At 72.8% G+C, this 56,607-nt stretch carries 55 protein-coding genes (1 of these 55 only partly in view); 32 read left to right on the top strand and 23 right to left on the bottom strand.

Features of this window, described 5'->3' with window-relative positions; translation table 11 throughout:
* The 7 genes from N542_RS24450 to N542_RS0110945 form a co-directional block, all read right to left on the bottom strand.
* Window positions 1-2,532, bottom strand: a 2,532-nt coding sequence (locus N542_RS24450; RefSeq protein ID WP_081795134.1) for a (Fe-S)-binding protein, incomplete at its 3' end; no start/stop codon positions are given.
* A 141-nt stretch (window positions 2,533-2,673) separates the two neighbouring features.
* Entirely contained in the window at window positions 2,674-5,094 is a 2,421-nt protein-coding gene (locus N542_RS24455; RefSeq protein ID WP_051551609.1) for a hypothetical protein, read from the bottom strand.
* A 37-nt stretch (window positions 5,095-5,131) separates the two neighbouring features.
* The gene (locus tag N542_RS0110925) at window positions 5,132-6,073 is read right to left on the bottom strand and encodes a DMT family transporter (protein ID WP_051551610.1); all 942 of its coding nucleotides are present in this window, start codon (window positions 6,071-6,073) and stop codon (window positions 5,132-5,134) included.
* Window positions 6,061-6,819, bottom strand: a complete 759-nt coding sequence (locus N542_RS0110930) for an IclR family transcriptional regulator (protein ID WP_028643943.1) — start codon at window positions 6,817-6,819, stop codon at window positions 6,061-6,063. Before N542_RS0110930 ends, N542_RS0110925 begins: the two co-directional genes overlap by 13 nt.
* Window positions 6,820-6,849: 30 nt before the next feature.
* Window positions 6,850-7,218, bottom strand: coding sequence for a hypothetical protein (locus tag N542_RS24460; RefSeq protein WP_155992980.1), 369 nt, complete (start codon window positions 7,216-7,218; stop codon window positions 6,850-6,852).
* 36 nt (window positions 7,219-7,254) lie between these two features.
* The gene (locus N542_RS0110940; protein WP_028643944.1) at window positions 7,255-8,460 is read right to left on the bottom strand and encodes an MFS transporter; all 1,206 of its coding nucleotides are present in this window, start codon (window positions 8,458-8,460) and stop codon (window positions 7,255-7,257) included.
* 82 nt (window positions 8,461-8,542) lie between these two features.
* Entirely contained in the window at window positions 8,543-9,832 is a 1,290-nt protein-coding gene (locus tag N542_RS0110945) for a choice-of-anchor P family protein (protein WP_028643945.1), read from the bottom strand.
* Window positions 9,833-10,019: 187 nt separating this feature from the next.
* On the opposite strand from N542_RS0110945, the gene hutH reads away from it, so the two are divergent.
* Window positions 10,020-11,588 carry a histidine ammonia-lyase gene (gene hutH / locus N542_RS0110950; RefSeq protein ID WP_028643946.1) on the top strand — a complete coding sequence of 523 codons (1,569 nt, stop codon included), beginning with the start codon at window positions 10,020-10,022 and terminating at the stop codon, window positions 11,586-11,588.
* A complete protein-coding gene (hutU, locus tag N542_RS0110955; RefSeq protein WP_028643947.1) occupies window positions 11,585-13,243 on the top strand; it encodes a urocanate hydratase in 1,659 nt (552 codons plus the stop codon). The genes hutH and hutU overlap by 4 nt, the downstream gene beginning before the upstream one ends.
* Here the strand turns inward: hutU and N542_RS0110960 are convergent.
* Window positions 13,240-14,124 (bottom strand): MurR/RpiR family transcriptional regulator, encoded by an 885-nt coding sequence (locus N542_RS0110960; protein WP_197025928.1) that lies wholly within the window; start codon window positions 14,122-14,124, stop codon window positions 13,240-13,242. The two genes, hutU and N542_RS0110960, sit on opposite strands and share 4 nt — an antisense overlap.
* Before the next feature lie 79 nt (window positions 14,125-14,203).
* Here N542_RS0110960 and N542_RS0110965 point away from each other — a divergent pair, with 79 nt between their 5' ends.
* Together N542_RS0110965 and N542_RS24465 are read left to right on the top strand one after the other, a co-directional pair.
* Window positions 14,204-15,235, top strand: a complete 1,032-nt coding sequence (locus N542_RS0110965) for an ornithine cyclodeaminase family protein (protein WP_036507315.1) — start codon at window positions 14,204-14,206, stop codon at window positions 15,233-15,235.
* Entirely contained in the window at window positions 15,232-16,743 is a 1,512-nt protein-coding gene (locus N542_RS24465) for an aromatic amino acid lyase (RefSeq protein WP_051551612.1), read from the top strand. Before N542_RS0110965 ends, N542_RS24465 begins: the two co-directional genes overlap by 4 nt.
* Here the strand turns inward: N542_RS24465 and N542_RS0110975 are convergent.
* Window positions 16,682-17,695: a LacI family DNA-binding transcriptional regulator gene (locus tag N542_RS0110975; RefSeq protein ID WP_028643950.1), complete on the bottom strand. Its 1,014-nt coding sequence runs from the start codon at window positions 17,693-17,695 to the stop codon at window positions 16,682-16,684. The two genes, N542_RS24465 and N542_RS0110975, sit on opposite strands and share 62 nt — an antisense overlap.
* A gap of 81 nt (window positions 17,696-17,776) precedes the next feature.
* Here N542_RS0110975 and N542_RS0110980 point away from each other — a divergent pair, with 81 nt between their 5' ends.
* The 4 genes from N542_RS0110980 to N542_RS27505 are packed head-to-tail and all read left to right on the top strand — an operon-like array spanning window position 17,777 to window position 20,687.
* Entirely contained in the window at window positions 17,777-18,739 is a 963-nt protein-coding gene (locus N542_RS0110980; RefSeq protein WP_081795135.1) for an amidohydrolase family protein, read from the top strand.
* On the top strand, window positions 18,736-19,287 hold the full coding sequence (locus N542_RS0110985) for a cysteine dioxygenase (RefSeq protein WP_028643952.1): 552 nt from the start codon (window positions 18,736-18,738) through the stop codon (window positions 19,285-19,287). The genes N542_RS0110980 and N542_RS0110985 overlap by 4 nt, the downstream gene beginning before the upstream one ends.
* Before the next feature lie 21 nt (window positions 19,288-19,308).
* Window positions 19,309-20,547: a TolB family protein gene (locus N542_RS0110990; RefSeq protein WP_028643953.1), complete on the top strand. Its 1,239-nt coding sequence runs from the start codon at window positions 19,309-19,311 to the stop codon at window positions 20,545-20,547.
* Window positions 20,544-20,687, top strand: coding sequence for a hypothetical protein (locus tag N542_RS27505; RefSeq protein ID WP_155992982.1), 144 nt, complete (start codon window positions 20,544-20,546; stop codon window positions 20,685-20,687). Before N542_RS0110990 ends, N542_RS27505 begins: the two co-directional genes overlap by 4 nt.
* Before the next feature lie 138 nt (window positions 20,688-20,825).
* Here the strand turns inward: N542_RS27505 and N542_RS24470 are convergent, their stop codons facing one another.
* Entirely contained in the window at window positions 20,826-22,295 is a 1,470-nt protein-coding gene (locus N542_RS24470) for an aromatic amino acid lyase (RefSeq protein ID WP_051551613.1), read from the bottom strand.
* A 146-nt stretch (window positions 22,296-22,441) separates the two neighbouring features.
* Here N542_RS24470 and N542_RS0111005 point away from each other — a divergent pair, with 146 nt between their 5' ends.
* The 4 genes from N542_RS0111005 to N542_RS0111020 all read left to right on the top strand — a co-directional run bounded on the left by N542_RS0111005 (window position 22,442) and on the right by N542_RS0111020 (window position 25,952).
* Window positions 22,442-23,488, top strand: a complete 1,047-nt coding sequence (locus tag N542_RS0111005) for an ABC transporter ATP-binding protein (protein ID WP_028643954.1) — start codon at window positions 22,442-22,444, stop codon at window positions 23,486-23,488.
* Between the two features lies 1 nt (window position 23,489).
* On the top strand, window positions 23,490-24,158 hold the full coding sequence (locus N542_RS0111010) for an ABC transporter permease (protein WP_331279584.1): 669 nt from the start codon (window positions 23,490-23,492) through the stop codon (window positions 24,156-24,158).
* Window positions 24,155-24,910 carry an ABC transporter permease gene (locus N542_RS0111015; RefSeq protein WP_028643956.1) on the top strand — a complete coding sequence of 252 codons (756 nt, stop codon included), beginning with the start codon at window positions 24,155-24,157 and terminating at the stop codon, window positions 24,908-24,910. The genes N542_RS0111010 and N542_RS0111015 overlap by 4 nt, the downstream gene beginning before the upstream one ends.
* Window positions 24,911-25,058: 148 nt before the next feature.
* Window positions 25,059-25,952: an ABC transporter substrate-binding protein gene (locus N542_RS0111020; protein WP_231482599.1), complete on the top strand. Its 894-nt coding sequence runs from the start codon at window positions 25,059-25,061 to the stop codon at window positions 25,950-25,952.
* Window positions 25,953-26,007: 55 nt separating this feature from the next.
* On the opposite strand, the gene N542_RS0111025 is transcribed toward N542_RS0111020, so the two are convergent.
* Entirely contained in the window at window positions 26,008-26,781 is a 774-nt protein-coding gene (locus N542_RS0111025) for a hypothetical protein (protein ID WP_028643958.1), read from the bottom strand.
* Between the two features lie 140 nt (window positions 26,782-26,921).
* On the opposite strand from N542_RS0111025, the gene N542_RS24475 reads away from it, so the two are divergent.
* Genes N542_RS24475 through N542_RS0111045 form a run of 4 tightly spaced genes read left to right on the top strand, consistent with a single transcriptional unit; the run spans window position 26,922 to window position 30,566 of the window.
* Window positions 26,922-27,932, top strand: a complete 1,011-nt coding sequence (locus N542_RS24475; protein WP_051551614.1) for a M48 family metallopeptidase — start codon at window positions 26,922-26,924, stop codon at window positions 27,930-27,932.
* A gap of 38 nt (window positions 27,933-27,970) precedes the next feature.
* Window positions 27,971-29,446, top strand: a complete 1,476-nt coding sequence (locus N542_RS0111035) for an amino acid permease (RefSeq protein ID WP_028643959.1) — start codon at window positions 27,971-27,973, stop codon at window positions 29,444-29,446.
* A complete protein-coding gene (locus N542_RS0111040) occupies window positions 29,443-30,318 on the top strand; it encodes a universal stress protein (RefSeq protein ID WP_028643960.1) in 876 nt (291 codons plus the stop codon). Before N542_RS0111035 ends, N542_RS0111040 begins: the two co-directional genes overlap by 4 nt.
* Entirely contained in the window at window positions 30,315-30,566 is a 252-nt protein-coding gene (locus N542_RS0111045; RefSeq protein ID WP_231482600.1) for a peptide methionine sulfoxide reductase, read from the top strand. The genes N542_RS0111040 and N542_RS0111045 overlap by 4 nt, the downstream gene beginning before the upstream one ends.
* Window positions 30,567-30,572: 6 nt before the next feature.
* Here N542_RS0111045 and dtd read toward each other — a convergent pair whose 3' ends face one another.
* The 8 genes from dtd to N542_RS0111085 all read right to left on the bottom strand — a co-directional run bounded on the left by dtd (window position 30,573) and on the right by N542_RS0111085 (window position 37,961).
* On the bottom strand, window positions 30,573-31,004 hold the full coding sequence (gene dtd, locus N542_RS0111050; protein WP_028643962.1) for a D-aminoacyl-tRNA deacylase: 432 nt from the start codon (window positions 31,002-31,004) through the stop codon (window positions 30,573-30,575).
* A gap of 13 nt (window positions 31,005-31,017) precedes the next feature.
* Window positions 31,018-31,884, bottom strand: a complete 867-nt coding sequence (locus tag N542_RS0111055; RefSeq protein WP_036507317.1) for an HpcH/HpaI aldolase/citrate lyase family protein — start codon at window positions 31,882-31,884, stop codon at window positions 31,018-31,020.
* Window positions 31,885-31,886: 2 nt separating this feature from the next.
* Window positions 31,887-32,972 (bottom strand): HpcH/HpaI aldolase/citrate lyase family protein, encoded by a 1,086-nt coding sequence (locus N542_RS0111060; protein ID WP_028643964.1) that lies wholly within the window; start codon window positions 32,970-32,972, stop codon window positions 31,887-31,889.
* Window positions 32,973-33,024: 52 nt separating this feature from the next.
* Entirely contained in the window at window positions 33,025-33,870 is an 846-nt protein-coding gene (locus tag N542_RS0111065; protein ID WP_028643965.1) for a 3-hydroxybutyryl-CoA dehydrogenase, read from the bottom strand.
* Window positions 33,871-33,897: 27 nt separating this feature from the next.
* Entirely contained in the window at window positions 33,898-34,434 is a 537-nt protein-coding gene (locus N542_RS0111070) for a J-domain-containing protein (protein WP_028643966.1), read from the bottom strand.
* A gap of 27 nt (window positions 34,435-34,461) precedes the next feature.
* A complete protein-coding gene (locus tag N542_RS0111075) occupies window positions 34,462-35,925 on the bottom strand; it encodes an MFS transporter (protein WP_051551615.1) in 1,464 nt (487 codons plus the stop codon).
* Complete coding sequence (locus N542_RS0111080; protein WP_036507321.1) at window positions 35,922-37,259, bottom strand: M20/M25/M40 family metallo-hydrolase; 1,338 nt, start codon at window positions 37,257-37,259, stop codon at window positions 35,922-35,924. Before N542_RS0111080 ends, N542_RS0111075 begins: the two co-directional genes overlap by 4 nt.
* A 75-nt stretch (window positions 37,260-37,334) precedes the next feature.
* Window positions 37,335-37,961: a nitroreductase family protein gene (locus N542_RS0111085; protein WP_028643969.1), complete on the bottom strand. Its 627-nt coding sequence runs from the start codon at window positions 37,959-37,961 to the stop codon at window positions 37,335-37,337.
* Window positions 37,962-37,995: 34 nt separating this feature from the next.
* Between N542_RS0111085 and N542_RS0111090 the strand changes: the two genes are divergently transcribed.
* The 3 genes from N542_RS0111090 to hutI are packed head-to-tail and all read left to right on the top strand — an operon-like array spanning window position 37,996 to window position 41,701.
* Complete coding sequence (locus N542_RS0111090) at window positions 37,996-39,183, top strand: allantoate amidohydrolase (RefSeq protein WP_231482601.1); 1,188 nt, start codon at window positions 37,996-37,998, stop codon at window positions 39,181-39,183.
* Entirely contained in the window at window positions 39,180-40,541 is a 1,362-nt protein-coding gene (locus N542_RS0111095; protein ID WP_028643971.1) for a formimidoylglutamate deiminase, read from the top strand. The genes N542_RS0111090 and N542_RS0111095 overlap by 4 nt, the downstream gene beginning before the upstream one ends.
* On the top strand, window positions 40,538-41,701 hold the full coding sequence (gene hutI / locus N542_RS0111100) for an imidazolonepropionase (protein WP_028643972.1): 1,164 nt from the start codon (window positions 40,538-40,540) through the stop codon (window positions 41,699-41,701). Before N542_RS0111095 ends, hutI begins: the two co-directional genes overlap by 4 nt.
* Here the strand turns inward: hutI and N542_RS0111105 are convergent.
* Window positions 41,698-42,732 carry a zinc-binding metallopeptidase family protein gene (locus tag N542_RS0111105; protein WP_036507559.1) on the bottom strand — a complete coding sequence of 345 codons (1,035 nt, stop codon included), beginning with the start codon at window positions 42,730-42,732 and terminating at the stop codon, window positions 41,698-41,700. The genes hutI and N542_RS0111105 overlap by 4 nt on opposite strands.
* 136 nt (window positions 42,733-42,868) lie before the next feature.
* Here N542_RS0111105 and N542_RS27510 point away from each other — a divergent pair, with 136 nt between their 5' ends.
* A complete protein-coding gene (locus N542_RS27510) occupies window positions 42,869-43,018 on the top strand; it encodes a hypothetical protein (protein WP_155992984.1) in 150 nt (49 codons plus the stop codon).
* Window positions 43,019-43,072: 54 nt separating this feature from the next.
* Complete coding sequence (locus N542_RS28285; protein WP_197025930.1) at window positions 43,073-46,012, top strand: helix-turn-helix transcriptional regulator; 2,940 nt, start codon at window positions 43,073-43,075, stop codon at window positions 46,010-46,012.
* Between the two features lie 297 nt (window positions 46,013-46,309).
* Here the strand turns inward: N542_RS28285 and N542_RS0111120 are convergent, their stop codons facing one another.
* Window positions 46,310-46,714 (bottom strand): ArsI/CadI family heavy metal resistance metalloenzyme, encoded by a 405-nt coding sequence (locus tag N542_RS0111120; protein WP_028643975.1) that lies wholly within the window; start codon window positions 46,712-46,714, stop codon window positions 46,310-46,312.
* A 77-nt stretch (window positions 46,715-46,791) separates the two neighbouring features.
* On the opposite strand from N542_RS0111120, the gene N542_RS0111125 reads away from it, so the two are divergent.
* The 6 genes from N542_RS0111125 (at window position 46,792) to N542_RS0111150 (ending at window position 50,571) form a co-directional block, all read left to right on the top strand.
* Entirely contained in the window at window positions 46,792-47,148 is a 357-nt protein-coding gene (locus N542_RS0111125) for an ArsR/SmtB family transcription factor (RefSeq protein ID WP_028643976.1), read from the top strand.
* Window positions 47,145-47,822: an aquaporin gene (locus tag N542_RS0111130; protein WP_231482602.1), complete on the top strand. Its 678-nt coding sequence runs from the start codon at window positions 47,145-47,147 to the stop codon at window positions 47,820-47,822. Before N542_RS0111125 ends, N542_RS0111130 begins: the two co-directional genes overlap by 4 nt.
* Window positions 47,819-48,220, top strand: a complete 402-nt coding sequence (locus tag N542_RS0111135; protein ID WP_028643978.1) for an arsenate reductase ArsC — start codon at window positions 47,819-47,821, stop codon at window positions 48,218-48,220. Before N542_RS0111130 ends, N542_RS0111135 begins: the two co-directional genes overlap by 4 nt.
* Before the next feature lie 68 nt (window positions 48,221-48,288).
* On the top strand, window positions 48,289-48,552 hold the full coding sequence (locus tag N542_RS0111140; protein ID WP_028643979.1) for a hypothetical protein: 264 nt from the start codon (window positions 48,289-48,291) through the stop codon (window positions 48,550-48,552).
* A 1-nt stretch (window position 48,553) separates the two neighbouring features.
* The gene (locus N542_RS0111145; RefSeq protein WP_231482603.1) at window positions 48,554-49,669 is read left to right on the top strand and encodes a cupin domain-containing protein; all 1,116 of its coding nucleotides are present in this window, start codon (window positions 48,554-48,556) and stop codon (window positions 49,667-49,669) included.
* Complete coding sequence (locus N542_RS0111150) at window positions 49,666-50,571, top strand: sucrase ferredoxin (RefSeq protein ID WP_028643981.1); 906 nt, start codon at window positions 49,666-49,668, stop codon at window positions 50,569-50,571. The genes N542_RS0111145 and N542_RS0111150 overlap by 4 nt, the downstream gene beginning before the upstream one ends.
* On the opposite strand, the gene N542_RS0111155 is transcribed toward N542_RS0111150, so the two are convergent.
* Window positions 50,555-51,121, bottom strand: a complete 567-nt coding sequence (locus N542_RS0111155) for a CG0192-related protein (RefSeq protein ID WP_028643982.1) — start codon at window positions 51,119-51,121, stop codon at window positions 50,555-50,557. The two genes, N542_RS0111150 and N542_RS0111155, sit on opposite strands and share 17 nt — an antisense overlap.
* Window positions 51,122-51,161: 40 nt before the next feature.
* Here N542_RS0111155 and N542_RS0111160 point away from each other — a divergent pair, with 40 nt between their 5' ends.
* Window positions 51,162-52,523, top strand: coding sequence for an FAD-binding oxidoreductase (locus N542_RS0111160; RefSeq protein WP_028643983.1), 1,362 nt, complete (start codon window positions 51,162-51,164; stop codon window positions 52,521-52,523).
* A gap of 17 nt (window positions 52,524-52,540) precedes the next feature.
* Here N542_RS0111160 and N542_RS0111165 read toward each other — a convergent pair whose 3' ends face one another.
* The gene (locus tag N542_RS0111165; protein ID WP_231482604.1) at window positions 52,541-53,233 is read right to left on the bottom strand and encodes an SDR family NAD(P)-dependent oxidoreductase; all 693 of its coding nucleotides are present in this window, start codon (window positions 53,231-53,233) and stop codon (window positions 52,541-52,543) included.
* A gap of 91 nt (window positions 53,234-53,324) precedes the next feature.
* Between N542_RS0111165 and N542_RS0111170 the strand changes: the two genes are divergently transcribed.
* From N542_RS0111170 to N542_RS24480, 4 genes are all read left to right on the top strand, one after another.
* Complete coding sequence (locus tag N542_RS0111170; RefSeq protein WP_028643985.1) at window positions 53,325-54,671, top strand: flavin-containing monooxygenase; 1,347 nt, start codon at window positions 53,325-53,327, stop codon at window positions 54,669-54,671.
* The gene (locus tag N542_RS0111175) at window positions 54,668-55,279 is read left to right on the top strand and encodes a TetR/AcrR family transcriptional regulator (RefSeq protein ID WP_028643986.1); all 612 of its coding nucleotides are present in this window, start codon (window positions 54,668-54,670) and stop codon (window positions 55,277-55,279) included. Before N542_RS0111170 ends, N542_RS0111175 begins: the two co-directional genes overlap by 4 nt.
* Window positions 55,276-56,178, top strand: coding sequence for an alpha/beta hydrolase (locus N542_RS0111180; protein WP_028643987.1), 903 nt, complete (start codon window positions 55,276-55,278; stop codon window positions 56,176-56,178). The genes N542_RS0111175 and N542_RS0111180 overlap by 4 nt, the downstream gene beginning before the upstream one ends.
* Window positions 56,179-56,319: 141 nt before the next feature.
* A protein-coding gene (locus N542_RS24480) for a cytochrome P450 (protein WP_081795141.1) crosses the window boundary here: on the top strand, window positions 56,320-56,607 show its 5' portion. Its footprint extends 1,089 nt past the window's final position; 288 of the gene's 1,377 nt are visible here — the first part of the coding sequence; its start codon is at window positions 56,320-56,322; the stop codon falls past the right edge of the window.

Raw genomic sequence — 56,607 nt, forward strand, 5'->3', positions numbered from 1 at the left:
GGCGGCGGGCTGCTTCTCGGGTGCGGGGGTCTCGTCGACGCTCGCTGGCGCTGGCTGCTCGACCGCCGGTGCCGCCGGCTCGGCGGCGGCTGCTCCGCCGAGGTCGAAGAGGGAGCCGCCGGACGACGCGGGCTCGGCGGCCGCGACCTCCTCCTGGACGGACTTGTCCTCGGTGGCCGTCTCGGACTCGGCCGGGGCGTCGAAGAGCGACGACCCGCCGGAAGCCTTGGCGGCCGGGCCGGCGTCGGCCGTCTCGACGACGGTGTCCTCGGTGATCGTCTCGTCGCCGGCCTCGGGCTCGGCCTTGGTCTCCACGGGAGCGGACGCCGCACCGGCGCCGGGCGCCAGCTTGGTCGCCATCTCGCCCTTCACCGACGCCAGCAGCATCTGCGCGACGTCGAGGATCTCGACCTCCTCGCGGGCCTCGCCCGCGGCCTGCTGGGCGGTGAGCCCGTCGGAGAGCATCACCCGGCAGAAGGGGCAGCCCACCGCGATCTGGTCGGCGCCGGTGCCGACGGCCTCCTTGGTGCGGTTGACGTTGATCCGCTCGCCGATCTTCTCCTCCATCCACATCCGGGCGCCGCCGGCGCCGCAGCAGAAGGACTTCTCCGAGTTGCGCTCCATCTCGACGAACTCGGCGCCCGGGAGGATCTCGAGCAGCTCGCGCGGCGGCGTGTAGACGCCGTTGTGACGGCCGATGTAGCAGGGGTCGTGGTAGGTGATCGAGCGCTTGTGGGCGCCCGCGCCGTCCTGGACCGGGGTCAGCTTGCCCTCGCGCACCAGCCGGTTGAGCAGCTGCGTGTGGTGCACGACCTCGAGCTCGACGCCGAACTCCTTGTACTCGTTCTTGAGCGTGTTGAAGCAGTGGGCGCAGGTCGAGACGACCTTCTTGACCTTGAACTCCTTGAACGTCTCGACGTTCTGCTGCGCGAGGCCCTGGAAGACGAACTCGTTGCCGGCGCGCCGCGCCGGGTCACCCGTGCAGGTCTCGCCGTTGCCGAGGACCCCGAAGGAGACGCCCGCCTTGTCGAGCAGCTCGGCCACCGCGCGGGTGGTCTTCTTCGCCCGGTCCTCATAGGCGCCGGCGCAGCCGACCCAGAAGAGCCACTCGACCTCGTCGAGCGACTCGATCGTCTCGCCGACGACCTTGACCTCGAAGTCGAGGTCCTTGGCCCAGTCCAGTCGCGCGTTGGGCGACATGTTCCACGGGTTGCCCTTGTTCTCCAGGCCCTTGAAGAGGCCGTTGAGCTCGGCGGGGAAGTTCGACTCGACGAGCACGGCGTACCGGCGCATGTCGACGATGTGGTCGACGTGCTCGATGTCGACCGGGCACTGCTGCACGCAGGCGCCGCAGGACGTGCAGGACCAGAGGACGTCGGGGTCGATGACCGCGGAGCCGTTCTCGGGCATGTAGAACCAGTCGTCGCCGGTGTCGCCGACCAGCGGCCGCTCGCCCTCCTTGACCAGGGTGTCGCTGAGGCCCGCGCGCTCGTCCTCCGGGGTCTGGAGGTACGGCGCCTTCGCGTACGCCGCGTCGCGCAGGCCCATGATCATCAGCTTCGGCGAGAGCGGCTTCTCGGTGTGCCACGCGGGGCACTGCGACTGGCAGCGGCCGCACTCCGTGCAGGTCGTGAAGTCGAGGATGCCCTTCCAGCTGAAGTCCTCGATCGAGCCGACGCCGAGGATCGCGTCCTCGGCGACCCGGTCCTCCTCGATGTCCTCCAGGGTGACCGGCTTGCCGCCCACGGTCAGCGGCTTGAGGCCGCCGAGCGCCGTACGACCAGTGCCCTCCCGCTTGAACCAGATGTTGAACCAGGCGGTGAACCGGTGCCAGGCGATGCCCATCGTGATGTTGCGGGCGATCACGAGCAGCCACACCATCGCGAGCACGATCTTGAACATCGCGATGAAGAAGACGATGTTCTCGAGGGTGTCGTGGCCGTCCGGGTAGAGCCGCGAGAAGGTCGCGCTGACCGGGTAGTGGAAGCGGCTCGCCTCGGGGTCGAGCTTGTACTCCGCACCGCGGATGAAGAGGATCGCCGAGCCCTCGAGCAGGGCCATCGCCTCGACGAAGTAGGCCTGCCAGAAGTTGGAGCCGTAGAAGCGGCTCTGGCGGCCGAGACGGCGCGGGTGGTTGAGCTGGCGGTAGACGATCAGGAAGACGATGCCGACCGTGCTGAGCACGCCCAGCGACTCCATGACCCACTCGTAGAGGAAGAAGTGGCCGATGACCGGCAGCGCGAACTCGGGAGCGAAGAGCTGGAAGTAGCCGGTCAGCACCGACGCGCTGAGCACGATGAACCCGGCGTACACGAACCAGTGCATGATGCCGACCCAGTGCCACTGCAGCATCCGGGTGTGGAGCAGCGTCTCCTTGACCATCGTCCAGGTACGACGGGCCGGCTGGTCGGTGCGCCGCGTCGCGGGCTGGCCGAGGCGCATCACGCCGAGCATGCGGCGGACGGCGACGGTCACCGCGACGACGGCGACGACCGTGAGGGCCAGCGAGACGACGATGGCGAAGATCTGCATGGAGCGGGACTCCCTCGAGCGGCGGCAGTCGGGTGGGCGACACGCCGAGCGGCGCGCCGTGAGCCTAGTTCCCTGTGCTCAGCGACGGCAGTCCCGCTGGACGTGAGAAGAATCCTACCGGGTGGTAACTTGCGGTTCGAGTCAGAGCCGGGTGAGTCGCACGACCTTGCCGCCCTTCGAGAACACCACCTTCATGTCGACCCGCGGGTCGGAGCCGGTCCTCGCGCAGAAGCGGTACGTCGTGCCGAGCCGCTGGTAGGGCTGGCCGACGGCCTTCATCACGGCGGTCGTCGTCATGCCGCGGCGCACCAGGCGCTCGACCGTCGCCACCCGCTTGCGCAGACCGGGGTTGCGGCACGAGTCCGGGGCGACGCCCTCGGCGCGCTCCCACATCTGCAGGTAGGCCTCCGCGCCGCGGGCCATGTCGTCCTCGATCCGCGCCCCGTCGCCCTTCCGCTGCTTGTCGGCGACCTTGGTCAGGTCCTGGATCCAGTCGGGGTAGAGGCCGTACTGCGCGACGCCGTCGGTGTTGATGTCGTACACCCGGCGACCCGCGTGCTGCTTGTCGACGGTCACGCCACCGAGGCCCGTGAAGGGATAGGTCACCGGGTTGGCCACGTCGGCCCCGCGCGGGTCCCCCTGCGCGCCGAGCCCGTTCATGTCGGCGCCGTACCCGAGGCCCCAGTAGTAGCGCTTGTCGGCCCACCCGACGTGGGTGCGCCACTTCTCGACGAAGCCCGTCGAGTCGCCGGCGTACGGCGTGATGAACCCGCCCTCGCGGTAGATCCGCGGGTAGGCGTCGGGCGTGGCCCAGGAGTGGCTCGAGACGACGCCGTGGTAGCCCAGGTCGTCGATCTGGTCGAGCGCGGAGGCGCGCGCCTTCACGCTCATGTGGTCGGGGTCGAAGATCATGTGGCGCTTGGCGAGGCCCGCGATGGTGTGCTCGCCGAGCGTGGTCAGCCCGCGGGAGTTGCAGTGGTGCGCGGGGCCGTAGACCGGCAGCGCGGTGTGCAGGGTGTCGAAGAGCTGGCCGACGGCGCCGAAGAGCGCGTCCTGCTGCTGGGCCGAGATCTCCGGGGCCGCGACCTGGTCGCGGTCGTGCGACTCCCCGTCGGCGGGCTCGCAGTGCCGCATGTCCCAGAACGAGCCCGTCTCCAGGAAGTTCGCGGCGTTGACCGCCGTCCCCACCGCGCCGTTGTCACCGGCCACGCCGGAGAGGGCGTTGTCGAACTTGTTGACCAGCTCCATCTGGCGCACGCCGAGCCTCTTCACCGAGTCGAGCTGGGCGTCGATGTCGCGCAGGTCGCACTGCGGCACGTCGAGCTTCATCGTGCAGCCGAACGGCACACTGGTCTCGATGCCCATGACCACGGCCATCTTGCCGGCGTTGATGACCTTCCGGGCCTGGAAGGGGTCGGTGACGATCCGGTAGAAGCCCTTGCCCGGCCCGCCCGACTGGGCGTCGATGTAGTCCTGCATCTCTCGCATGTCCCGGGCCTGGCGACGGATCGACTCCATGTCGTCGCAGGACGCGTACTCGATGCTCCTCTTGAGCGGGTAGACCTTGCAGAGCTGGTCGTTCTCGACGAGCAGGTTGACGAAGATGCGCTGGCCACCGCGCCAGGACCGCTCCAGCCAGCGGTAGTAGGTCCCCTCGTGGGTCAGCGACTCCGGCGCCGGCCAGTCCGTGAAGGTCGGCCAGCCGACCGGGTCGTGGTGGGGCTGGCCGGAGAGCACCGACTCCAGCACGCCGCCGTACCCGCCCGTGGCGGTGTGGTCGGGGCAGTCGACCAGCGCGTACGGCGCGCCGTACCGGTCCCACGGCTTGCCGCAGTGCGCGGCGCCCCCGAGGAACTCGAAGGCCATGCCGTGGGTGTGCGCGTCGACGTAGCCGCGGACCTCCTGGTACGCCGTCACGCCGGCGTGCGGGCGCCCGGAGACGTCGATCTGCGCCTCCGGGTAGGCGGCACAGCCCGTGGTGCGGGTGAGGACGTACGACGTGGCGCCGCCGATGCGCAGCGGAGAGCCGTCGTTGACGAAGCTGAAGCGGCTGCCGGCCTTGCGCGCCGTCCAGACCGTCGACCGGCCGGGGGCGTCGGCGCGGGCGCCGCCGGCGGTGACGAACCGCCGCCGGGCGTCGTACAGCAGGTAGTCGCCGAGGTCGGTGGGCTCGAAGTAGAGGGGGGTGCCCGCGAGCGAGTAGCAGCCGTTGGCCATGGCGTAGCGGTTGGTCGGGTGCGCGGTGCGTGGGCTGAGCAGGGCGGTGGTGAGCCTCGGGTCGGGGAGTCGGCGCTCGCTGGCGACGTACGACGCGCTCGCGGCCCGCTGCCGCGCCGTGGTCGGGTCCGTGGTCGAGGCGCCGAGCGCGCCGGCGCGGGAGAGGGCGTTCTTGTCCGCCCGCTGCGCGCCGAGGGCGTCCTGGGCGACGGCGTAGCGACCGGACAGGCTCCCCTCGCGCACGCCGCCAGCACCGCCGAGGGCGATCGCCGTGGTCACCAGGGCGACCGCGGTGACCAGCGCGACCAGGGCGCGCCGTCGGGACCGGTTCTGCTCACTCGCCATGGCTGTCCAACGAGGCAGACGCCGGGAGGTCACCTCGTCAGGGCGCGGGGCTGACGACCCCGGTGGTCGTCTCCTCCCGTCGGCCGAGCCCGGCCACGGCCAGCAGGATCAGCGCCGTCCCGACGATCCCCACCACGCCGAGCCGCTCGTCGAGCAGCACCGCCGCGAGCGCGGCGGCGGTCACCGGCTCCAGGAGCGTCGCGATCACCGCTGCGCTGCCGGTGGTCGTGCGGAGCCCGGCGTACAGCAGCCCGTAGGCGATCGCCATGGTGAACACACCGAGGTAGAGCACGGTCACCGCGACCACCGGTTCGGTCAGCGGAGCCGTGATCGAGCCACCGATGAAGGCCGTGGGAAGCAGCGCGACAGCGCCGACCGACGTCGTGGCCGTGGTCAGCGTCAGGGGTCCGGTGACCTGGGCCAGGGAGCGACCGAACGCCGTCGTGGCGGCGTACGTCGCCCCGGACGCAGCGGCCAGCACGACACCGAGCGTCGGGTGCGGGCCGGGATCCCGGCTGCCCGCGGCGAGGCTGACCAGGACGAGCCCGGTGAGGGCGACGACCAGCACGAGCACCTGGCTCCGAGCCGGAGCGGTCCGGTGCCGGAGCGACTCCTCGACGGTGAGCAGCACCGGGGCCAGCCCGAGGCTCACGACGGTCGAGACCGAGACGCCGACGGCGACGATCGCCCCGAAGTAGAGCGCCTGGTAGGCGGCGGTGCCGCAGCCGACGAGGGCGACCCGGCCCGGATGGGCCCGCGCCAGCGCCACCAGCGAGGGCAGCTGGCGCATCGAGAGCAGCACGACCAGCAGGACGACGGCCGCGATCGCCATCCGCCAGGCGCTGATCGTGAGCACGGACATCGGGACGACGTCGCGGATCGCCTGGACGCCCAGCCCGCCCGTGCCCCACAGGACGCCGGCCAGACAGATCTGCAGCAGGCCGACGCCTGCGCGAGGGGTCGTGCTCAGCCGAGCCACCCGCCGATCCGGCGGGTCAGCCCGGCGGCCGTCGCGGTGACGGCGGCGGCCAGGGTGGCGGCCTGCGCCGCGTAGTCGTGGGGGTAGGTCACGGCCACCGCGGCGACCGGGTGCTGGTTGTGGTCGGCCACGGCGACCGCCACGCTCGCCAGGCCGGGAGTGACCTCGCCGTCCTCGACGGCGTACCCGCGCTGCCGGGTGTCGGTGAGGACTCGGCGCAGGCCGCTGAGGGTCCGCGGTCCGAGGCCGTGGCGGTCCACGAAGTCCGAGGGGCGTGAGTACAGCGCCCGGACCTGCGCCGCCGGGAGCTGCGCGAGGATCGCCCGGCCGCTGGCGGTCAGCTGGGCCGGTAGGCGGACGCCCACGTCGGTGACCAGCGGGGGGCGGCCCGGCGCGCGCTCCTCCACGACGTACAGGACCTCACGGCCGTGCAGCACGGCCAGGTGCGCCGAGTGCCCGACGCGATCGACCAGGGCGGCGAGAGGGCGACGGGCCAGTCGCTGCAAGGGCTCCTGGCGCGCGTAGCCGCTGCCGAGCTCGAAGGCCGCGAGGCCGAGTCCGTAGCGGTGCTCCTCGGCGACGTGCACCACGAAGCCCTCCTCGATCATCGCGTTGAGGAGGTGGTAGGTCGTGCTCCGCGGCAGCTCGCACGCCCGCATGATCCGGTCGAGCGCCACGGGGTCCGGCTGGCCGGCCAGGAAGCGCAGGACCCGCAGCGCACGGGTCGCGGCGGGCACCTGGCTCATGCCCGGAAGGGTACGGCCAGCCGGCGGGGCCTACGGCGTACGACCACCGGCGGCACCGGGGTGGTAGTCGTCGGCGCGGTGGTCGACGTCCGGGTCGATCGCGTCGGCGTCACGCAGGGCGTTCTCCTGGCGGGCCTGATCGGCGTCGAGCCGACGCTGGGCCTCGGTGGCCTCCTGCTCGACGCGCTCGGCCTCGGCGCGGGCCACGTCGGCACGGGCCGCGGCCTCGGCCGCCTGCTCGCGCGACCGCGCGATGTCGCGGTCGTGCGCCGCGGCGTCGGACCGGATCTCGGCGGCGACGTGGCGGTGCTTGCTCTGGCGCCGTCGGCTGGCGAGGAAGGCGGCGACCGCGAGGGCCAGCACGACGACGACGGCGATGATGATGATGGTGGTGGTCATGCCCGTGCCGTACCCGACCGGCTGCAGAACCATCCCTCAGGACAGGGCGCGCTCCTCGCGCACCGGGATCAGCGGCACGGCGACCACGGGGAAGAGCGCGCCGAGGGCGAACGCCGCGGCGTAGCCCCACTGCCCGATCGCGAGACCGGCGAGCGGGGGTACGACGGAGGCGGCGAGGAACTGTGCGGTGTTCTGGGCTCCGAGCGCGCGGCCGGACCAGAAGGGGCCGGCCCGCTCGGCGACCGCCGTGAACGCCAGGCCGTTGTCGGCCACGGTCACCAGCGTCGCGACGACCACGAGCACCACCGCGACCGCGAGGTCGAGGGCGGCGGTCAGCCCGAGCAGCGCCATCGTCGCGGCGGCGGCGACGGCCACCCACCGCAGCGGCCTCATCCGGCCGCCCACCACGTCGGAGAGGTGGCCGACGCCGATCCGGCCGAGCGCGCCGGCCACCTGGGCGATCGCGACGACGACACCGGCGGCGGCCGGGGACCAGTCACGGTCGGTCACCAACCAGACCAGGGCGAAGGACCACACCAGGAACTGCGGGACGACGAGCAGCACGGAGACGCCGTGGATCCGGGCGAGGTAGGAGCCCTGCCGATAGGGGTTGACCGCCACCGCGCCCTCGCGGTGCTCGGGTCGCGGAGGGTCGATGACGACGGCGGCCACCAAGAGGGCGGCGAGCGCGCAGGCGATCGTCGGCACCCACAGGGCGGCGTGCACGCCGTGCTGCGAGGCGATCACGGCGATCGAGATCGCGGCGACACCGACGCCGACCGGCTGGGCCATCTGCCGGATCCCCATCGCCAGACCCCGCCGCTCCGGAGGGAACCAGCCGACCACGACCCGACCGCTGGCCGCGTTGGTGCTCGCCGCGGCCGCGCCCCCGAGGAAGAGGGTGACGACCAGCATGGTCGGGCCGCCGGACAGCGCGGCGACGGCGCCGGCCACGACGGTCGCGGAGAGCCCGACAAGCAGCACGAACCGCTCGCCGCGCCGGTCGGTGACCCAGCCCCAGGCGACCAGGGTCAGCATCACCCCGATGGTCGGCGCGGCCGCGACCAGCCCGGCCCGGGCGAGGCTCAGGCCCTGCTGCTCGTGCAGGGTCGGGATCAGGAAGGCGGGCCCGTGCATCATCACGGCCGCCGCGGCCTGGGCCAGCGTGCTGGCCGCGAGCATCGTCCACCGGCGAGCGGTGGAGACGGTGCGGTCCGGCGCAGCCTGTTGACGGAGGGTCACGCCCTCAAGTCAACGCTGCGCCGGACCGACCGACGTCGTACGTCTTGCTGGGTGGCCTGTGAGATGGCCGACCCCGTGCTGCTCAGCGCAGGATGCGACGCACCTTCAGCTCGGCCGTGCCGAGGTTGAGGACCGCGCCGGTGCCGTCGAGCAGCGTGACCCGCAGGGCCGTCACCGAGATCCCGCTCCGGATGTTCTTCACGACCTTCGCCTGGATCTTGGCGACCCCGGGGATCTGCAGGACGCCGGTGTCCGGGAACTGCTGCAGCTTGCCGTTGACGTAGATCTTTCCGGTCGACGTGCCGGCGGTGCTGCGCTTGAAGGTGCGCAGCTTCGGGCCGCGGCGCGACACGTTGGCCTGGCCGACGATGCCCTCGATCCGGAGCTGGCCGTCGCCGATGTTGACCGAGGCGACCTTGCTGCGCTCGAAGCCCCAGGCGTGCCGGCTCGTCTGGTTGCCCATCTGCTCGTTCTTGGCGGCGTGGACGACGACCTGGTCGCCCAGGTTGATCCCGGCGAGGGAGGACGTCTGGACCTTGCCCCGGGTCCCGACGCAGCGCAGCTTGAGCAGCGGGTTCGGGCCGACGTTGAGCACGTTGCTCGCCGCGGAGGCGCTCAGACCGTAGGACTTGCCGTTGAAGAGCCCGGAGCGGACCCCGGAGTAGATGAACGACACGGCCCGGGCGACGCCCACGGTCGACTTGGTCGCGTGCAGCTTGACCAGGATGCCGTTGGCCGCGGCGTGCGCGCCGCGGGAGTTGGTGCCGGTGACCGACTTGGCGATCGTCACGGTGGCGAAGCCGGGGATCTCGACCGGGCGGTTGGGAGCCGGGAGCGGGAGCGTCATCGCCGGACCCGCGGGACCCTGGAACCGGAGCCGGGCCACGTCGGTGTGCGTGCTCGTGCGGAACCTCGTGCCGTCGTGGAAGGCCCGGGCGGTCGTGGACACGGCGTCGAGGTAGAGCGTGCCGAGCGGCGAGTCGCTCAGCACGACCTTGCCGATGGTGTTGCGCGACCACGAGGAGACGACGCCGGCCTTGCGCGTGGTCCAGGCGCGCGTCTGCACGCCGCTGATGGTGCCGAGGGACGGGAGCTTCGCCGTCACCAGGTGGTTGGTCCGCACGATCCCGGCCCGGTTCGTGCAGGGCAGGGCCTCGTACGCCGTCGGGGCCGAGCTGACGGGGATGTCGCCGCCCAGCACCCGGGTGCCGTAGGCCCAGCCGCGCATGGCGAACTTCGTCGCGCTGGGATGCGCCGTCCGGTGGGCCTGGGTCGCCTGCGCCGCCGAGGCGGGAAGGGCGGTGATGGTGGCGGCGCCGGCTGAGGCCAGCACGGCTCCGATCGCGATGGTGGTGCGTACGACAGCGCGCACAGGGTCACTTCCCTCCGTAGGGCCCGACCGTGGAACTCCCGAGCGGTCGGGCGGACTTGCCCCCCTGGCCCTCCTCAACGCGACTGGGCCGGGTTGGTCACGAGTGACGGCCGTCACGTCTCGTATTACAGACGCCGACCCATCGGCTGCCCTGTTGCCGCCGGAGACGGGCGGCGAGGATGGCCGTATGACTACCGGCCTCGACCACCTGCCCCCGACCGTCGAGGTCGGCGTCGGGCCGGTCTCCTTCGACGACCTGCTCTCCGTCGCGCGGGCGGGTGCTCCCGTCCGGCTCAGCCGCGACGCGGCCGTCGCGATCGACCGGGCGCGCACCGTGATCGACGAGCTCGCCGCGGCACCCACCCCGGCGTACGGCGTCTCGACCGGCTTCGGCGCCCTCGCGACGCGTCACATCCCGACCGAGATGCGCGCGCAGCTGCAGCGCTCCCTGGTGCGCTCGCACGCCGCCGGCTCCGGTCCCGAGGTCGAGCGCGAGGTGGTGCGCGGCCTGATGCTGCTGCGGCTCTCGACACTGGCGACCGGCCACACCGGCGTACGCCGGGAGACGGCGGAGCTGCTGGCCGCGCTGCTCGCCCACGGCATCACCCCGGTGGTGCGGGAGTACGGCTCGCTCGGCTGCTCCGGCGACCTCGCCCCGCTGTCGCACTGCGCGCTGGCGCTGATGGGCGAGGGCGAGGTCCGCGACGCGTCCGGCACCCTGATGCCCGCGGCGGAGGCGTTGGCCGCGGCCGGGCTCACCCCGGTCGAACTGGCCGCGAAGGAGGGGCTGGCGCTGATCAACGGCACCGACGGGATGCTCGGGATGCTGGTGCTGGCGATCGCCGACCTGCGGATGCTGCTGAGGACCGCCGACATCGCCGCCGCCATGTCGGTCGAGGGTCAGCTCGCCACCGACCGCGTCTTCGCCCCCGAGCTGCAGGCGATCCGTCCGCACCCCGGCCAGGCCGCGTCGGCCGCCAACCTGGTCGCGCTGCTGGCCGGCTCGGGCGTCGTCGCCTCGCACCGCGGGCCCGACTGCAACCGGGTTCAGGACGCCTACTCGCTGCGCTGCTCGCCGCAGGTCCACGGCGGCGCGCGCGACACCGTCGAGCACGCCGCGACCGTCGCGGGCCGCGAGCTGGCGTCGGCGGTCGACAACCCCGTGGTGCTGGCGGAGGAGGGCCGCGTCGAGTCCAACGGCAACTTCCACGGAGCGCCGGTCGCCTACGTGCTCGACTTCCTCGCGATCGTCGCCGCCGACGTGGCGTCGATCAGCGAGCGCCGGACCGACCGGTTCCTTGACAAGGCGCGCAACCACGGGCTGCCGCCCTTCCTCGCCCACGACCCGGGCGTCGACAGCGGCCACATGATCGCGCAGTACACCCAGGCCGCGATCGTCTCGGAGCTCAAGCGGCTCGCGGTGCCGGCGTCGGTCGACTCGATCCCGTCGAGTGCGATGCAGGAGGACCACGTGTCGATGGGATGGTCGGCCGCCCGCAAGCTGCGCCGCTCGGTCGACGGGCTCACCCGCGTCGTCGCGATCGAGGTGCTGACCGCCGCGCGCGCCCTCGACCTGCGCCGACCGCTGGAGCCCTCGCGGGCGACCGGCGCCGTGATCGACCTGCTGCGGTCCTCCGGCATCGAGGGCCCCGGTCCCGACCGCTACCTGTCGCCCGAGATCGAGGCCACCGTCGCGCTGGTCGCGTCGGGCGCCGTCCTGTCCGCCGCCGAGTCCGTCATTGGAGAACTGGCATGACCAACCCCCGCCTCCCGATCCACGCCGCGCACGGCACCGAGCTGACCGCGAAGTCGTGGCAGACCGAGGCCCCGCTGCGGATGCTGATGAACAACCTCGACCCCGAGAACGCCGAGCGTCCCGAGGACCTCGTCGTGTACGGCGGCACGGGCAAGGCCGCGCGCAACTGGGAGTCGTACGACGCCCTCGTCCGCACGCTCACCACGCTCGAGGACGACGAGACGATGCTGGTGCAGTCCGGCAAGCCGGTCGGCGTGATGCGCACCCACCCGTGGGCGCCGCGCGTGCTGATCGCCAACTCCAACCTCGTCGGCGACTGGGCCAACTGGGAGGAGTTCCGCCGGCTGGAGGACCTCGGGCTGACGATGTACGGCCAGATGACCGCCGGCTCGTGGATCTACATCGGCACCCAGGGCATCCTGCAGGGCACGTTCGAGACCTTCGCGGCGGTCGCCGACAAGCGCTTCGGCGGGACCCTCGCCGGCACCATCACCGTGACCGCCGGGCTCGGCGGCATGGGCGGGGCGCAGCCGCTCGCCGTCACCATGAACGACGGCGTCGTCATCTGCATCGAGTGCGACCAGAGCCGCATCCAGCGCCGGATCGACCACCGCTACCTCGACGTCCGGGCCGACTCGCTCGAGCACGCCGTCGAGCTGGCCGTGGCCGCGCGCGACGAGCGCCGCCCGCTGTCGATCGGCGTCCTCGGCAACGCAGCGGTGATGCTGCCGCAGCTGCTCGAGACCGACGCCCCGATCGACATCGTCACCGACCAGACGTCGGCGCACGACCCGCTCTTCTACCTGCCGGCCGAGACGTCGTACGACGACTGGGAGCGCGAGCGCACCGAGGACCCGGCCGGCTTCACCAAGCGCGCGCAGGAGTCGATGGCGACCCACGTGCGCGCGATGGTGGAGTTCCAGGACAAGGGCGCCGAGGTCTTCGACTACGGCAACTCGATCCGCGACGAGGCGCGCAAGGGCGGCTACGACCGGGCCTTCGAGTTCCCCGGCTTCGTGCCGGCCTACATCCGGCCGCTCTTCTGCGAGGGCAGGGGCCCCTTCCGCTGGGCCGCGCTGTCCGGCGACCCGGCCGACATCGCGGCCACGGACAAGGCGATCCTCGAGCTCTTCCCCGACAACGAGCGCCTGCACAAGTGGATCACGATGGCCGGCGAGAAGGTCGCCTTCCAGGGCCTGCCGGCCCGGATCTGCTGGCTGGGGTACGGCGAGCGACACCTGGCCGGACTGAAGTTCAACGAGATGGTGGCATCCGGGGAGCTCAAGGCGCCGATCGTGATCGGGCGCGACCACCTGGACTGCGGGTCGGTCGCCTCGCCGTACCGCGAGACCGAGGCGATGCTCGACGGGTCCGACGCCATCGCCGACTGGGCGCTGCTCAACGCCCTGGTCAACACCGCGTCGGGCGCCAGCTGGGTGTCCATCCACCACGGTGGCGGTGTCGGCATGGGTCGCTCGATCCACGCCGGCCAGGTGTGCGTCGCCGACGGCACCGCGCTGGCCGCGGAGAAGATCGAGCGGGTGCTCACCAACGACCCCGGGATGGGCGTCATCCGCCACGTCGACGCGGGCTACGACCGCGCCGTCGAGGTCGCCGAGGAGCGCGGCGTGCGGATCCCCGTGAGGGAGTCCTAGTCCAGGTCGGAGCTCGACTGGTGCAGCCAGGTGTCGACCTGTCCCTCGTAGGCCTCCAGCCGGTCCTGCGTCCGGCGCGGGTGGGCTGCGGCGATCCCGTCGAGCAGCGCCATCGCCAGCACCACCGGTGCGGCGTGGGAGTCGAAGACCATCCCGGTGCCGACGGGGGCGACCAGCACGTGATCGGCGTCGTGGGCGAAGTCGGCGAACGGCGTGTCCACGAGCAGCACCGTGGGGATGCCGAGGTCGCGCGCGTGCCGCAGTGCCCGGACCGTCGAGGCGGGGTAGCGCGGCATCGCGACGACGACCACGGCGGCTCCGCCGGCGTGGTGCATCTGGGTGAGCGCATCGGTCGCGGTGTCCGCCTCGGTGACCAGACGGACGTCGTCCACGATCCGCCGGGCGAAGTAGGCGACGTACGACGCCAGCGCGGTCGAGGCCCGGATCCCGACGACGCCCAGGACCTGGGCGTCCGCGAGCGCCGCCACGGCCGCTGCCATGGCGGGCGAGCCGAGGGTGCCGCGCAGCGCCGCCAGGTTGGCCTCGGCCTCGGTGACCGGATCCGGCGCGGCGGCGATCTCGCCCTCCGACCCGTGGCCGAGGATGACGCTCCGCAGCGCGCCGCGGAAGTCGGCGTACGTCGCGAAGCCCAGCGTCGCGGCGAACCTGGTGACGGTCGGCTGGCTGACCCCTGCTCGCAGGGCGGCCTCCGACGTCGACAGGAAGGCCGCATCGGGCATGGTGTCCAGGAACGACTGCGCCACGCGGCGCTGGGTAGGAGACAGCCGGTGGCGCTGACAACGCTCGACCAGCCACTGGCGCGCGGCGCTCGCGCTGCGCACCGGGTCGGGGCCGTCCGCCCGGGTGGCGTGCTGCGTCACAGGTCCTCCCTCACCACCGCGCGGCTGTCGCGCTGAGCCCCATCCTTCCCGCCCCCTCCCCCCAGCAATCGAGGCGTCCATGACCGTCCCCCCGTCGTACGACGACGGCCTCTGGCTGCGCTTCGTGGCCGGCCCCGACATCGACGCGCTGGGTCTCACGCCGGCCGACATCGTCGCCGCCGCGACCGATGTGGTCGCGGCGCACGGCCGGGGGGAGACCGTGTTCGAGCCGCGCACCCACCTCGAGCCCGACAACGGCGGCCGCGGGCACTTCAACGTGCTGCGCGGACACGTCTCGACGCTGGGCGACCACGGTGTCAGCGGCATCAAGGTCGTCGGGGACTTCGTGTCCAACTACGAGGTGGGACTGCCGAGCGAGCTGGCGCTGCTCACGCTCTACGACCCGTGGACCGGGGTGCCCCGAGCCATCCTCGACGCCACCCTGATCACCGAGGCGCGCACCGGCGCGATGACCGCCGTCGGTGCCCGGCACCTCGCCCGCCCCGACGCCAAGGTGCTCGGGCACATCGGTGCGCGCGGCACCGCGCACTCCAACATCGTGATGCTCGACGCGATGTTCGACCTGGACGAGATCCGGGTGACGTCGCGCCGGCCGGAGTCCCGCGAGGCGTTCGCCGACCGACTCCGCGCAGAGATCTCCACGCCCGTCGTGGTCACCGGGTCGCCCGCCGAGACCATCGACGGCGCCGACATCGCCGTCGAGGCGACCCGGCTCCGTGAGCCGGCGTCGCTGATCACCCCCGACCTGCTCGCGCCGGGCTCGCTGCTGGTGCCCTACGGCACCATCAGCGCGCTCGACCCCCACCTGCTCGACGTGATCGACAAGGTGGTCGTCGACGACTGGCGCGAGGCCCAGGCCGGCAGCTTCGGGGCGCTGCGGCCCCACCTGCGCTCGGGCGCGCTCACCCACGAGACGCTGCACGCGGAGCTCGGGCAGGTGGTGACCGGAGCCCGGCCCGGGCGCGAGGACGACGCCGAGCGGATCCTCTTCTGGCACCGTGGCCTGTCCATCCTCGACGTCGCCGTCGGCCACCTGATCCTCGAGCGGGCCGAGGCGGCCGGACTCGGGACGATGGTGCGGTTCCGATGACGGTGGTGGTCGACGAGCCCGACGACCTCGACCGCGCCGCCGTCCTCGCCGCCGCGCACGGCGCGGCGGTGCGCCTGTCCGACGGGCTGCTCGCGCGACTGGCGGAGCGGCGGCGGACCGCGCTCGCGGCCCTGGCCGACGGGCCCGACGTCTACGGCGTGACGACCGGCATGGGCGCCCTCAGCGACACCCGCCTCGACGCCGCGGCCCAGGCCGACCACTCGCAACGGCTGATGCTGGCGCGGGCCGTGGGCGGGCCGCCGTGGGTCTCGCGCGTCGAGAGCCGGGCGATGGTCGCCGTACGCCTGCGCTCGTTCCTGGCCGGCGACGCCGCCGTGTCCGCCGAGCTCTGCGCCTGGCTGGCCAGGCTCCTCACGGACGACGTCGCGCCGGCCGTGCCACGCACCGGGTCCGGCGCGGCCGGCGAGATCCTGCCGCTGGCTCACGCCTGGGGCCACCTGGCCGGCGTGGGTCGGGTGCTCGACGCCGACGGGGTCGCGGTGCCGGCGGGCCCCGTCGTCGACGCCCTCTCCCCACCCCGCCTCGGGCCCAAGGAGGGCATCGCGCTGCTGGCGGGCGTCCCGGCGGCCACCGCGCTGGCAGTGCTCCGCGCCTCCGACATCGACCGGCTGATCGCCCAGACCACGGTCGTGGCGGCCGCCGGCATCGTGCTCGTGGGCGTCAGCCGCGACCCCTACCTCCCCGCCGTGGCCCGCGGGGACGACGAGCTCGCCGCGTCGCTGGCGCGGCTGGGGGAGTACGTCGGGCCGCTCGCCGCGCCGGGTCACCTGCAGGCGCCCGTGTCCTTCCGCGTCGCCGGCCCCGTGCTCGCGCACCTGCGGCGCGAGCACGCGCGCCTCGAGCAGGTCGCGGAGCGTGCCCTCGGTGCGGTCGCCGACTCCCCGGCGTACCTCCCGACCGACGAGGGAGACCGCTTCGTCGGGACGGCGAGCTTCCACGGGCTCGACCAGGCCGCCGGCTTCGACTCCGCGCGCGCGGCCGTCGTGCACGCGGCCGCGGTCGGGGCGGCCCGGCTGCACCGGATGCTCGACCCGCGCGTCACCGGCCTGCCGGCGCAGCTCAGCGCCGATCCCGGACCGCAGGCCGGGCTGTCGCCCGTGCACAAGCGGGCCGTGGCGGTGGTCCACGACGTGGCCGGGTGGCCGGCGACGTACGTCGCCCCGATCGAGACCTCGAACGGCCAGGAGGACGTGCAGACCTTCGCGCTCGAGGCGGCCGAGCGGCTGCGCCTGGCCCTCGACGCCGCCGAGCAGGTGCTGGCGTGCGAGTTGCTGGCGCTGCACCAGGCGCGGCTGCTGGCGCCCGAGCGGATGGCCGCGGCCCGGGGTGGGCTGGCGGCGCTGCTGGACCAGGTCGCCGCGGTGCTGCCGCCGGGCGTCGAGGACCGTCCGTGGGGCGAGGACGTGGAGCGGCTGCGCGAGCTGCTCAGGACGGGCTGGGCGCTGGACCGCTCGAGCCCCGGACGACCAGGCGCGGCGCGATCGTGACCGTGCGCAGCGGCTGGTCGTCGTCGATGGCCGCGAGCAGCTGACCGACGGCGGCGTCGACCACGGCGCCGCGTCCCCAGTCGACGGTGCTCAGCCCGGGTCCGGCCAGGTCCGCGAACTCCACGTCCTCGAACCCCACCACCGACAGGTCCCCGGGCACATCGAGCCCGAGCGTGCGGGCGGCCCGCAGCATGCCGAAGGCGAACGAGTCGGTCAGGCAGAAGGCCGCCGTGGGCCGGTCGGGCCCGGACAGCGCCGCGGCCAGGTGGTCGGTCATGGTGGCGGGGTCGGCGGTCGCGGGCGGCGTGCGCACCAGGTCGACGACGATCCCGCAGCGCCTCGCCTCGCGGGCGACCAGCCGCTCGGCGGGCCGGTCCGGCGTGCTCGGCCGCTCGGGGAGCACGGCCGCGATCCGGCGGTGCCCCAGGTCGGCGAGGTGGTCGAAGACGAGGGCGAAGCCGGCCGCGTTGTCGAAGACGACGGCGCCGGCCGACGGCGCCAGGGCGAGCCGGTCGCCGATCGCGACCACGGGCAGCTGGCTGGCCAGCGCCTCCCACTGGGACGCGAACGGGTCGAGCGGCGCCACCAGCAGCCCGTCGGGGCGCTGGTCGCGGATCTTGGCCAGCAGCGCCTCCTCGCGCTCGGGGTGGCCGTCGGCGTCGGCGACCAGGGCGTGGCGCCCCTCCGAGAGCAGCTGGCGGGCCAGGTCGGCGGTGAGGGACTGCTGCCACAGGTCGCGGGTCGAGCCGCAGAGCACGGCGACGGTGCGCGAGCGACCGGTGGCGAGCGCCGAGGCGATCGGGTTGATCTGGTAGCCGAGGGCGGTCGCGGCGGCGTGCACCCGGGCGACCGTGTCGTCCGAGCCGCGCTCACCTCGCAGGGCGTACGACACCGTCGCCGGCGCGAGGCCGACCGCGTCCGCGACGTCCTGCAGGGTCGGTCGCTTCGGCATCGGCCGAGCATACGACGGGGCGCCGACAGGGTCTGAGACGTCGGGTTGCGCTTTTCAAAGTCTAGTGCTTTAGTAGGTAATATGAAGCGCTTCACTTCCCCCGCCGGCGCGGCCGGCGGCGTGCAGCTGGCGGCCGGTCCGGTGACCGACTGCCACCAGCACCTGTGGCCGGAAGCCTTCATCGACGAGCTCCGCCGGCGCACCCGGGGCCCCCGGTTGACGGGGTGGGACCTGCACCTCGACGGGGAGCCGACGTACGCCGTGGACCCGTCGCTCCACGACCTCGCGGCCCGTCGGGCGACCGACGTCGCCGACGGCGTCGACCTCACCGTGCTGTCCCTCTCGAGCCCGCTCGGGATCGAGCTGATGGAGCCCGACGAGGGCACCCCGCTGCTCGCGGCGTGGCACGCGCTGGCCGACGACCTCGAGCGCCAGGACGTCGACGGGCATGCCATCTGGGCGGCCGTCAACGTCGTCGAGCCCGACCTCGCCGGGCTCGAGGCGCTGCTGCGGCACCCGCGCGTGCGCGGCCTCCAGGTCCCCGCGACCGCGCTCGTCGATCCGGCGGCCCTCGAGCGTCTCGCGCCCGTGCTGGCCGTCGTGCAGGCGGCCGACCTGCCGGTGCTCGTGCACCCCGGACCCGCGACCTCCTCGTCCCTGGTCCCCGGCTGGTGGCCCGCGCTGACGTCGTACACCGCGCAGCTCACGGCCGCGTGGTTCGCCTGGCACGTCGCCGGCCGGGCGCTGCTGCCCCGGCTGCGGATCGCCTTCGTCGGCCTCGCCGGTCTCGCGCCCCTGCACCACGAGCGCCTCGGTCAGCGCGGCGGTGCCCTCGGGGCGATCGACCCCCTGGTGCACTACGAGACGTCGTCGTACGGCATGCGAGCCATCGACGCGCTGATCCGCGTCGTCGGGATCGACCCGATCGTGCACGGGTCGGACCGCCCCTACGCGCTCCCCACGAACCCGGGACTGGGTGACGCCTTCAGCCAGTCCTTGTTCATCACCAATCCCGCCCACCTCATGAACGGAGCTCCGCGATGACACTCGCCCCTGAACGTCCCACCCAGGCCGCTGTCTCGTGTGAGCTCGGGCCCGACCAGCTCCCGGCGCTGCCCGGCCGCGTGCTGGACCCGCAGGAGCTGCTCGCGTGGGTGCGCGAGCTCGCCGCCAAGCCGGAGCTGTGGGCGGAGCACGTGCGCCACGACACCGAGGGCCGGCACTTCGTCTCGCTGCACCGCGACGCCGACATCGACGTCTGGCTGCTGTGCTGGAACACCGAGGACGACACCGGCTGGCACGACCACGACACCTCCGCCGGCGCCGTGGCCGTGACCCAGGGCGCGGTCGTCGAGAACCGGCCCCGGCTCGGTGGGGAGCCCGCGAGCCGCACCATCGAGGCCGGCCGGGCCTTCGCCTTCGGGCCGGACCACATCCACCGGATGGCGGGCGCCGTCGACGGCTCGGTCTCGATCCACGCCTACTCCCCTCCGCTGTGGCGGATGGGGCAGTACTCCATCAGCTCCTCGGGCGTCATGCGCCGCTACTCGGTCTCGTACGCCGACGAGCTGCGGCCGCTGGTCGGCGACTGACCGGGTGGCTATCGTCCTTGGATGACGCGCGCCGGCTGGCTCTCCCTGGTGCTGGGAGTGTCGGCGGCCGCGATCGTGGTCGTCCCGCTCGTCGGTGAGACCGGGACGCGCGCCAGCACGGTGGGCGTCTCCATCCCGGACCGGATCGCCGGCTACTCGCTGCTGACGGCGGACGTGACCGACGCGCCGACGGGGCCGGCCCTCGCGCTCTACCAGCGCGGCCTCGGCGTCGAGTTCGTGGACACCCCGCAGGCCGTCGTGCTGGCCGCGGACGACGACGCCTACCGACGCGTCGACGCCGCCGAGGAGCGCTCCGGACCGGAGGACCAGGGTGACCCGGGTCCGATGCTGCTCTCGCCGGACGGCTCCTCGGTCGCGCTCGGCGACCACGACACCCGCGACCCCGACGTGGGTGTCGTCGACCTCGGCACCGGTCACGGCACCCGCTACACGCTGACCGGTCCGCGCAGCGTCGTACCGGTCGCCTGGTCCCACGACGGGAGCAAGATCGCCTACCTGGCCGGGCGGACGCCGACGAACCCGCACGCGGGCGGACCGACGGTCGGCGAGCTCTACCTGCTCGACGTCGACTCGGGCGAGGTCAGCTCGGTGCCCGGGGTCGGTCGCGCGCGGACGGCCGCCTTCTCCCCGGACGGCAGGCAACTCGCCGTACGCCCCGCCGGTCTGGGCGGTGGCACCCTGCCGATCGTCGACCTGGCCACGGGGACCCTGCGCACCGTGCCGGCCGACGGCGTGCTCACCGGTCCCGCCGCCTGGTCGCCGGACGGGGAGCTGGTCGCGGTGTCGTCACCCGCCGGCCTCGCGTTCGTGGCGGTGGACGGGTCGGCACCCGGGCCGGCCGAGCTCGAGCTCGACCACCCGCAGCGCGAGCAGCTCCTGGGCTGGACCGGCGACCGGGAGGTGGCGGTCCTCGACCGCTCCGACCCGGACACGGCCCGGCTCGTCGCGCACCCGCTGAGCGGCGGCCCGACGCGCCGGCTCACGCGCATCGACCACCTCGGGACCTACGGCATCAGCCACGTCCAGCTGGCCTCGGCGCTGCTGCCGCAGGCACGGCTGCGACCCGCGGGCAGTGCGGGGTACGGGCCGCTGCCCGCCCGCTTCCGCTTCCCGCTGGCCGTCGTCATCGGGCTGGCGGTCGCGGGGGTCGCGCTGCTGGTCCTCCGGAGGCTGCTGCCTGGCGGGCGGGGTCGGGGGCGGGGTCGCCGCAGTCCGCGCCCGTACGGTGGGGTGTCATGACGGCACAAGAGCTCGCAGACCAGGCGACCGAAGCGGCAGCGAAGATGAAGGTGGGCACGTGGGACGCCGTGCAGGCGCTCGCGCTCGCGTCCATCGCGCAGAGCCTGGCGTCGATGGCGCGGGACCAGTCGCCGGACTGAGTGCCTGTGTCGGTCGGTCGGTCGGCTGGCCTTGCTGCCGCGCTTCGGTGCGGGGGTTTCGAGGCTCGGCGCTGGCGCGCCTCGCACCTCAACCAGCGGAGGTCGGCGCTGGCGCGCCTCGCACCTCAACCAGCGGGGTCAGTCGGTGATGCCTGCAGTCGCGCGGACGAGGGACGAGGCGGCCTCGAGCTCGGCGCCCACGATGTGGTCGGGGCGGACGTCGGGGAGGGCCGCGTCGGCGCGGGCGAAGAGCTCGCTGGCGGGGCAGTCGGCGAGCCGGCTGGGGTCGAGGCGCAGCGCGCGGACGGCGGCGACCAGCTCGCAGGCCAGCAGGTCGGGCAGCAGGTCGAGGAGCTGGTGGGTGTCCCACGCCGCCTGGGTGGAGTGGCTGGCGTGCTCCTCGACGCCGAGCGAGACGACGGTGTGGCCGCCCGTCACGGGGGTCGCGGCCGAGCGGACCTGGGAGAGCAGGTCGGCGGCGACGTACTCGACGATCATCAGGCCGGAGCTGCCCTGCGGGCCGGCGGCGAGGAAGGCCGGCAGACCCGTCAGGCGGGGGTCGAGCAGCGCGCCGAGGCGGGCGGTGAGCAGCGAGAGGACCGGCACGGCGGTCGCGCGCACGGCGTCCAGGGTCGCGGCGATCCGCTGCGTGAGGAACTGACCGTGGTGCAGCGCGGTGCCGTCGACGGCGAGCGGGTTCTCGCCGGCCGCGCCGATCTCGGCGGCCAGGGCGAGCTCGGCGATCGTGAGCGCCTCCTCCCACGGGGCGTGCACCTGCGGGACGGCGCGCAGCCCGAACGGGTCCTGCAGCCGGACCGCCTCCCGCTCCGGCCCGGCGAGCAGCGCGGTGAGGCGGGAGGCGACGCCGACGGCGTACGGGTCGTCCTTGGCGGCGTGCACCCGAGGGTCGTAGGCCTGGAGCGATCCGCGCAGCGCCAGGTGCGACAGGGCGGCCACCTGCTCGGTCGTGCGCGCCAGGGCGGCCAGCCCGGTGACGGCGATGGAGCCCACGGTCGCGGTCAGGGCGTTGCTGCTGGCGAAGGCCAGCGCATCGCCCTCGGCGACCGGCGTGGGCGCGGTGGCCCCGCTGCGCCACGGCAGCTCACCGACCAGCGTCAGCCCCAGCTGGGCGAGCACCGTGAGGTCACCGGTGCCGATCCCGCCGTACGCGTGCAGGCGAGGCACGCTCCCGGCCTCGAGCGCGGACGCCAGCGCCTCGACCAGCGCCGGCTCGACCCCCGAACCGCCGCGCAGCAGCTGGTGGAGCCGGACGAGCATGGTGCCGCGGGCCACCTCGTCGCCCAGCTCGGGCCCGAACCCGCCGGCGTGGCTGCGCCACAGTCTGAGCGCGTGGCTGCCGTTGTCGGCGCCGTCTGGTTCGATCGAGACATGGCGCAGCGCTCCCACGCCGGTGGTGAGGCCGTAGACGGCACCGTCCTGCTGGGCGGCGTCCAGGTCCGCACGCGCCCGACGCACCCCGACGAGCGCGTCGCCGCCGTACGCGTCGAGCGACACCTCGATCCCGGAGGTCCGCGGGGAGCGGGCGTACGCCGCGACGTCGGCCGGCCGCAGGCCCGGGTCGGCGACGTGCCGCGTGGGGGACGTCATGGACGCATCCTATTCAGCGGACCGACAAAGTCGAATAACCTCATTCACATAGACTCCTTTGCCATGGCACCGTTTCGCCCACGACTCGTCCGAGCACGCTGGGTACGCCGCACGACGCGGATCAGCACCTGGGCAGGAGGACACCGGTGATCGAGTTCGACGACGTGACGAAGAGGTACCCGGACGGCACGGTCGCCGTCGGGGGCCTGTCGCTGACCATCCCTACTGGCGGCATCACCGTGCTGGTGGGTCCGTCCGGGTGCGGCAAGACCACCTCGCTGCGGATGATCAACCGGATGATCGACCCCACGTCGGGGACGATCCGCATCGACGGCGAGGACGTGCTGAAGCAGGACCCCGCCCTGCTGCGCCGCTCGATCGGCTACGTCATCCAGCACGCCGGGCTCTTCCCGCACCGCACCGTGGTCGACAACGTCGCCACGGTCCCGGTGCTCAACGGCGTGCCGCGCAAGCAGGCCCGGGCCCGGGCCTACGAGCTGCTGGAGCGGGTCGGTCTGACCGCCGGCATGGCCGACCGCTACCCGGTGCAGCTGTCCGGCGGCCAGCAGCAGCGCGTCGGCGTGGCCCGAGCGCTCGCGGCCGATCCGCCGGTGATGCTGATGGACGAGCCGTTCTCGGCCGTCGACCCGGTCGTGCGCGAGGGCCTGCAGCAGGAATTCCTGCGCCTGCAGGGCGAGCTGGGCAAGACCATCGTGATGGTCACCCACGACATCGACGAGGCGATCAAGCTCGGCGACCACGTCGCGGTCTTCGCCGAGGGCGGCCGTCTGGCCCAGCTCTCGACGCCCGAGGAGCTGCTGTCCAAGCCCGCCGACGACTTCGTGGCCGGGTTCGTCGGCCGCGACCGTGGCTACCGTGGCCTGTCCTTCGCCGGCTCGGCCGACCTCGCCGTCGAGCCGGTCACCACGGAGGTCGAGGGGCTGCGACTCTCGCTCGACGACGCCGGGCGCCCGCTGGGGTGGACCGGGTCGGGCGCCCTGCTCCCCACCGAGGGCAGCTTCCACCTCGGCGACAGCCTGCGCGTGGTGACCGACCTGACCCTGCTCTCGCCGGCCGGAGCCGCGGTCCGCGTCGACGCCGAGGGCCGGGCCGACGGGATCGTGCGTCAGGGCGCCCTGGCGGCGTACGTCCGCGAACGCCAGCTCGGCCGGCTGGGGTCGACGGGGTCCTGACGTGAACTTCATCGACGAGGTGCGCACCTACCTCGACATCAACCACGAGGCGGTCGTCCAGTCGCTGGTCGACCACATCTGGCTCGCCCTGCTGCCGGTGGCCATCGCGTTCGTGCTCTCGCTGCCGATCGGCTGGCTCGTGGTGCGCTTCGGCTGGGTCCGGCATCCGGTGCTGACGCTGAGCAGCGTCATCTACACCGTCCCGTCGCTGGCGCTGCTGCTCCTGCTGCCCGGCATCCTGCACACCAGCGTCCTCGACCCGCTCAACGTCGTGGTCGCGCTCTCGCTCTACAGCCTCGCGCTGCTGGTGCGCACCGTCGTCGACGGCCTGGAGTCGATCGACGACCAGGTCGTGCAGTCCGCTACCGCGATGGGCTACCGGCCGACCCGGCGGTGGTTCACCGTCGAGCTCCCGCTGGCGCTGCCCGTCATCCTGTCGGGCCTGCGAGTCGCCACGGTGGCCAACATCAGCATGGTCACGGTCGCCGCGCTGATCGGGATCGGCGGTCTCGGGCAGCTCTTCACCCGAGGCTTCCAGCTGGGCTTCTACGCGCCGCCGATCGCCATCGGCCTGGTCCTGTGCGTGCTGCTGGCCCTCGTCGCCGACACGGCGATCGTGCTGGTCCAGCGGCTGCTGACTCCCTGGACCCGGGCGGAGGACGCCCGATGAACGCCGACACCTTTGACTTCCTCTTCGACGGTGCCAACTGGGCCTGGAGCAGCTACGACAGCTTCCCGCACCGGATCCTCGAGCACCTGCAGTACTCCGCGATCGCGCTGGTGATCGCCTTCGTCATCGCGTTCCCGATCGGGTTGCTGATCGGGCACACCAACCGTGGCTCGTTCGTCGCGATCAACATCGGCAACGCCGGGCGGGCGCTTCCGACCCTCGGCGTGCTGATGCTGGTGCTCGTGCTGGTGGGCACCGGCCTGGTGCCGGTGACCGTGGCGCTGGTCATCCTGGCGGTCCCGCCGATCCTGACGACGACGTACGCCGGGATCCGCTCGGTCTCGGGTGCGACCGTCGACGCGGCTCGTGGGATCGGGATGCGGGAGCGGCAGATCGTCACCAGCGTGGAGCTGCCCATCGCCCTGCCGATCATCTTCGGCGGCGTCCGCAACGCGGCGCTCCAGGTGATCTCGACCGCCACGATCGCTGCGTACGTCGGGCTGGGCGGGCTCGGTCGCTACCTCTTCGACGGCCTCGCCCTGTCGGACTACCCCCGGGTCGTCGCGGGGTCGGTCCTGGTCGCGGTGCTGGCCGTCGCGGTCGACCTGCTGATCGGCCTGGTCCAGCGCCTGGTGGTCTCGCCCGGCGTGGACGGTCGGGCGAGCAAGGGCCGGCGTCGCCGCAGCACCCCCTCGGGTGCGGCCGCGACCGCCGTGCACTCCCTCGAGGAGGTGTCCCAGGCGCCGCGGTAGATCGGGCCCCGCGCGCCCGCACGAGAACTCGCTCCACCTGCACGACTCCAGCACGAACCCAGCACGACCCATTCAGAAGTGCCTTGACCGAGAGGTGAAAACCCCTATGTTCCGCAAGCGTTCCACCGCACTGATCAGCATCGCCGCCGTGGCAGCAGCGTTCGCGCTCGCCGGCTGCGGCTCCGACTCCGACTCCGGCAGCGACCCGCTCTCCTCGGGCGGAGGCGACAAGAGCGCGATCGTGATCGGCTCGGCCAACTTCCCCGAGAGCGAGCTGCTCATGCAGCTCTACGCCCAGACGCTCAAGGCCGCGGGCGCCAAGGTCGAGACCAAGCCCAACATCGGTGCTCGTGAGATCTACATGAAGGCGTTCACCTCCGGTGACATCGACCTGCTGCCGGAGTACAACGGTGCCCTGCTCTCCTACCTCTCGCCCGACGGGGTCCCGGAGGGCGTGACGTCGCCCGACGACGTCTACGCCGCGCTCCAGAAGGTGCTGCCGAAGGGCAGCGAGACGCTGCCGCAGTCGGCCGCCGAGGACAAGGACACCCTGACGGTCACCAAGGAGACCGCCGACAAGTACAGCCTGTCGACGATCGAGGACCTGCAGCCCGTCGCCGGCAAGCTCACCGTCGGCGCCGGCCCGGAGTGGCGCGAGCGCTACCAGGGTCTGGTCGGCCTCAAGGACCTCTACGACGTGAAGTTCAAGGAGTTCAAGCCGCTCGACTCCGGTGGCCCGCTGACCGTCGCCGCGATCAAGGACGGCAGCATCGACGTCGGCAACGTCTTCTCGACCGACTCGGCGATCACGACCAACGGCTGGGTCGTCCTCGGTGACCCGAAGAACCTCTACACCTCGCAGAACATCGTCCCGCTGATCCAGTCGGACAAGGTGACCCCCGAGGTCACCGACGCGCTCAACGCCCTCTCGAAGGCGCTGACCACGGAGAACCTCACCGAGGCCCTCGCCAAGGTGCAGGTCGACAAGCAGGACCCGGTCACCGTGGCCGGTGACTTCCTCAAGGCCAACGGCCTGAGCTGACCCACCTCGACGGCATGGCCGGCGCGATCGCGCCGGCCATGCCGTTCGTCGTACGTCAGCGGCAGGCGTCCCCCGAGCCGGTGCTGACGCACGACTTCCGCGCGGCGCTGTGTCGCGCCGACGGGATGCTGGCCAGGCCGTGGGACAGCACCGTCACGGAGCCGACCCCGGGCGTGCCCGAGATCGCGCTGCCCCCGTTGCTCCCCGAGGTGCACCCGCCCACCAGGGCCAGCGTGTGGTCACCCGCCGCGATCACGTCCGCGGTCACGCCGGTGAGGTGGATCGCGGGGAACCCGTTGTAGTCGAAGGTGATGCTCACGGCCTCGCCGAGCTGCAGCGAGCTCGAGACGATCGGGGCACCGTCCAGCCGCAGCCACCAGCGCACGAAGTTCGAGGTCGTGCAGTCGAGCTGCCCGGCGCCGGTGAAGTCGACGAGCAGGCGCCCCGCCCGCGTGGTGGTGAAGGTCGTGGTGGACGTCGCGACCCCGGCCGTCGGCAGCGTGGGAGCGCCGCCGAGCGGGACGATCTGGTTGACCTGCGCCTTGGTCAGGTAGGCGGACCCGACCTTCCCGGCGAGCTTCCGGGCGTTCGGGGCGTTGGCGATGATGTTGTCGGGCAGGCGCCCGGTGCGCTTGCTCGTGGCGACCAGCTTGCCCTTGCGCGCCTTGATGCTGGCCGAGGCGCTGACGGCGTGCTTGTGGTCGACGGTGTGGGCGTTGACCGCCCGGGCGAGGGCAGGACCGCCGGCGAAGCCGACGGACATGATCAGCGCGGATGCCGCCAGCACGATGGCGACCCGGTTCCCCGTGCGGGGTGAGTTGGTGGGCATCTGGCCACGGTGCGCCGCAGAACCCTCGGGTGGCATCGCCTGAACGGGCTAGTTCGGTGGCAGGTACGCCGCGCCGCCCGCGCGTGGTGCGAGCGCCGGTTCCGCCACCCGACGCCTCGGGGATCCCTACAGTGAACCCCGTGAGCCAGCAGCCGGCCCGCCCGCGGGCGACCCTGAGTGACATCAGCTCCCGCGCGTGGGAGCACCCCGCCGACCAGGGGGCGCTGGTCGCGCTACGCAAGCTCAAGGGCTTCGACTCCCTGCTCAAGGCGATCTCGGGGATGTTCAACGAGCGCGCCGTGCGGCTGGTCTTCCTCGGCTCGGCGATCCGCGCCGACGAGCGGCAGTTCCCGCGGCTGCACCGGATCCTGGGCGAGGTCGGTCGCACGCTCGACGCCCCGGAGCTGCCCGAGCTGTACGTCGTGGCCAACCCCGTCCCGGGTGCGCTCACCATCGGCATGAACAAGCCCTTCATCGTGCTCAACTCGGGCCTCGTCGACCTGCTCGACGACGAGGAGCTGCGCTTCGCCGTCGCCCACGAGCTCGGCCACGCGATGAGCGGGCACGCGGTCTACCAGACGATGCTGCAGCGGCTGCTGCAGTTCAGCGGGGTGCTGACCGCGATCCCCCTGACCGGGCTGGGCATCCGGGCGATCGTCGCCGCGCTCTACGAGTGGTCGCGCAAGTCCGAGCTGTCCGCCGACCGGGCCGGGCTGCTCGCGACCCAGGACCCGGCGACGGCCTTCCGGGTGCACATGAAGCTCGCCAGCGGCGGTCACCTCGACGACCTCGACCCGACGTCGTTCTTCGCGCAGGGTCAGGAGTACGACGACGCCGACCTCCGCGACTCCGTGCTCAAGCTGCTGCTCGTCGAGAACCGGTCGCACCCGTTCCTCGTCGTCCGGGCCACCGAGCTGCGGCGCTGGGTCGACTCGGGTGACTACACCGCGATCCTGACCGGCACCTACCCGAAGCGTCAGGACGACGACCAGGCCAAGCTGTCCGACGCGGCCAAGGCGGCCGCGCGCAGCTACTCCGAGAGCTTCAAGCAGAGCCAGGACGCGGTCGGCAAGATGGTGCACGAGGTGGCCGGCGTGCTGGGCAGCGTGAAGCTGTGGCTGGACGACACCTTCCGCAAGGGCGAAGACTGAGCAGTTCAGGAACGTCCCTGCCCGGGTAGGAGACCGCCATGAGCGTTGACGCCGGACCCAGACCGACCCTCGGCCAGCAGCTCGTACGACGCAAGCCGATCAGGCGCCAGAGCGAGCCGCACGACGGCCCGGACCTCAAGCGCAGCTTCGGCACCTTCCAGCTGATGATGTTCGGCGTTGGCGCGACCGTCGGCACCGGCATCTTCTTCGTGCTCCAGGAGGCCGTGCCCGACAGCGGCCCGGCGGTGATCATCTCGTTCCTGGTGGCCGGTCTCGGCGCGGGGCTGTCCGCGCTGTGCTACGCCGAGGTCGCCAGCGCGATCCCGGTCAGCGGCTCGACGTACTCCTACGCCTACCACGCGCTCGGCGAGCTGGTCGCGATGGTGATCGCGGCCTGCGTCCTGCTCGAGTACGGCGTCTCGAGTGCCGCGGTCGCGGTCGGCTGGAGCGGCTACTTCAACGAGCTGCTCGACAACCTCTTCGGCTTCTCGCTGCCCGACGCGCTGTCCTACTCGCCGATCCCGTACGAGGACAACACCACCGGGCTGATCAACCTGCCCGCCGTGGTGCTCGTGATGATGTGCATGGTGCTGCTGATCCGGGGCGCCAGCGAGTCGGCCCGGGTCAACACGGTGATGGTGCTGATCAAGCTCGGCGTGCTGCTGATGTTCGTGGTGATCGGCCTGACCGCGTGGAACGGCGACCACTTCGACGGCTTCTGGGACAAGGGCGCCGCCGGCATCTCCGCGGCCGCCGCGACCATCTTCTTCTCGTTCATCGGCCTGGACGCGGTGTCGACCGCGGGGGAGGAGGTGCGCGACCCGCAGAAGGCGCTGCCCCGCGCCATCATGGGCGCGCTCGCTGTGGTGGTCACCGTCTACGTGCTGGTGGCGATCGCCGGTCTGTCGGCCCAGCCGGCGTCGGAGTTCTCCGACCCCGACCAGCAGGACGCCGGTCTCTCGGTGATCCTGGAGAACGTGACGGGCCACGCCGCGTGGGGCACCGTGCTCGCCGCCGGCGCGGTGATCTCGATCTTCTCGGTGACGCTGGTGACCCTCTACGGCCAGACCCGGATCCTCTTCGCGATCGGCCGCGACGGGATGCTGCCGGAGAGGTTCTCCTCGGTGAACCCGCGCACGCTGACGCCGACCTTCAACACCGTCGTGGTCGCGATCGTGGTCGCGCTGATCGGCGGGTTCGTCCCGGCCGACTACCTGTGGGACACCGTGTCGATCGGCACCCTGATGGCCTTCATCGTGGTCGCGCTGGGCGTGATGGTGCTGCGCCGCACGCAGCCCGACCTCGAGCGTCCCTTCCGGGTGCCGCTCTTCCCGGTCACCCCGTTGCTGACGATCGCGGTCTGCATCTACATCCTGTCCGGGCTGGCGGCGATCACCTGGCTGATCTTCGGTTGCTGGCTCGCGGTGGTGCTGGCCTTCTACTTCGCCTGGGGCCGGCGCCACGCCGCGCTCAACCGCGGCGTCGTCGCGGACACGGAGATCCCCGAGTCATGACGATCGTCGTCGGGCACCCCACCCGCACCCACGACCGCGCGGCCATCTCCCTCGGCGCCATGCTCGGCCGCTCGCTCGGCACCGACCTGCTCGTCGTGTCGGTCGTGCCGGCACCGTGGCCGACGCTGGTGGCGGGCAACGTCGACAAGGAGTACGCCGCGTGGTCGCGCGAGGCAGGGGCGAAGGCCGTGGCCGACGCGGAGCGGGTGCTCGGCGAGGTCGCGGCCGACCTGGACACGCGCGCGGTCGCCGTGCCGGGGAGGTCGGTCCCCGTGGCGCTGCTCGAGCAGGCCCGCCTGGTCGACGCCGGCCTCGTGGTCGTGGGCTCGGCCGAGGACGGCGACTGGGACCGGGTGGCGCTCGGCTCGACCGCGGACCACCTCCTGCACACCGCGCACGTGCCGGTCGCCGTGGCGCCCAAGGGGTTCGCCACGCACGCCGTACCCCGCTTCGGCAGGGCCACCTGCGCCTTCCGCGCCGACCGCAGCTCGCAGGACGTGCTGCGCCGGACCACCGAGATCTGCACCGAGGCCGGGGCCGCCGTGCGGATCGCCACCTTCGGCGTCCTGGGCAAGACCATGTACCCGCCCGAGGTCCGGGGCGAGCAGGACGTCCTCGACTCCTTCGTCGAGCAGGCCGAGCGGGCGCTGGCCACGGCGGCCGCGGCCACCGGTCTGCGCGAGGTCGACCACGTCGTCGCGACCGGGCGGGACTGGGCCCAGGCGGTCAGCCGGCTCGAGTGGCGCCACGACGACGTGCTGGTCCTCGGGTCGTCCCCGCGCGGCATGTTGGCCCGGGTCTTCGTGGGGTCGCACGCGAGCCGGATCATCCGGCACAGCCCCGTGCCCGTCGTGGTCGTGCCGGAGACGTGAGCTCGCTGCGCGCCCTGGTCGAGCGGGTGCCGGACGGCTGGTCGGAGGCGTCGTACGCCGGTCGCCGCTACGGCGTCACGAAGGTGGCGCGCGCCGACGGCCGGGCGATCTCGGTCTACGCCGAGGAGCTCGGCGGCACCGACGTGGTCAGCACCAACGTCTACGTCACCGGCGGCAGTGAGGAGCTCCGACCCTGCGAGATGCCGGCTGCGAAGGTGCTGGCCTTCCTGCGGGACGCCACGTTCTGACGCTCGTCAGCGGGGGCTGTCGAGCACCAGCGTGATCGGCCCGTCGTTGACCGAGACGACCTGCATGTCGGCGCCGAAGGCGCCGGTCTCCACGTGGGCACCGAGCGCGCGCAGCGAGGCGCAGACCGCGTCGTAGAGGGGCTCGGAGACGGGCCCGGGCGCGGCGGCCTGCCACGTGGGACGCCGACCCTTGCGGGCGTCGCCGTACAGCGTGAACTGGCTGACGACGAGCACCGGCGCCGCGACGTCGGAGGCGGACCGCTCCTCGCGCAGGAGGCGCAGGTCCCAGATCTTGCGAGCCATCCAGGCGACGTCGGCGGCAGCGTCGTCGTGCGTGACGCCGAGGTAGACCAGCAGCCCGGGGCCCTCGATCGCGCCGACGGTGGCACCGTCGACGGTGACCTGCGCACCGAGGACGCGCTGGACGACGGCGCGCATCAGCTCCGCTCCGTCACGGCGCGAGGGCCTGGACGGCTTCGTGGATGCTGAGCGTGCGCCGGGCGGACTCGACGTGGAGGCTCTCGACCATCCGCCCGCGGTAGGTGACCACACCGGACCCGCGACCGTCCTCGAACGCCTGGATCAGTCCACGTGCCTCCTCGACCGCCTGCTCGCTCGGCGCGAAGGCGGCGTTGGCGCCCTCGACCTGACCGGGGTGGATCAGCGTCTTGCCGTCGAAGCCCATCTGGCGGCCCTGCTCGCACTCGGCCAGGAAGCCGTCGACGTCCTTCACGTCGTTGTAGACGCCGTCGAGGATCGAGATGCCGGCGGCACGGGCGGCGAGCAGCGCCGTGTGCAGGCTGGGGACGATCGGGGCTCGGCCGGGCACGTGCTCGGCGTACAGCTCCTTGACCAGGTCGTTGGTGCCCATCACGAGGCAGCTCAACCGGTCCGAGGCGCGAGCGATGCTCAGCACGTCGAGGACGGCGACCGGGGTCTCGATCATCGCCCAGAGCCGGGTGTGGGCCGGGGCGCCGTACGCCGTCAGGGAGTCGACGAGCCGGACGACCTCGGCGGCGCTGTCGACCTTGGGCACGACGACCGCGGCCGGACCGGCCTGGGCGGCGGCGCGGAGGTCGTCGTCGTGCCACTCGGTGCCGATGCCGTTGACGCGGATGGTGAGCGTCCGGCGGCCGTACTCGCCGCTCGACACGGCCGCCGCGGCGGACTCGCGAGCAGCGGGCTTGGCGTCGGGGGCGACGGCGTCCTCGAGGTCGAGGATCACGGCGTCGACCGGCAAGGTCTTGGCCTTCTCGAGAGCCTTGGCGTTGGAGCTCGGCATGTAGAGCACGCTGCGCAGCGGGGTGAAGTCGCTCATGCTCAGGCCTCCTCGATGGCGTCGTACGCCTTCTTCAGCTCGGGGTCGATCGCCGCGAGCTGCTCGGCGAGCTCCACCATCACCAGGCACTGCTTGAGGGAGGCGTCATCCTCCATCTTGCCGTCGAGCATCACCGCGCCCGTGCCGTCGCCCATCGCGGCGGCGACCCGACGAGCGTGGGCGACGTCCTCGACGCTCGGGCTGAAGACCCGGTTGGCGATCGCGATCTGCTTCGGGTGCAGGCTCCAGGTGCCGACGCAGCCGAGCAGGAAGGCGTTGCGGAACTGGTCCTCGCAGGCGACCACGTCGGCGATGTCACCGAACGGTCCGTAGTAGGGGTAGATGCCGTGCATGGCGCACGCGTCGACCATCCGGGCGATCGTGTAGTGCCACAGGTCCTGCTGGTACGTCGCGCGCGCGGCGTCGTAGTCGGTGACGTCGAGCTCGTTCTTGGGCGGGTCCTGGCGCACGAGGTAGCCGGGGTGGCCTCCTCCGACGCGGGTGGTCTTCATCCGGCGGTCGGCGGCGAGGTCGGCCGGGCCCAGGCTGAGGCCCTGCATGCGCGGGCTGGCGCCGCAGATCTCCTCCACGTTGGCGACGCCGCGAGCGGTCTCCAGGATCGCGTGCACCAGGATCGGCCGGGTCAGCCCTGCCTTGGCCTCGAGCTGGGCGAGCAGGCGGTCGACGTAGTGGATGTCCTCGGCGCCCTGGACCTTCGGCACCATGATCACGTCGAGCTTGTCGCCGATCGCGGGCACCAGCGTGGTGAGGTCGTCGAGGGCCCACGGGCTGTCGAGCGAGTTGATCCGCGTCCACAGCTGGGTGGGGCCGAACGAGGTCTCCGTCGCGATCTTCACGAGACCCTCGCGGGCGGCGACCTTGTTGTCGGCCTTCACCGCGTCCTCGAGGTTGCCGAGCAGGACGTCGACGGTGCCGACCATGTCCGGGATCTTCGCCGCCATCTTGAGGTTGCTCGGGTCGAAGAAGTGGATGGCCCGGCTCGGGCGCGCCGGGATCTCCGTCAGGGGCGTCGGGGCCCCCACGGCCAGGGGTCGGAAGAAGTCCTTCGGGCTCTGGGATCCGCTCATGTGGCGGAACGTAGCAGCGGACTGCTACTCGCCGGTATGACCGATCTGACAATCACCCGTAGGTGTAGAACCCGCGCCCGGTCTTGCGTCCGAGCAGGCCCGCGTCGACCATCCGGTTGAGCAGCGGCGGCGCGGCGTACAGCGGCTCCTTGAACTCCTCGTACAGCGACTCGGCGACCGCCTTGGTCGTGTCGAGGCCGATCAGGTCGGCCAGCGCGAGCGGGCCCTGGGGGTGCGCCGCACCGAGCACCAGCCCGCGGTCGATGTCCTCGGCGGAGGCGAAGCCCGACTCGAACATCCGGATCGCGGAGAGGATGAAGGGGATCAGCAGTGCGTTGACCACGAAGCCGGCACGGTCCTGGCAGTCGATCGCCTGCTTGCCCAGTGACCCCTCCACCCAGGCGCGCGAGCGCGCGGTGGTGTCGGGCGAGGTCAGCAGCGACGGGACGAGCTCGACGAGCTGGAGCACCGGCACCGGGTTGAAGAAGTGGATGCCGATGACCTGGGTCGGGCGCGTGGTGACGACGCCGAGCTTCATGATCGGGATCGACGACGTGTTGGAGGCGAGGATCGCGTCCGGGGCCGCCACGATCCGGTCGAGCTCCTTGAACAGGGCGACCTTGGCCGCCTCGTCCTCCACGATCGCCTCGACGACGATGTCGCGGTCGGCGGCGGCGCCCAGGTCGGTCTCCACCCGGATCAGCCCCAGCACGTCGGACGCGGAGTCGATCTTGCCCTTCGCCTCGGCGCGCTGCAACGACTTCTCCAGGCGGCCGAGCGCGGCCTTCCCGGCCTCCTCGTTGGACTCGATCACGATGACGTCGTGCCCGGCGCGGGCGCTCACCTCGGCGATCCCCGACCCCATCAGGCCACCGCCGACCACTGCCACGTTCTCCATGTGTCTCCCTCTCAGGGCCGCTGGCCGTCAGCGTCGATTCCACCAGTGCCGGCGTCGGGGTGGCACGGCGGGCTCGCTCCGGGGCACGCGGCGGGCGGCCTGGCGCTCCCGCCAGGCCTCGACGGTCGCCTCGACGTCGCGCGGCATGGTGATCAGCGGCGGCCCTGCCGAGAGGGAGTACCGGGCCCGGATCACCCGCTCGTTGAAGTCCTCCACCTCGCGGCGCACCTCGCGCTCGACGTTGATGGTGTCGAGCCGGGCGTCGAGCTCGGCGTCCTCCTTGCGCAGCGCGATGCTGGGCGGGAGCACGGCGATCCGCTCGCGCTCGACCAGCTTCTTGAGCCACCAGTCCGGGTCGTGCTCGCCGCCGAGGCCCTCGATCGGCTTGCCGGCGCCGGGCAGGTTGTCGAACTCGCCCCGCTCCATCGCCTGGCGGACCTGGAGGTCGACCCAGGTGTGCTGGTGCTGCATCCGCGCGGCCGCGGCGGCCCGGTCGGCCTCGCGGCTGCGCGGCTCGGGCTGGTCCTCAGGCCGGTCCTGCGGCTGGTTCTCCGGCTGGGGCATCGGGCATCACCTCCTGCCCGATCGAGTCTACGGAACGAGCGGAAGCGCCTCGGCCGGGTCCTCGGCGACCTGCCTCGGCATCATCAGCAGCGCGCCGGCGGCGACCAGCGCGGCCACGGCGCAGACGGTCCACACGGTGAGGTACCCCGACAGCGGCGCGTGGCCCTCGGTCGGGTCGTCGATCGACCCGGTGGCCGACAGGGCGATGGCGAAGATCGCGGAGGCGATCGCGCCGCCGATCGTCTTCGTCGCGTTCGTCATGCCGGTGGCGAAGCCGGTGCGCTCCGGCGGTGCGGCGGCCGCCGCCATCGCGGGCAGGGCGGCGACCAGGGCGCCCGACCCGAGCCCGGCGACCGCCATGTTGATCAACGCCTGCCAGGTCTCGTGGTGGAAGGGCAGCCACAGCGCGTACCCGACGGCGACCAGGACCGACGACAGCACCAGGGCGTTGCGCGGGCCGAGGAGCCGCGCCGTCAGCGGCAGCGTGAAGGCGCCGATCGCGAGGAAGATGACGTAGACGCCGATGAGGGCCGAGACGAAGCTCGCGTCCGCGCCCAGCCCGTAGCCGGCGACCTCGGGGTCGGTGCGCGCGAAGGTCGACAGCGGGATCTGGGCCCCGAGCACCGACATGCCGAAGAGGAAGGCGGTCAGCTGCACCGGCCACTGGCCGGGCGTGCCCAGCAGGCGTACGTCGATGATCGGCTCGGCCTGGCCGAGCTCGTAGCGGCCGAAGAGGTAGAGCACCACCAGGCCCAGCACGATCAGCGCCCAGGGCAGCGCGCTGCCCGGTCCGTCGAGGCGGATGGCGATCAGGCCACCCATCACCAGGGCGATCGAGGAGGTGACCAGCACCAGGCCGCCGACGTCGATGCCGCCGGTGGCGGTGCCGCCGAGGTCCTCGATGCCGAACCAGATCACGATGAGGCACAGCGTGACCGCGATCGCCGGCAGCATGAGCAGCACCGTCATCGAGGTGGCCGTGACCAGCGCGCCACTGGTGACCGCCCCGATGATCACGGCCAGCTCGAGGGCGCCCACCAGGATCGCGGCGGAGCGGCGGGTGAGGTGGTGCTGGCGGCCGGTGCCCGCCGTACGCCGGTGGATGATCGCGACCTCGAGCGGCAGCCACACGACGTACGCGCCCTGGAGCGCGGAGCCGATGAGGAAGGTCGTGAACGACGGCGCGAACGCCATCACCCACGATCCGAGCGCGGTGATCGCGGTCGAGAGGAGGAGCACCTTCTTGTGGCCGACGAGGTCGCCCATCCGGGCCAGCGGGGGCACGACGAGCGCGGCGACGATCAGCTGGGCGGCCTCGAACCAGTTGACGTCCGCGTCGGCGATGTCGAGATGGTCGGCGATGTCGCTGAAGATCGGGGTGTAGTAGCCCTGCAGGATGCCGCTGGCCAGCTCCACGCAGACGAGGAACCCGACGATCGCGAAGAGCCCCTTGGTCCTCGGGTCGTTCGCGACGCTCAGGGGTGAGCTCATGCGGGGATCCTCTCGATCAGGCGTCGGTACCAGCGGACGCCGTCGATGAGGGCGTCGACCCCGAGGTGCTCGTCGTACGAATGGATCGACTCGCGTTGCGCCTTGGTCATCCGGAAGGGTGCGAACCGGTAGACCCGGGAGCAGATCTCGGTGAAGAACCGCGAGTCGGTGGCCGCCATCATGACGTACGGGGTCGCGATCGCGTCGGGGAAGATCTCGGTGATCGTGGACTCGATGAGGGCGAAGGCGCCGTCGTCGTGCAGCGGGTCGTACGGCGAGATCGGGCTCGGCTCGTTGGCCTCGACGACCGTGACCTGCACCTGCTCGTCGTCGATGGTCCGGCGGACGTGCTCGAGGACGCCGGCCACGGTGTCGCCGATCATGATCCGGATGTTGACGCCGGCGCGGGCGGTCGAGGCGATCACGTTGAGCGCGGGGGACCCGGAGAGCGTCGTGACGGCGAACGTCGTACGGGCCATGGCGGCCGTCTCGGGTCCGGCCGCGACCAGGGCGCGGGTGAGGACCGGTCGCAGCCGGCCCGCGTTGGCCATCAGCGGGCGCAGCGCCCGCGGGGCGTGCGGAGCCATCCGGCGGAACAGCTCGACCGTCGGGTCCGGGACACTGGCCGACATCGGGCTGCGGTCGAGCCGTGCGATCGCCTTGGCCAGCCGGACCGTGGGGCCGTTGCGCGCCGGGGTCGACGCGTGCCCGCCGCGACCGTCGACCCGCAGCTCGAGCGAGGTGATGCCCTTCTCGGTCACACCGACGACCCCCACCGGGGCCGCCACCCCCGGGAACGCCTCGGCGGCGATCGCGCCACCCTCGTCGACCACGAACCACGGGGCCACGCCGCGCCGGCGCAGCTCCTCGACGGCGAGCACGGCGGAGCTGCCGGACACCTCCTCGTTGCAGCCGAAGGAGAGCCAGACGTCCTGGGCGGGCCGGAAGTCGGCGTCGAGCAGCGCCTCGACGGCCGCGCAGATGGCGACCAGCTCGCCCTTGTCATCGAGCGTCCCGCGGCCCCAGATCGCACCGTCGTGGATCTCGGCGCCGAAGGGCGGGTGCTGCCAGGGCGCGTCCTCCTCGACGGGGACGACGTCGAGGTGGGCCATCAGCACGACCGGGCGCTCGGCGCTGCGCCCGGCCCAGTGGAAGAGCAGGCCGTGGGTGTCGACCCGGGTCAGCTCGAGCCGCTCGTGGAGGAGCGGGAACTGCCGCTCGAGCTCGGCGACGAACTCGTCGAAGACCGCGACGTCGACCAGGTCCGGATCGCGGTGCGACACGGTGGGGATGCGGACCAGGGCCTGGAGCTGGGCGACGACGGGATCGATCACGCGAGCACCCTAATCGCGGAGATCGGGTCTCGGATGCGAGACCCCGGCCGGGTGTGGCTCGTTGACCGGACGCCGTTACGCCGATGGACTGGTCGGGTGTCCCCAGCGTCCGCGATGCACCACGTCGGCCACCGGCTTGCGTGCTCGCCGGGCGGGGGAGCCCTTCGCGCCCACGCCGGCGGCCGGATGACCGATCGTCACCACGCCGACCGGGTCGAAGTTGGCCGGGATCTCGAACGCCGACCGCACGGCCGTCTCCTTGTCCGGCGGGATGCCGATGAAGCAGGAGCCGAGACCGGCGTCGGTCGCGGTCTGCAGGATCAGCAGCGCGGCCATCGCGGTGTCCATGTCCCAGAACGGCTTCGGCCAGCGCGCCTCGTCCTGGTCGGTCCAGCCCTTGTCGCCCTCGGCGTACCGGCTCAGGTACGCCGCCTTGCTCGAGCACGGCAGGATCACCACCGGCGCCTTCATCATCCCGCTCAGCCACTCGTCCGGCCGGTCGATGTCGTCGGCGGCCGCGACCCAGAAGCGTCGTACGTCGTCGGGGGTGTCCAGCACCAGGAACGCCCAGCCCTGGCTGAAGCCGGCGTTGGGCGCGCGCGTCGCGTTGTGCAGCGCGAGGTCGACGACCGCGGGGTCGACGGCCTCGGTCGAGTAGTTGCGGACCATCTTGCGGCGGCGGACGACGTCTTGGAACTCCATGTGGCCCAGTATTCAACGCAGGATGAGGAGTCCCGTGCCTGACGACTTCGAGCGGATGTGGGGAGACCTGGCCCCGGTGGGCCGGTCGGCCTCGTCCGGCGGCTACTTCCGGCAGCCCTTCACCTCCCCGGAGCGCGAGCTGCACGCGTGGTTCGGGGAGCAGTGCACCGCGCGGGGACTGCGGATCGAGAGCGACGACTTCGGCAACGTGGTCGGCTGGTGGGACATCCGGTCCGACGACCCTGCGGTGCTGACCGGCTCCCACCTCGACTCCGTGCTCGACGGCGGCGCGTACGACGGCCCCCTCGGTGTCGTCTCCGCGCTGGCCGCGATCGACCTGATGCGCGCCCGCGGCGTCGTACCGTCGCGGTCGCTGGGGGTCTCGGTCTTCGTGGAGGAGGAGGGCTCGCGGTTCGGGCTGGCCTGCCTCGGCTCGCGGCTCGCCGCGGGGGCGATCTCCTGGGACGTGGCGCGGTCCCTGACCGACCGCGACGGCGTGGCGCTGGGCGACGTCGTGGCCGGCGGCACGTCGTCGCTGCTGGCCGGCGTGGGCACGTTCGTGGAGCTGCACGTCGAGCAGGGCCGCGACCTGGTGGACCGGGGCACGGCGATCGGGGTGGCGAGCGAGATCTGGCCGCACGGGCGCTACCGCTTCGACTTCACGGGAGCGGCCAACCATGCCGGCACCACGCGGATGGAGGACCGCGCCGACCCGATGCTGACCTATGCCCTGACCGTGCTCGCGGCCAACGAGCAGGCGCGTTTGGCCGGCCATCGGGCGACCTTCGGCCGGGTGTCGGTCGAGCCCAACGGGACCAACGCCGTGCCGTCGAAGGTGACGGGCTGGCTCGATGCCCGCTGTGCCACCGACGCGGGGCTGGCCGAGCTGGTGGCCGCGATCGAGCGGCAGGCGGCCGAGCGGACCGAGGTCGACGGCACCTCGCTGCGGCTGACCGCGGAGTCGGTGTCGGGCTCCGTGGCCTTCGACCCTGCGCTGGCGGCGGCCGTCGCTGCGGACCACGAGGGCGGCGACTGGCCGATCATCGCGACCCAGGCCGGCCACGACGCCGGGATCCTGTCCGCGGCCGGGATCCCGACCGCGATGCTCTTCGTGCGCAACCCCACCGGCATCTCCCACTCGCCCGACGAGCACGCGTCGATCGCCGACTGCCTGGTCGGGGTCTCCGCGCTGGCCGACACGCTCGAGAGGCTGACCCGGTGACCTCGGCGCACCGCTCGGCGTACCTCTTGGAGCGCGCCTGGGTCGACGGTGCCGTGCTCGACGACGTGCTCGTGGAGATCGAGGACGGTCGGTTCACCGCCGTCACGCCGGGAACCTCACGCCCGGACGACAAAGCTTCGTCGTCCCAGCGTGAGTTTCATCGGCCGGCCGATGAAACTCACCGCCTCCCCGGCCTCACCCTCCCCGGCCTGGCGAACTGCCACAGCCACGCCTTCCACCGCGCGCTGCGCGGGCGCACCCAGCGCGAGCGCGGCACGTTCTGGACCTGGCGCGAGCAGATGTACGGCGTCGCCGGGCGGCTCGACCCGGACAGCTACTTCGAGCTGGCCCGAGCGACCTACCGCGAGATGGCCGCGGCCGGGATCACGTCGGTGGGGGAGTTCCACTACCTGCACCACCAGCCCGACGGCACGCCGTACGACGACCCCAACGCGATGGGCCACGCCCTGGTCGCGGCCGCCGGCGACGCCGGGATCAGGATCGGTCTGCTGGACACGTGCTACCTCAGCAGCGGCTTCGGCCGGCCGCCCGAGGGCGCGCAGGTCCGCTACAGCGACGGCGACGCGGTTCGCTGGGCCGAGCGCGTCGCCGGTCTGGAGGCCGAGCCGCACGCCGCGATCGGCGCCGCGATCCACTCCGTCCGAGCCGTCCCGCGCGACCAGCTGACCACGGTCGTGGAGGCCGCGGGTGGCGGGCCGCTGCACGTGCACCTCTCGGAGCAGGTCGCGGAGAACGACGCCTGCCTCGCGACGTACGGCGCCACCCCGACCCAGCTGCTCCACGACGCCGGCGCGCTCGGGCCGCGCACCTCCGCGGTGCACGCCACCCACCTGACCGGCGCGGACATCACCCACCTCGGCAGCACGCGGACCCGGGCGTGCTTCTGCCCGACCACCGAGCGCGACCTCGGCGACGGCATCGGCCCGGGTCGGGCCCTCGCGGCGGCCGGAGCCGTGCTGACGCTCGGCTCCGACAGCCACGCGGTCATCGACCTCCTCGAGGAGATGCGCGCCCTCGAGCTCGACGAGCGGCTCGCCACCCAGCAGCGCGGGCACTGGACCGCCGCCGAGCTCCTCGCGGCCGGCACCGCCCACGAGTCGGTCGGGTTCGCCGACGCCGGGGTCATCGCCGTCGGCCGGCGCGCCGACCTGGTCACCCTCGACACGACCAGCACGCGCACCGCCGGGACCGGGGCCGACGAGGCCACCGCCGTCTTCGCCGCCGGCGCTGCCGACGTGACCCACGTGGTCGCCGACGGTCGGGTCATCGCCACGCGCGACGACCACGAGGACATCGGCCGCGAGCTCGCGGCCGCCATCGAGAGGGTGCACCGATGAGCTCCACGCTGCTCACCAACATCGGCGAGCTGGTCACCAACGACCCGGAGGCCGACGACCTGCTCGGCGCGATCGAGCAGGCCGCGCTCGTCATCGAGGGCACCAAGGTCGCCTGGGTCGGCCGCGCCACCGACGCGCCGGACGCCGACGCGCAGGTGGACGTGGGCGGCCGCGTCGTGCTTCCCGGCTTCGTCGACTCCCACTCCCACCTGGTCTTCGCCGGCGACCGGTCGCAGGAGTTCGCCGCCCGGATGACGGGGACGCCGTACGCCGCGGGCGGGATCCGCACCACCGTGGCCGCCACCCGCGCGGCGACCGACGAGCAGCTGACCGCCCACGTCGCGCGGCTCGTCGACGAGATGCGCCGCCAGGGCACCACGACCGTCGAGATCAAGAGCGGCTACGGCCTGAGCGTCCGCGACGAGGCCCGCTCGCTGATGGTCGCACGCCAGTTCACCGAGGAGACGACCTTCCTCGGCGCCCACGTCGTGCCCGCCGACCACGCCGACGACCCCGCGGCGTACGTCGAGCTCGTGACCGGCCCGATGCTCGCCGCCGCCCGGGAGCACGCCCGTTGGATCGACGTCTTCTGCGAGCGCGGTGCCTTCGACGAGGACCAGGCCCGCGCCGTCCTCACCGCCGGTGCCGCGGCCGGCCTGCGCGGCCGGCTGCACGCCAACCAGCTCACCTACGGGCCCGGGGTCCGGCTCGCCGCCGAGCTCGGGCTCGTCGCGGTCGACCACTGCACCTACCTCGCCGACGAGGACGTCGCCGCGCTGCGCGACTCCGGCACCATCGCCACCCTGCTGCCGGGCGTCGAGTTCTCCACCAAGCAGCCCTACCCCGACGCCCGCCGGCTCCTCGACGCCGGCGTGCGCGTCGCCCTCGCCTCGGACTGCAACCCCGGCTCCTGCTTCACCAGCTCGATCCCGCTCTGCATCGCGCTGGCGGTCCGCGAGATGGGGATGACGCCGGCGGAGGCGGTGCACGCCACGACGTACGTCGGCGCGCAGGCCCTCGACCGCGACGACGTCGGCGCGCTCACCGTCGGCAGGCAGGCGGACCTGGTCGTCCTCGACGCCCCGTCACACGTCCACCTCGCGTACCGCCCCGGCGTGCCGCTCGTCGCCGCGACCTGGGCCGGCGGCCGGGTGGTCTAGGACCGCACGCTGCCGATCACCCGGTGGACGAAGGCCAGCTTGCGGGTGACCGGGTCCGGGATCGTGAAGGGGTAGAGGTCGGCGTGACCCATCGCCCGGTTGACCCGGTTGAAGAAGATCGCGAGCACCCGCCAGTCGTCGAGGATCTGGTCGACGGTGCGGTCCCCGTAGTCGAGGCCCGGCTCGACGTCCTCGGTGAGCAGCTGGGGCACCCGGTCGGCCTTCAGCACCAGCCCGGCGGACGCCGCCGTGGCGAGCGTGCCCTGGATGTGCAGGTAGTGGGCGAAGCACTCCGCGAAGTCCTCCCACGGGTGCATGGTCGCGTACTCCGAGATGTACGTCGTCTGCCAGTCCGCGGGCGGTCCCAGGCGGTAGTGCCGGTCCAGGGCGTCGGTGTACGACGCCCGCTCGTCGCCGAAGAGGCGCCGGCAGCTCTCCAGGAGCGTCGCGTCCCCGGCGCTCTCGACCAGGATCCACTCGTAGTAGTGCCCGACCTCGTGCCGGAAGTGGCCCAGCATCGTCCGGTAGGGCTCGCCCAGCCGCACCCGGATCGACTCGCGGTGGTCGGCCAGCGACTCGACCAGGTCGATCGTGATGATGCCGTTGGCGTGCCCGATCAGGACCGGGGTGTTCGCCGTGCGGGAGGAGAGCAGGTCGAAGCCGAGCCCGCCCTCGCGCTCGTGCCAGCCCACGACGGGCAGCCCGATCTCGTCGAGCTGCACCAGCAGGCGGCGCAGGTCGACGGCGGTGTCGGCGAGCTTCTCCCACGCCATCGTGTCGTCGGCGTCGGGCTGGCGCCGGATGAGCCGGCAGGCGGCGCAGCGTCCGCTGCCCTCGTCGTCGGCCAGCAGCCAGTTGCAGCCCCAGCCCCGGTTGGAGCAGGCGACCCAGGTGCGGCCGTTGATCGGGACTCCGGCCGGGCGGACCTCCGACATCGTGGTCGACGGCGCGTGGAAGCCCAGCGGGGTCAGGCACTGCGCACACTCGAGGGCCTCGAAGAACGCGACGCTGCGACACGTGGGGCAGGTCATCAGGCGCACGCCGTACAACCTAGGGCCCCGCGCGCCTAAGACGCGGCGACCACCTCAGATACGGCACCTGCCCGATGTGCGGGGCTACCTCAGGCGACCAGTCTCGACTCATCACCGAGGAGCTGAGGAGCCCACCATGTACGACAACATCATCGGCCGCGACTACGTCCAGGCCCAGCTCGACTACCGCCGCGACCGGATCCGGGGGGAGCTCGCCGGCCGCCGGCGCCGCTCGATCATCCGGCGCGGATCCGCCGGGGAGAGCAGATCCGGCACGGTTCGCTGACGGCTCGCCGCAATGGGAGCGCACACCGCAACAGAAAACGGGATCATGGTCGACGTGGCACACACGAGTCGGACCCTGGTCGGGCGGGACGCCGAGCTGACGGAGATAGCCTCGTCGCTCGGCGTCGGTCCGTCCGGGGACGGTACGACGGAGCCGGTCGGCGTGGTCCTGCTCTCCGGCGACGCCGGCGTCGGCAAGACCCGGCTGCTGGTCGAGCTGCGCGACCTCGCCTTCGTCGAGGGCTGGCAGGTCTTCGCCGGCCACTGCCTCGACTTCGGCGACAGCGCGCTGCCGTACCTCCCCTTCTCCGAGGTGCTGGGCCGCCTCGCCGCCGACCTGCCCGACGTCGTCGACCGGGTCGCCGCGCAGTACCCCGCCCTGGCTCGCCTCCAGCCCGGCCGCCGGGTGATGGGCGGCGACGACCGCGACTCCGAGCAGGCCTCCGCGCTCGACCGGACCGATCTCTTCCAGGCCTTCCACGTGCTGCTCGAGACCGCCGCCGAGCAGGCGCCGGTGCTCCTCGTCATCGAGGACGCCCACTGGGCGGACCAGTCGACGCGCGACCTCCTCAGCTTCCTCTTCTCGCGCCCCTTCAACGGCCCCGTCGCGGTGGTCGCCTCCTACCGCTCCGACGACCTCCACCGACGACACCCGCTGCGCCGCCAGGTGGCCGAGTGGTCCCGCTTCCGCGGCGTCCACCGGGTCGCGCTGTCCCCGCTGCCCGAGGACGCCGTACGCGCCCTGATCGCCGAGCTGATGCCCGAGGGCCTGGCCGAGGCGGAGCTGGCCGACATCGTCGACCGGGCCGAGGGCAACGCGTTCTTCGTCGAGGAGCTCACCAGCGCCGCCGCCGGTCCCGGCCGGTGGGTGCCGGCCGACCTCGCCGACGTGCTCCTCGTGCGCCTCGACCGGCTCGACGACACCGCCCGCCAGGTGGTCCGCGCCGCCAGCGCCTCGGGGCGCAAGGTCTCCCACGACATGCTGGCCGCCTCCTCCGGGCTCGCGGACGGGGAGCTCGACGAGGGGCTGCGCAAGGCCGTCGAGATGAACATCCTGGTCGCCAGTGACGGCCGCTACACCTTCCGGCACGCCCTGCTCGGGGAGGCCGTGTACGACGACCTGCTGCCCGGCGAGCGTGTCCGCCTGCACGCGCAGTACGTCGCCGCGCTCCAGTCGGGAGCGGCCCGCGGGACCGCCGCGGAGCTGGCGCGGCACGCGCGGCTGGCGATGGACCTCGACGCCGCGTTGTCGGCCAGCATCCAGGCGGGGCACGAGGCGCGGGCGGTCGGTGGGCCCGACGAGGCGGCGTACCACTACCAGCAGGCGCTCGAGCTGCTCGCCGACGGCCGGCGCACGCACGCCGTCGACGTCGACCTCGCCGAGCTGGTCGTCAACGCCGCCGAGTCGCTGAGCGCCAGCGGCGACCCCCAGCGCGCGGTCGCCCTGCTGCGCGAGCAGCTGGACCGGCTCCCTGCCGACGCCCCGCCGGCCGGACGGTCGCGGATGCTGACCTCTCGCGCCGGCATCCTGATCGTGGTCGACACCGACGAGGACCCGGTCGAGGTCTCGGCCGAGGCGCTCGCGCTGGCCCCCGACGACGAGAACCCCCTGCGCGCGCGAGCGCTGACCACCCACGCCCGCGTGCTCGCGGGCATGGGCCGGTACGACGAGGCGCAGGCGGTCGGGATGGAGGCGCTCGCGCTGTGCGAGCGGCTCAACCTCAGCCGGCTCGCCTCCGAGGCGATCACCACCCTGAGCGGGCTGAAGAAGGCCGGCCCCAAGGAGGGACTGCGCTCGGCGCTGGTCGACGCCGTGTCCCGGGCCGAGGAGGCCGACGCCGTCCAGGCCGAGCTGCGCGGTCGCTTCCTGCTGGGGCGCTCCTTCGAGGACTGGGCCGAGTTCGACGAGGCGGAGAGGTGGTTCCGCAGCGCCATCGAGCGGGGAGCCGCCGCGGGGCTGCCGTTCGCGCCGTACGCCTTCGAGTCACGGGTGCAGCTCACCTGGATCCGGATGGTGCGCGGCGGCTGGGACGACGTGCTCAGCCTCACCGACCTCCGCCAGGAGTCACCGCCGCCGATCCCGCGCGCCATCCTCGACGCGCTGCGGATGACCGTCGAGCAGGGGCAGGGCGCCGACGTCGCCGCGGCCGCGCGCAAGCTGCGGCGCTTCTGGTCGCGCGAGGGGGCGGTGGCGGTCCACTCGGCCGCGCTCGAGATGGTGCAGGCGGGCCGCCGCGGCGACGCGGCCGCGGCGGTGCAGGTGTACGACGACGTGGTCGCGGTGCTCGGCGTGCTGTGGCACGAGTGGTTCAGCGCCCGGATCCGGTTCGGGGCGATCGCGGTCGGTGCGGTCGCCCGGACGATGTCGTCGCTCTCCGCGGCCGAGCGCGCGGCGTACCTCACCCGCGTCGAGGAGATCGCCAACGACGGTGACGTCGTGGTCCAGCGCTACTCCGACCCCTCGGGCCACTGGGGCCCGGAGGGGCGGGCCTGGAAGAAGCGGCTCGACGCCGAGACACTGCGGGTGCGCTGGCTCGCCGGGATCGACGCGCCGCCCCAGGACGTGCTCGTCGACGCGTGGCGCGAGACGGTGGTCTGCTTCCAGGAGTTCGACAACGTGCACGAGCTGGCCGAGGTCCGCACCACCCTGGCCGGCATCCTGCGCGCGACCGGGGACGCCGCCGGCGCCCGCGAGCAGGGCGACCTCGCCCGCGAGGTGGCGCGCCGGCTTGGCGCGCAGCCGCTGCTCGACGAGCTCCGGACGATCGGCTCGGCGCCCGCACGCGGCGACAGCGCGCCCGACGCCCTGACCCCGCGGGAGACCGAGATCCTCACCCTGGTCGCCGACGGCCGCTCCAACGGCGAGATCGCCAAGCAGCTCTTCATCAGCGCCAAGACCGTCTCGGTCCACGTCTCCAACGTGCTGGCCAAGCTCGAGGCCTCCGGCCGCACCGAGGCAGCGGCGATCGCCCGCCGCAAGGGCCTGATCGGCTGAGGCTGCGTACGGCGGTGGTGGTTTCGAGGCTCGGGCCTAGCGGTCCTCACACCTCAACCACCGTCCTGGGCTTGTCGGCGTGCGAGGAGCGGCGTGGGGCGGGCTCTCGGTGGTTGAGGTGCGAGGGGCGGGGTGGGGCGGGCTCTCGGTGGTTGAGGTGCGAGGAGCGGGGAGGGCGGGTTTCCCGGTGGTTGAGGTGCGAGGAGCGCCAGCGACGAGTCTCGAAACCACCGCTCAGGCTCCCCGGTGGTTTCGAGGCTCGGGCCTAGCGGCCCTCAGACCTCAACCACCGCGGGCTCAGGCGCAGCAGGCAGCAGTCTGCCCCGCAGTCGCCGGAGCATCCGCCAGCACGGTGTAGACCTCCCAGCGCTCGCCGTCGGGAGTGCCCTCGACCCAGAACTTGTCCTGCCTCGCGTAGCAGCAGGTCGTGTCCCGCTCGTCGACCGAGGCGAGCCCGGCGCCTCCCATCCGGGTCTGCGCCGCGTCGACGGCGCCCGTGTCGGCCACCTCGACGCCGAGGTGGTTGAGCGATCCTCCGTGGCCGGGGCTCTCGATCAGCACGAGCTTGAGCGGCGGCTCGGTCACGGCGAAGTTGGCGTAGCCCGGTCGGACCTTCGCCGGCTCGGTGTCGAAGAGGCGGGAGTAGAACGCGATCGAGGCGTCGAGGTCGTCGACGTTGAGGGCGAGCTGGATGCGGGACACGGGTTCCTCCGGATATAGATGGGCGTCGATGTCTCAGCACGTTGCCAGCAGACATAGACATCTGTCAATATCGACGCATGCCGAAGTCCCTCGAGCTCACGCCGGTCGAGACGGTCGCCTGCTGCTCGCCGCTGAACCGCGAGCCGCTGACCGCCGACCAGGCCGAGCGGATCACCCCGTTGGTCAAGGCGATCGCCGACCCGGTGCGGCTGCGACTGCTCTCGCTCGTCGCCTCGCACGCCGACGGCGAGGCCTGCGTCTGCGACCTCAACGACGCCTTCGACCTCTCGCAGCCCACGATCAGCCACCACCTCAAGCTGCTGCACGAGGCCGGTCTGCTCGACCGCGAGAAGCGCGGTGTCTGGGTCTACTACCGCGTCAACGCGAGCGCGCTCGGTGACCTGGCCGCGCTGCTGGGCGGCGTGACCGCGTGAGCGTGCCCCACGTCGTACGACGTGGCGTGGCGGAGCTGGTGGGTACGGCGTTCCTGGTCGCAGCGGTCGTCGGCTCCGGCATCGCCGCCCAGCGGCTGTCTCCCGACGACGTCGGGCTGCAGCTGCTCGAGAACAGCATCGCCACCGGCGCCGTGCTGGTCGCGCTGATCCTGGCCCTGCAGCCGGTGTCCGCGTCGTTCAACCCGGTCGTCACGCTGGTCGAGCGCACGCTCGGCCTCATGACCACCGGCACCGCCGCGGTGCTGGTCGCCGCTCAGGTCGCGGGCGGACTGGTGGGTGTGGTGCTGACCAACCTGATGTTCGACCTCGACGCCGTCTCGGTGTCGACCCACGAGCGCGGCGGCAGCGGCCAGCTGCTGGGCGAGGTGGTCGCGACGACCGGGCTGGTCCTCGTCGTCTTCGGCAGCCTGCGCTCGGCCCGGGTCGATACCGTGGCGCTCGCCGTCGGTGGCTACATCGCGGCGGCGTACTGGTTCACCAGCTCCACCAGCTTCGCCAACCCGGCGGTGACCCTCGCCCGCACGCTGTCCGACACCTTCGCCGGCATCGACCCGTCGTCGGTGCCGCCCTTCGTCCTCATGCAGTTGGTCGGGGGCGTCGTCGGCGCCGCCCTGCTCCGGCTGCTGCACCCCCGACCGCTGGAGGCGCCGTGACCGACAGGCCGACCGTGCTCTTCGTCTGCGTGCACAACGCGGGCCGCTCGCAGATGGCGGCCGGGTTCCTCCGGCACCTCGCCGGCGACCGCGTCGAGGTGCTCTCCGCAGGCTCGCAGCCCACCGACCGCGTCAACCCGGTCGCGGTCGCGGCGATGGCCGAGGTGGGCATCGACCTGGCCCACGAGGCGCCCACGCTGCTGACCGAGTCCGCCGTCCGCGAGGCCGACGTGGTGGTCACGATGGGCTGCGGCGACGAGTGCCCCTACTTCCCCGGCAAGCGCTACGAGGACTGGGTCCTCGACGATCCGGCCGGTCAGGGTCTCGAGATGGTGCGCGGCGTCCGCGACGAGATCCGCGGGCGGGTGGCAGCACTGGTCGGCGAGCTCGTCCCGTGAGCGGTGTACGCCGGGGACGCATGGGTACATGATCGGCACAGCAACATCCGCTCTCAGGGAGGACCCCCATGACCAACGAAGAGCCCCTCAGCGACGACGACATCACCACCTCGGGCGCCGGTGGCGGCGACGTCCCCGGCGGTGACGCCGACGGCACCGACGGTGGCGACAGCGACGGCACCGACGGCGACGCGACCGACACCGTGGACGGTGACGGCAGCGACGGTGGCGACAGCGACGGCACCGACGGTGACGGGTCGGACGGCGACGGCAGCGACGGTGGCGACAGCGACGGCACCGACGGTGGCGACAGCGACGGCACCGACTCCTGAGTTGTCCGCTCTCGACCTGCTCAGCGGTGACGCCCAGACCTTCCTCGCGAAGGTCTGGGCGTCCCGCGTGCACCTGCACCGCACCGATCCGGCCGAGCTCGTCGGGCTGCTCTCGCTCGAGGACGCCGACCACCTGCTGACCTCGACGGCGATCCGCACGCCTGCCCTCCGGATCGCCCAGGACGGCGCCGTGCTGCCCGAGTCGGCGTACACCCGGAGCGCGACGCTGGCCGGCAAGCCGCTCAGCGGCCTCGTCGACGCCCGCAAGGCGCTCGCGCTCCTCGACGGCGGGGCGACCGTCGTCCTCCAGGGCCTCCAGCGCTACTGGCCGCCGCTGACGCGGCTGATCGCGGAGCTCGAGCTGGAGCTCGGCCACCCCTGCCAGGCCAACGCCTACCTGACCCCTCCCGGCTCCCAGGGTTTCGCGGTCCACTCCGACACCCACGACGTCTTCGTCTTCCAGACCGCCGGCTCGAAGCTGTGGGAGGTCCACGGCCCCGACGGCCCCGAGGAGGTCCTGCTGGAGCCCGGCCTCGCGATGTACCTGCCCACCGGCACGCCCCACGCGGCCCGCGCGCAGGAGACCGTCTCCCTCCACGTGACCATCGGGATCAACCAGCTGACGTGGCGCGGTCTCGTCGAGCGCACGATGCAGCCGGTGCTCGGCTCCGTGCCCGACGACCACCTGCCCGCGGGCTACCTCGACGACCCGTCGCTGCTGGCCGGCGAGCTCGCCGACCGGCTGCAGTCGCTGGCCGACGCCGTACGACGCGTCGACGCGACCGCCGCCGTCGAGGACGAGATCCGGCGCTTCCTGACGACCCGGCCACCGCGGCTGGCCGGGGGGCTGCACGACGTCCTCGGCCGCGAGGCGATCGACGCCACCACGCGCCTGAGGCGCCGGCCGGGCCACCCGTGCGTGCTGCTGGAGCGTGGCGACCGGGTCGAGGTGCTCCTCGGCGACCGGAGCCTGACCATGCCGGCCCGCATCCGACCCGCCCTCGACGAGGTGCGCGCGCGCGACGAGCTGGTCCCCGCCGACCTGCCGCTTGACTCCCAGAGCGCGCTGGTGCTCTGCCGCCGCCTGGTGCGCGAGGGTCTGCTGGAGCTCCGGTGAGCCAGGCCGCCTTCCGGTGCGCGGCCGAGAGCCTGCTGCGCGACGAGTCCCCCGCAGGCACGGCGACCCATGTCCGCACCTGGCTGCTGCTCGAGCACGTCGGACCGTGGGGCGAGCGTGCCCTGCGCGACGCCCGCCTGCCCGAGGGGCTGGGTGTCGAGCTCGAGCGCCGAGCGACCGAGCACCGCGCCAAGATCCTGCTGGTCCGCCGCTACAGCTCCACCCCGGACGGTGAGGGGCTGCGGGTCTTCGCGGCGTACGCCGACCCGGTGCGGCCGCGACTCGAGGCCGGCCGCCTCTCCGACCCGCGGGAGATCCTCGACGTCGACCTCGGAGCGCTCCGGGCCGGCGGCACGAGCGGGCTGGCGGCGTACGACGGCGCCCTCTTCGGCGTCTGCACCAACGGTCGCCACGACGTGTGCTGCGCCGAGAAGGGCCGTCCCGTCGCGAAGGCGCTCGACGCCGCTCATCCCGAGGAGACCTGGGAGGTCTCGCACATCGGGGGCGACCGCTTCGCGGCCAACCTGCTGGTCCTGCCGCAGGGGCTCTACTACGGGCGGCTCGACCCGGTCTCGGCGATCTCGGTCGCCGGCTCACACCTGGCCGGCGAGCTCGACCTCGACCACCTGCGCGGGCGCTCCTCGCAGCCGATGCCGGTCCAGGCTGCCGAGATCCTCCTGCGCCGTGAGCTCGCCGAGACCCGCGAGGACGCGCTGGTCCTGGCGGCGCGCTCGTCCGGCGCCGGGCTGACCACTGCGACCTTCACGGTCGGCGGCGCGGCGTACGACGTGGTCGTCCGCACCACCCGCGACTCCGGCACCGCCGCACGACTCACCTGCAAGGCGAGCCGCGACAACCCGCTGCCGGCCCACGAGCTGGTGTCGATCAGCCGCCGGTCCTGACGGCGGCCAGCACGCCGGAGCCGCCGTCCCAGGCCCCGGTCAGCACGGCGTCCGCCTCGACCGGGTCGCCCACCCGCCGGACGACGACCACGTCGAGCTGCTCCGGGTGCGCCCCGGTGGTGAGGCCGCTCCCGGCGACCGCGACGAGCGGCTCGCGGTGCTCCCGCCTGCCGTCGACCTCGAAGTACTCCTCCGCGCCGGTCCCGCCGGTGAGGATCGTCTCGGCCAGGACCGCGCGCCAGACCGGGTCGCCGGTGGCGTCGTACACCCAGCGGGTGCCGAGCGCCGAGTGCTCCGTGGTGCCGAGCAGGTGCTCCTCGGCCCCGGCCAGCGGCGCCGCCCGGTAGGTCAGCGGCACGTGGACGACCTCGCCGGCGTCGGTGCGCACCAGGATCCCCTCCAGGCCGACCTCGCCGTCGGGGTCGTCCAGCCGGTAGCCGCCGATCGGGGTCAGCCCCGTCAGGCCGGTCGCCCACGGCTGGCTCGGCAGCCAGGCGGCGATCAGCTCGGGCTTGGACGGGGTCAGGGTCGCGTGGTGCAGCAGGGCCATGGTCCGAGCCTAGGACGTCGCCGGAGTGCAGACTGGGGTGATGGTGGACCTCGCCCCGCTCGCTGCCGCGCTCCCGGAGGGCGCGCTCGTCGACGACGTCGAGCGGATGGACAAGTACCGACGTGACCGGGCGCTCGACCCGGCCGCCGGGACGCCGCTCGCCGTCGTGCGTGCGACGTCGACGGCCGACGTGCAGGCGGCGGTCAGGTTCGCCGCCGAGCACGGGATCGGGGTGGTCCCGCGCGGTGCCGGCACCGGCCTGTCCGGGGGCGCGACCGCGCAGGACGGCTGCCTGGTGGTGTCGACCGAGCGGATGACCGCGATCGAGATCGACCCGCTGACCCGGACGGCCGCGGTCGAGCCGGGAGCGCTCAACGTCGCGGTCAAGCAGGCCGCTGCGGCCCACGAGCTCTGGTACCCGCCCGACCCCTCGTCGTACGAGATCTGCTCGATCGGTGGCAACGTCGCCACCAACGCCGGTGGTCTCTGCTGCGTGAAGTACGGCGTCACCAGCGACTACGTGCTCGGCCTGACCGTGGTGCTGGCCGACGGGACCGCCGTCGAGCTCGGCGGCCCGCGCCTCAAGGACGTCGCCGGGCTCTCGCTGACCCAGCTGTTCGTCGGCAGCGAGGGCACGCTGGGGATCGTCACCCGGGTGGTGCTCCGGCTGGTGCCGGCGCTGCGCGCGCCGTCGACGCTGGTGGCGACCTTCGGCTCGCTCGACGAGGCCACGGCCGCCGTGCTCGACCTGACCCGGCGGCTGCGGCCGTCGATGCTGGAGCTGATGGACCGCACGTCGATCAATGCCGTCGAGGACCTGACCCGGATGGGTCTGGACCGCGCGGCCGAGGCGATGCTGGTGATGCAGTCCGACGAGCCGGGCACGCGGGCGGCCGAGGAGATCGCGGAGATGGCGAAGGTCTGCGACGGTCACGGCGCCGCCGCGGTCTTCCACACCGACGACCCCGAGGAGGGGGCGGCGTTCGTCGCCGCCCGGCGGATGGTCATCCCGGCGATGGAGCCACGCGGCTCGCTGCTGCTCGAGGACGTCGGCGTACCCCTGCCCCAGCTCGGCGCCCTGGTCCGGGGCATCGCGCGGATCGCCGCGGAGCAGGACGTCGTCATCGCCGTCGTCGCCCATGCCGGCGACGGCAACACCCACCCGCTGATCGTCTTCGACCCCGCCGACGCCGACGAGTCCGCGCGGGCGAGCGCGGCGTACGGCGCCGTGATGGAGCTCGGCATCGCCCTCGGCGGCACCATCACCGGCGAGCACGGCGTCGGGCGGCTGAAGCGCCCGTGGCTGGGCGCCTACCTCGGGCCCGAGGCCCTCGCGCTCAACGAGCGCGTCAAGCACGCCCTCGACCCGCAGGGCATCCTCAACCCGGGCGCGGTGTTCTGAGCTCGGCTGCGCCGCGATCAGCCGAAGGCGGCCAGGACGTGCTTGTTGAGGTCCGGGTAGCGCTTGAGGTGCGCGCCGCCGTTGATGTCGAGGACCTCGCCGGTGACCCACTGGGCGTTGGTCAGGTAGACGGCGGCCTCGGCGATCTCGTCGGGGGTGCCGGCCCGGCCCAGCGGGGTGTTCTCGAGGTAGTCGTCCTCGATGCCGGCGATGTCCATCGCGGGCTGGGTGAGCGGCGTGACGATCAGGCCGGGGGCGATCGCGTTGACCCGGATCCCGCTCGGCCCGAGCTCGAGCGCCGCGACCTCGGTGAGCATCGACAGGCCCGCCTTCGCAGCGCAGTACGGCGCCAGGCCGGCCCCCGGCTGACGGGCGTTCAGCGACGAGAGCGAGACGATCGAGCCGCCCGCGGTCAGCCGCCGGCCGGCCTGCTTGATGACGACGAAGCCGCCCGTGAGGCAGACGTCGACCACGCGGCGCCACTCCGCCACGTCCAGGTCGACCACATTGCCCAGCGTGGAGACGCCCGCGCTGTTGACGACGGCGTCGAGCCGGCCGTGCGCGGCGAGCACCCCGTCGAGGAACGTCGCGACGGTGGCCTCGTCGGTCACGTCGACCGTGGGCAGGTCGGCGACCTCGACGCGCCAGCCCTCGACGGTGAACCGGGTGGCGATCGCCGCACCGATCCCCGACGCTCCGCCGAACACCACCGCAACGCGCTCAGATCCTTGTGTCATGTCCCTCTCCCGGGGTCGACCAGCACAGTTGACGCGTGTCAACTTAGGGCCTAGCGTCCCCGATGTGCTACCCATCACAGCAGTTATCGGCGCCGGGATCAGCGGCCTCACGGCCAGCAAGATGCTCGGCGACTACGGCGTGCCGTACACGACCTTCGAGGCCTCCGACCGGGTCGGTGGCAACTGGGCCTTCGGCAACCCCAACGGTCACAGCAGCGCCTACCGCTCGCTGCACATCGACACCTCGAAGCACCAGCTGTCCTTCCGGGACTTCCCGATGCCCGACGACTACCCGGACTTCCCGCACCACACGCTGATCAAGGACTACCTCGACTCGTACGCCGACGCGTTCTCGTTGCGCGACCGCATCGAGTTCGAGAACGGCGTGGCGCACGCCGAGCGGCTGCCCGACGGTGGGTGGGAGATCCTCGACCAGGCCGGCCGGACCCGGCGCTTCGACCTGCTGGTGGTGGCGAACGGCCACCACTGGGATCCCCGGATGGCCGAGTTCCCCGGCGAGTTCACCGGGCAGTCGATCCACTCGCACCACTACATCGACCCGTGGACGCCGTTGGACCTGATGGACAAGCGGATCCTGGTCGTCGGCCTGGGCAACAGTGCCGCCGACGTCACCGTCGAGCTGTCCCAGCGCTCCCTGCGCAACGAGGTCACGCTGTCCACGCGCAGCAGCGCCTGGATCGTGCCGAAGCTGGTCGGCGGCAAGGCCGCCGACATGAACTACCGCACCATCCCGCAGATCCCGCTCTCCTGGCAGCGCAAGGCCGCCCAGTGGGGGCAGCGGTTCACCTACTCCGACCCGACGCTCTACGGCCTCCCGGCGCCCAACCACAAGTTCTTCGAGGCGCACCCGACGCAGTCGGGCGAGCTGCCGCTGCGGCTGAAGTCGGGCGACGTGGTCCCCAAGGGCAACGTCACGCGCCTCGACGGCGAGACCGTGCACTTCGAGGACGGCACGTCCGCGGACTTCGACGTGATCATCTACGCCACCGGCTACAACCTCACCTTCCCCTTCTTCGACCCGGAGTTCCTCAGCGCGCCCGACAACCGGATCGACCTCTACAAGCGGATCATCAAGCCGGGCGTCGACGACCTGCTCTTCGCCGGCTTCGCGCAGTCGACGCCGACGCTCTTCCCGTTCGTCGAGAGCCAGGCGCGGCTGATCGCGGCGTACGCCGTGGGGGAGTACGTCCCGCCCTCGGCCGACGAGATGCACCGGGTGATCAAGGCCGACGACGAGCTCTACATGGGCCACATGCTCGACCGACCGCGGCACACCCACCAGCTCGACTACTTCGTCTACGAGCACCAGATGCGCACCAAGGAGCTGCCGGCCGGTCGGGCGCGGGCCCGGGCGCAGGGTGCGCCGGCGCTGGCCGGGCGGGCCACGTGAACCGGGCGGCGACCAAGGGCGACGACCGTCGCGCGGCCCTGCTCGAGGCGCTCGACCACCACCTCCGCGACGCCGGACCCGACGCGAGCCTCGAGGCCATCAACGTCGCCGACCTCTCCCGTCGCGCCGGCGTCACGCGCTCGGCGTTCTACTTCTACTTCGACAACAAGGCCGCCGCCGTGGCCGCCCTGATGGAGGAGATGTACGACGACGCCTGGGACGCCGCCGACCTCGACGGCGCGGACGACGAGGGCATGCAGCTGCGGGTGACGAGCGCGATCCGCGCGATCTTCCGCGGTTGGTCGCACCGGACCCACCTCTACCGCGCCATGCTCGAGGCGCGCGCGGGCAACCCCGCCGTACGCGAGCAGTGGGACTCCTTCCAGGAGTCCTTCGTCGTGGTCCTCGCCGCCGTGATCGAGGGCGAGCGCACCGCCGGGGTCGCGCCCGCGGGTGCTGACCCGACGGCCGTCGCCACCGCGCTGCTCGACCTCAACGACCGGACGCTCGAGCGGCTGGTGCACGCGCCGGCCGACTTCGACTGGGACGCGCACGTCGAGGCCGTCGTCCACATCTGGCTGGCCAGCATCTACGGGAGGACCGCATGAAGGCCGAGCGCACGAAGCACAGCGAGCTCACGTTCGTCTCCGGGGGCGTCGAGTGCCACGCCTGGCACTTCACCGGCGAGGGCGACGCGCTCGCGAGCGAGGCCGGGCGTCCCGTCGTGGTGATGGCGCACGGGCTGGCGGGCACCAAGGACTCCGGGCTGCAGCCCTTCGCCGAGGCGCTGGCCGCGGCCGGGCTCGACGTCCTCGCCTTCGACTACCGCGGCTTCGGGTCGTCGGCGGGCGCTCCGCGGCAGACGGTCTCGATGGCCGGGCAGCTCGAGGACTACCGCGCCGCGATGTCGGCCGCCGCCCGGCTGCCGGGCGTGGACGCGCAGCGGCTGGTCGTCTGGGGCGTCTCGCTCGCCGGCGGTCACGCGATCTCCGCCGCCGCCGGTCGCCGTGACGTCGCCGCCGTCGTGGCGCTGACCCCGCTGGTCGACGGCCTCGCCGCCGGCCGGCACGCGCTGGCGACCCACACCAAGACCGAGATGCTGCGCTCGACGGTCGCGGGCTTCCGCAGCAGGCTCGGCAGGCCGGTGATGATGCCGGTCGTGGCCGGCCCGGGACAGCTCGGCGCGATGACCATCGAGGGATCGGTGGACGACTACCTCGCGATCGCGGGCCCGACGTGGCGCAACGAGATCGACGCGACCGTCGGCATGGAGCTGGGCGGCCACCGCCCGATCAAGGTCGCCGGCGACATCAGCTGCCCCTCGCTCTTCCAGGTCGCCGACTTCGACCGCAGCGCCCCGCCGCACTCCTCGATGAAGGCCGCCTTCAAGGCCCGCGCCGAGGTCCGGCACTACCCCTGCGACCACTTCGACGTGTACGCCGGCAAGCCCTGGCACGACGCCGTCGTCGCGCACCAGGTGGCGTTCCTGACGCGGGTGCTGGGGTAGCGATGCCGGGGATACCCGGTTAACCGGGTATCCCCGAACTTCTCAGGCTCTGCAGTGCCACAGAAGTTCACGAAGTGCCCGAGAAGTACGCCGCCGCAACGCTATTGACGGTCATTCAATAACGGGCGTACCGTCGGCCGGGTGACGACCCTGGACGACGTCGACCAGCTGACCACCCAGCGCATGCGCCGGATGAGTCCCGGCAACCAGCGTCGGCTGCCGCTCATCGACGACTCCACGCTGCCGCCGGGTCCGCGTTGGCCGGTGCTGGTCCAGACGGCCGCGCTGCTGCGGTTCCGGCACTGGTTCCACCCCTACATGCATCAGAGGTACGGCGACGTCTTCACCGTGCGGGTCGCGCCCGGCGGCCGGCCGCTCGTGTTCGTGACCCGGCCCGAGCACGCCAAGGAGGTCTTCGCGGGCGATCCC

This window comes from Nocardioides sp. URHA0020 (assembly GCF_000620705.1).
Lineage (GTDB): Bacteria > Actinomycetota > Actinomycetes > Propionibacteriales > Nocardioidaceae > Nocardioides.

What these genes read in the sequence shown, in the direction of transcription:
- N542_RS0111070 (WP_028643966.1), bottom strand. Translation starts at nt 34,434, where the DNA reads ATGCCCCAGCCGGAGAACCAGCCGCAGGACCGGCCTGAGGACCAGCCC.
- N542_RS0111140 (WP_028643979.1), top strand. Translation starts at nt 48,289, where the DNA reads ATGACCAACGAAGAGCCCCTCAGCGACGACGACATCACCACCTCGGGC.
- dtd (WP_028643962.1), bottom strand. Translation starts at nt 31,004, where the DNA reads ATGCGCGCCGTCGTCCAGCGCGTCCTCGGTGCGCAGGTCACCGTCGAC.
- hutU (WP_028643947.1), top strand. Translation starts at nt 11,585, where the DNA reads ATGACCAACCCCCGCCTCCCGATCCACGCCGCGCACGGCACCGAGCTG.
- N542_RS27510 (WP_155992984.1), top strand. Translation starts at nt 42,869, where the DNA reads ATGTACGACAACATCATCGGCCGCGACTACGTCCAGGCCCAGCTCGAC.
- N542_RS0110965 (WP_036507315.1), top strand. Translation starts at nt 14,204, where the DNA reads ATGACCGTCCCCCCGTCGTACGACGACGGCCTCTGGCTGCGCTTCGTG.
- N542_RS0111155 (WP_028643982.1), bottom strand. Translation starts at nt 51,121, where the DNA reads ATGGCCCTGCTGCACCACGCGACCCTGACCCCGTCCAAGCCCGAGCTG.
- N542_RS0111015 (WP_028643956.1), top strand. Translation starts at nt 24,155, where the DNA reads ATGAACGCCGACACCTTTGACTTCCTCTTCGACGGTGCCAACTGGGCC.
- N542_RS0110975 (WP_028643950.1), bottom strand. Translation starts at nt 17,695, where the DNA reads ATGCCGAAGCGACCGACCCTGCAGGACGTCGCGGACGCGGTCGGCCTC.
- N542_RS0111125 (WP_028643976.1), top strand. Translation starts at nt 46,792, where the DNA reads ATGCCGAAGTCCCTCGAGCTCACGCCGGTCGAGACGGTCGCCTGCTGC.
- N542_RS0111035 (WP_028643959.1), top strand. Translation starts at nt 27,971, where the DNA reads ATGAGCGTTGACGCCGGACCCAGACCGACCCTCGGCCAGCAGCTCGTA.
- N542_RS0111060 (WP_028643964.1), bottom strand. Translation starts at nt 32,972, where the DNA reads ATGAGCGGATCCCAGAGCCCGAAGGACTTCTTCCGACCCCTGGCCGTG.
- N542_RS0110985 (WP_028643952.1), top strand. Translation starts at nt 18,736, where the DNA reads ATGACACTCGCCCCTGAACGTCCCACCCAGGCCGCTGTCTCGTGTGAG.
- N542_RS0111180 (WP_028643987.1), top strand. Translation starts at nt 55,276, where the DNA reads ATGAAGGCCGAGCGCACGAAGCACAGCGAGCTCACGTTCGTCTCCGGG.
- N542_RS27505 (WP_155992982.1), top strand. Translation starts at nt 20,544, where the DNA reads ATGACGGCACAAGAGCTCGCAGACCAGGCGACCGAAGCGGCAGCGAAG.
- hutH (WP_028643946.1), top strand. Translation starts at nt 10,020, where the DNA reads ATGACTACCGGCCTCGACCACCTGCCCCCGACCGTCGAGGTCGGCGTC.
- N542_RS24465 (WP_051551612.1), top strand. Translation starts at nt 15,232, where the DNA reads ATGACGGTGGTGGTCGACGAGCCCGACGACCTCGACCGCGCCGCCGTC.
- N542_RS0110930 (WP_028643943.1), bottom strand. Translation starts at nt 6,819, where the DNA reads ATGAGCCAGGTGCCCGCCGCGACCCGTGCGCTGCGGGTCCTGCGCTTC.
- N542_RS0111065 (WP_028643965.1), bottom strand. Translation starts at nt 33,870, where the DNA reads ATGGAGAACGTGGCAGTGGTCGGCGGTGGCCTGATGGGGTCGGGGATC.
- N542_RS0111075 (WP_051551615.1), bottom strand. Translation starts at nt 35,925, where the DNA reads ATGAGCTCACCCCTGAGCGTCGCGAACGACCCGAGGACCAAGGGGCTC.
- N542_RS0111105 (WP_036507559.1), bottom strand. Translation starts at nt 42,732, where the DNA reads ATGACCTGCCCCACGTGTCGCAGCGTCGCGTTCTTCGAGGCCCTCGAG.
- N542_RS0111025 (WP_028643958.1), bottom strand. Translation starts at nt 26,781, where the DNA reads ATGCCCACCAACTCACCCCGCACGGGGAACCGGGTCGCCATCGTGCTG.
- N542_RS24470 (WP_051551613.1), bottom strand. Translation starts at nt 22,295, where the DNA reads ATGACGTCCCCCACGCGGCACGTCGCCGACCCGGGCCTGCGGCCGGCC.
- N542_RS0111160 (WP_028643983.1), top strand. Translation starts at nt 51,162, where the DNA reads ATGGTGGACCTCGCCCCGCTCGCTGCCGCGCTCCCGGAGGGCGCGCTC.
- N542_RS24460 (WP_155992980.1), bottom strand. Translation starts at nt 7,218, where the DNA reads ATGACCACCACCATCATCATCATCGCCGTCGTCGTCGTGCTGGCCCTC.
- N542_RS0111055 (WP_036507317.1), bottom strand. Translation starts at nt 31,884, where the DNA reads ATGAGCGACTTCACCCCGCTGCGCAGCGTGCTCTACATGCCGAGCTCC.
- N542_RS24455 (WP_051551609.1), bottom strand. Translation starts at nt 5,094, where the DNA reads ATGGCGAGTGAGCAGAACCGGTCCCGACGGCGCGCCCTGGTCGCGCTG.
- hutI (WP_028643972.1), top strand. Translation starts at nt 40,538, where the DNA reads ATGAGCTCCACGCTGCTCACCAACATCGGCGAGCTGGTCACCAACGAC.
- N542_RS0111085 (WP_028643969.1), bottom strand. Translation starts at nt 37,961, where the DNA reads ATGGAGTTCCAAGACGTCGTCCGCCGCCGCAAGATGGTCCGCAACTAC.
- N542_RS0111040 (WP_028643960.1), top strand. Translation starts at nt 29,443, where the DNA reads ATGACGATCGTCGTCGGGCACCCCACCCGCACCCACGACCGCGCGGCC.
- N542_RS0110980 (WP_081795135.1), top strand. Translation starts at nt 17,777, where the DNA reads ATGAAGCGCTTCACTTCCCCCGCCGGCGCGGCCGGCGGCGTGCAGCTG.
- N542_RS0110990 (WP_028643953.1), top strand. Translation starts at nt 19,309, where the DNA reads ATGACGCGCGCCGGCTGGCTCTCCCTGGTGCTGGGAGTGTCGGCGGCC.